This window comes from Mycobacterium asiaticum, assembly GCF_001668675.1.
GTDB lineage: Bacteria > Actinomycetota > Actinomycetes > Mycobacteriales > Mycobacteriaceae > Mycobacterium > Mycobacterium asiaticum_D.
Window position 1 is genome coordinate 1 of the sequence record NZ_LZKQ01000094.1, and the last position, 52,273, is coordinate 52,273.

The 52,273-nt window shown below is 66.8% G+C and carries 40 protein-coding genes and 2 pseudogenes; 22 read left to right on the top strand and 20 right to left on the bottom strand.

From position 1 onward, the window contains the following. Positions 1–233 (bottom strand): annotated as a pseudogene (locus tag A9X01_RS08200) (hypothetical protein); the annotation flags it as partial. A gap of 78 nt (positions 234–311) precedes the next feature. Next, positions 312–1,178, bottom strand: coding sequence for a ribokinase (locus A9X01_RS08205; RefSeq protein ID WP_065120263.1), 867 nt, complete (start codon positions 1,176–1,178; stop codon positions 312–314). 70 nt (positions 1,179–1,248) lie between these two features. Here A9X01_RS08205 and A9X01_RS08210 point away from each other — a divergent pair, with 70 nt between their 5' ends. From A9X01_RS08210 to A9X01_RS08235, 6 genes are all read left to right on the top strand, one after another. Then, complete coding sequence (locus A9X01_RS08210) at positions 1,249–2,010, top strand: hypothetical protein (protein ID WP_065120264.1); 762 nt, start codon at positions 1,249–1,251, stop codon at positions 2,008–2,010. Between the two features lie 141 nt (positions 2,011–2,151). Then, positions 2,152–4,332 (top strand): adenylate/guanylate cyclase domain-containing protein, encoded by a 2,181-nt coding sequence (locus A9X01_RS08215; protein ID WP_065120265.1) that lies wholly within the window; start codon positions 2,152–2,154, stop codon positions 4,330–4,332. Continuing rightward, complete coding sequence (locus A9X01_RS08220; RefSeq protein ID WP_065120266.1) at positions 4,332–5,735, top strand: mechanosensitive ion channel domain-containing protein; 1,404 nt, start codon at positions 4,332–4,334, stop codon at positions 5,733–5,735. Before A9X01_RS08215 ends, A9X01_RS08220 begins: the two co-directional genes overlap by 1 nt. A 114-nt stretch (positions 5,736–5,849) precedes the next feature. Beyond that, positions 5,850–7,097 (top strand): glutamate-5-semialdehyde dehydrogenase, encoded by a 1,248-nt coding sequence (locus A9X01_RS08225; RefSeq protein WP_065120267.1) that lies wholly within the window; start codon positions 5,850–5,852, stop codon positions 7,095–7,097. 14 nt (positions 7,098–7,111) lie between these two features. Then, complete coding sequence (locus A9X01_RS08230; protein ID WP_036358503.1) at positions 7,112–7,987, top strand: AAA family ATPase; 876 nt, start codon at positions 7,112–7,114, stop codon at positions 7,985–7,987. Further along, positions 7,987–9,429: a vWA domain-containing protein gene (locus A9X01_RS08235; protein ID WP_065120268.1), complete on the top strand. Its 1,443-nt coding sequence runs from the start codon at positions 7,987–7,989 to the stop codon at positions 9,427–9,429. The genes A9X01_RS08230 and A9X01_RS08235 overlap by 1 nt, the downstream gene beginning before the upstream one ends. 85 nt (positions 9,430–9,514) lie before the next feature. Here A9X01_RS08235 and A9X01_RS08240 read toward each other — a convergent pair whose 3' ends face one another. Beyond that, a complete protein-coding gene (locus A9X01_RS08240; protein ID WP_065120269.1) occupies positions 9,515–10,561 on the bottom strand; it encodes a class I SAM-dependent methyltransferase in 1,047 nt (348 codons plus the stop codon). A 121-nt stretch (positions 10,562–10,682) separates the two neighbouring features. On the opposite strand from A9X01_RS08240, the gene A9X01_RS31810 reads away from it, so the two are divergent. Genes A9X01_RS31810 through A9X01_RS08265 form a run of 6 tightly spaced genes read left to right on the top strand, consistent with a single transcriptional unit; the run spans position 10,683 to position 14,128 of the window. After that, positions 10,683–10,814, top strand: coding sequence for a hypothetical protein (locus A9X01_RS31810; protein WP_301336925.1), 132 nt, complete (start codon positions 10,683–10,685; stop codon positions 10,812–10,814). A gap of 34 nt (positions 10,815–10,848) precedes the next feature. Then, the gene (gene nadD, locus A9X01_RS08245; RefSeq protein ID WP_081282268.1) at positions 10,849–11,511 is read left to right on the top strand and encodes a nicotinate-nucleotide adenylyltransferase; all 663 of its coding nucleotides are present in this window, start codon (positions 10,849–10,851) and stop codon (positions 11,509–11,511) included. Further along, complete coding sequence (gene rsfS / locus A9X01_RS08250; protein ID WP_065120270.1) at positions 11,508–11,891, top strand: ribosome silencing factor; 384 nt, start codon at positions 11,508–11,510, stop codon at positions 11,889–11,891. The genes nadD and rsfS overlap by 4 nt, the downstream gene beginning before the upstream one ends. After that, complete coding sequence (gpgP, locus tag A9X01_RS08255) at positions 11,888–12,559, top strand: glucosyl-3-phosphoglycerate phosphatase (RefSeq protein WP_065120271.1); 672 nt, start codon at positions 11,888–11,890, stop codon at positions 12,557–12,559. The genes rsfS and gpgP overlap by 4 nt, the downstream gene beginning before the upstream one ends. Then, positions 12,549–13,301: a diglucosylglycerate octanoyltransferase gene (gene octT, locus A9X01_RS08260; protein ID WP_065120272.1), complete on the top strand. Its 753-nt coding sequence runs from the start codon at positions 12,549–12,551 to the stop codon at positions 13,299–13,301. The genes gpgP and octT overlap by 11 nt, the downstream gene beginning before the upstream one ends. Next, complete coding sequence (locus tag A9X01_RS08265) at positions 13,298–14,128, top strand: DegV family protein (RefSeq protein ID WP_065120273.1); 831 nt, start codon at positions 13,298–13,300, stop codon at positions 14,126–14,128. Before octT ends, A9X01_RS08265 begins: the two co-directional genes overlap by 4 nt. 9 nt (positions 14,129–14,137) lie before the next feature. On the opposite strand, the gene A9X01_RS08270 is transcribed toward A9X01_RS08265, so the two are convergent. The 7 genes from A9X01_RS08270 to A9X01_RS08300 all read right to left on the bottom strand — a co-directional run bounded on the left by A9X01_RS08270 (position 14,138) and on the right by A9X01_RS08300 (position 26,051). Further along, positions 14,138–15,664: a PecA family PE domain-processing aspartic protease gene (locus A9X01_RS08270; RefSeq protein ID WP_065120274.1), complete on the bottom strand. Its 1,527-nt coding sequence runs from the start codon at positions 15,662–15,664 to the stop codon at positions 14,138–14,140. A gap of 132 nt (positions 15,665–15,796) precedes the next feature. Further along, positions 15,797–18,691: an MMPL/RND family transporter gene (locus tag A9X01_RS08275; protein ID WP_065120275.1), complete on the bottom strand. Its 2,895-nt coding sequence runs from the start codon at positions 18,689–18,691 to the stop codon at positions 15,797–15,799. Next, entirely contained in the window at positions 18,688–19,143 is a 456-nt protein-coding gene (locus A9X01_RS08280; RefSeq protein ID WP_065120296.1) for an MmpS family transport accessory protein, read from the bottom strand. The genes A9X01_RS08275 and A9X01_RS08280 overlap by 4 nt, the downstream gene beginning before the upstream one ends. Positions 19,144–19,300: 157 nt before the next feature. After that, positions 19,301–20,359 carry an NAD(P)H-dependent amine dehydrogenase family protein gene (locus A9X01_RS08285; RefSeq protein WP_065120276.1) on the bottom strand — a complete coding sequence of 353 codons (1,059 nt, stop codon included), beginning with the start codon at positions 20,357–20,359 and terminating at the stop codon, positions 19,301–19,303. A gap of 65 nt (positions 20,360–20,424) precedes the next feature. Beyond that, positions 20,425–21,528, bottom strand: a complete 1,104-nt coding sequence (gene pe, locus A9X01_RS08290; protein WP_065120277.1) for an acyltransferase PE — start codon at positions 21,526–21,528, stop codon at positions 20,425–20,427. A 43-nt stretch (positions 21,529–21,571) separates the two neighbouring features. Then, positions 21,572–24,553: an MMPL/RND family transporter gene (locus tag A9X01_RS08295; RefSeq protein WP_301336926.1), complete on the bottom strand. Its 2,982-nt coding sequence runs from the start codon at positions 24,551–24,553 to the stop codon at positions 21,572–21,574. 76 nt (positions 24,554–24,629) lie between these two features. Continuing rightward, positions 24,630–26,051: a condensation domain-containing protein gene (locus A9X01_RS08300; protein ID WP_065120278.1), complete on the bottom strand. Its 1,422-nt coding sequence runs from the start codon at positions 26,049–26,051 to the stop codon at positions 24,630–24,632. A gap of 388 nt (positions 26,052–26,439) precedes the next feature. On the opposite strand from A9X01_RS08300, the gene A9X01_RS08305 reads away from it, so the two are divergent. Further along, positions 26,440–37,452: a type I polyketide synthase gene (locus tag A9X01_RS08305; protein WP_065120279.1), complete on the top strand. Its 11,013-nt coding sequence runs from the start codon at positions 26,440–26,442 to the stop codon at positions 37,450–37,452. A 35-nt stretch (positions 37,453–37,487) separates the two neighbouring features. Here the strand turns inward: A9X01_RS08305 and A9X01_RS08310 are convergent, their stop codons facing one another. The 6 genes from A9X01_RS08310 to A9X01_RS08335 form a co-directional block, all read right to left on the bottom strand. Next, the gene (locus A9X01_RS08310) at positions 37,488–37,910 is read right to left on the bottom strand and encodes a PPOX class F420-dependent oxidoreductase (RefSeq protein WP_065120280.1); all 423 of its coding nucleotides are present in this window, start codon (positions 37,908–37,910) and stop codon (positions 37,488–37,490) included. A 4-nt stretch (positions 37,911–37,914) separates the two neighbouring features. Further along, positions 37,915–39,027 (bottom strand): acyl-CoA dehydrogenase family protein, encoded by a 1,113-nt coding sequence (locus tag A9X01_RS08315; RefSeq protein WP_065120281.1) that lies wholly within the window; start codon positions 39,025–39,027, stop codon positions 37,915–37,917. Positions 39,028–39,034: 7 nt separating this feature from the next. Continuing rightward, positions 39,035–40,192: an acyl-CoA dehydrogenase family protein gene (locus A9X01_RS08320; protein ID WP_065120282.1), complete on the bottom strand. Its 1,158-nt coding sequence runs from the start codon at positions 40,190–40,192 to the stop codon at positions 39,035–39,037. 120 nt (positions 40,193–40,312) lie between these two features. Beyond that, a complete protein-coding gene (locus A9X01_RS08325; protein ID WP_065120283.1) occupies positions 40,313–40,573 on the bottom strand; it encodes a DUF3618 domain-containing protein in 261 nt (86 codons plus the stop codon). After that, complete coding sequence (locus A9X01_RS08330) at positions 40,560–40,970, bottom strand: phage holin family protein (protein WP_065120284.1); 411 nt, start codon at positions 40,968–40,970, stop codon at positions 40,560–40,562. Before A9X01_RS08330 ends, A9X01_RS08325 begins: the two co-directional genes overlap by 14 nt. Before the next feature lie 17 nt (positions 40,971–40,987). Then, positions 40,988–41,767, bottom strand: a complete 780-nt coding sequence (locus A9X01_RS08335) for an SDR family NAD(P)-dependent oxidoreductase (protein ID WP_065120285.1) — start codon at positions 41,765–41,767, stop codon at positions 40,988–40,990. A 140-nt stretch (positions 41,768–41,907) separates the two neighbouring features. On the opposite strand from A9X01_RS08335, the gene A9X01_RS08340 reads away from it, so the two are divergent. The 3 genes from A9X01_RS08340 to holA are packed head-to-tail and all read left to right on the top strand — an operon-like array spanning position 41,908 to position 45,335. After that, positions 41,908–42,774, top strand: a complete 867-nt coding sequence (locus tag A9X01_RS08340; RefSeq protein WP_065120298.1) for a ComEA family DNA-binding protein — start codon at positions 41,908–41,910, stop codon at positions 42,772–42,774. Between the two features lie 23 nt (positions 42,775–42,797). Beyond that, positions 42,798–44,339 (top strand): ComEC/Rec2 family competence protein, encoded by a 1,542-nt coding sequence (locus A9X01_RS08345; protein WP_065120299.1) that lies wholly within the window; start codon positions 42,798–42,800, stop codon positions 44,337–44,339. 12 nt (positions 44,340–44,351) lie between these two features. Beyond that, positions 44,352–45,335, top strand: coding sequence for a DNA polymerase III subunit delta (gene holA, locus A9X01_RS08350; protein WP_065120286.1), 984 nt, complete (start codon positions 44,352–44,354; stop codon positions 45,333–45,335). A 41-nt stretch (positions 45,336–45,376) separates the two neighbouring features. Here holA and rpsT read toward each other — a convergent pair whose 3' ends face one another. After that, positions 45,377–45,640, bottom strand: a complete 264-nt coding sequence (rpsT, locus tag A9X01_RS08355) for a 30S ribosomal protein S20 (protein WP_065120287.1) — start codon at positions 45,638–45,640, stop codon at positions 45,377–45,379. Positions 45,641–45,782: 142 nt separating this feature from the next. On the opposite strand from rpsT, the gene A9X01_RS08360 reads away from it, so the two are divergent. The 4 genes from A9X01_RS08360 to A9X01_RS08375 all read left to right on the top strand — a co-directional run bounded on the left by A9X01_RS08360 (position 45,783) and on the right by A9X01_RS08375 (position 49,880). Further along, on the top strand, positions 45,783–47,480 hold the full coding sequence (locus A9X01_RS08360; protein WP_065120288.1) for a circularly permuted type 2 ATP-grasp protein: 1,698 nt from the start codon (positions 45,783–45,785) through the stop codon (positions 47,478–47,480). Further along, positions 47,480–48,466: an alpha-E domain-containing protein gene (locus A9X01_RS08365; RefSeq protein ID WP_065120289.1), complete on the top strand. Its 987-nt coding sequence runs from the start codon at positions 47,480–47,482 to the stop codon at positions 48,464–48,466. The genes A9X01_RS08360 and A9X01_RS08365 overlap by 1 nt, the downstream gene beginning before the upstream one ends. Then, positions 48,466–49,305 (top strand): transglutaminase family protein, encoded by an 840-nt coding sequence (locus A9X01_RS08370; protein WP_065120290.1) that lies wholly within the window; start codon positions 48,466–48,468, stop codon positions 49,303–49,305. The genes A9X01_RS08365 and A9X01_RS08370 overlap by 1 nt, the downstream gene beginning before the upstream one ends. Before the next feature lie 230 nt (positions 49,306–49,535). Next, positions 49,536–49,880, top strand: coding sequence for a hypothetical protein (locus tag A9X01_RS08375; protein ID WP_065120291.1), 345 nt, complete (start codon positions 49,536–49,538; stop codon positions 49,878–49,880). 60 nt (positions 49,881–49,940) lie between these two features. Here A9X01_RS08375 and A9X01_RS08380 read toward each other — a convergent pair whose 3' ends face one another. Together A9X01_RS08380 and A9X01_RS08385 are read right to left on the bottom strand one after the other, a co-directional pair. Beyond that, positions 49,941–50,291 carry a PE family protein gene (locus tag A9X01_RS08380; protein ID WP_065120292.1) on the bottom strand — a complete coding sequence of 117 codons (351 nt, stop codon included), beginning with the start codon at positions 50,289–50,291 and terminating at the stop codon, positions 49,941–49,943. Between the two features lie 177 nt (positions 50,292–50,468). After that, on the bottom strand, positions 50,469–51,311 hold the full coding sequence (locus A9X01_RS08385; protein ID WP_065120293.1) for a ribonuclease Z: 843 nt from the start codon (positions 51,309–51,311) through the stop codon (positions 50,469–50,471). A gap of 212 nt (positions 51,312–51,523) precedes the next feature. Between A9X01_RS08385 and A9X01_RS32185 the strand changes: the two are divergent. Both A9X01_RS32185 and A9X01_RS32190 read left to right on the top strand, forming a co-directional pair. Further along, positions 51,524–51,688: pseudogene (locus A9X01_RS32185) on the top strand (CBS domain-containing protein); the annotation flags it as partial. A 57-nt stretch (positions 51,689–51,745) separates the two neighbouring features. Then, positions 51,746–51,943 (top strand): CBS domain-containing protein, encoded by a 198-nt coding sequence (locus A9X01_RS32190; protein WP_436405249.1) that lies wholly within the window; start codon positions 51,746–51,748, stop codon positions 51,941–51,943. A 128-nt stretch (positions 51,944–52,071) separates the two neighbouring features. Here the strand turns inward: A9X01_RS32190 and A9X01_RS08395 are convergent. Beyond that, on the bottom strand, positions 52,072–52,273 hold a 202-nt coding region (locus tag A9X01_RS08395; RefSeq protein ID WP_081282269.1), incomplete at its 5' end, for a CBS domain-containing protein.

The window sequence follows — 52,273 nt, forward strand, 5'->3', positions numbered from 1 at the left end:
AACGCGCACGTGAGCGTGCCACCCAACTCTTCCTTGCTGGCTTGAGCGCCGAGCTCGTTGATCAACCCGTGCTGCGGCACCCGCAACTTCCGGGCGACCCGCTCCAAGCGCTCCAACGCCCGCAACCGCTCCGGCGTCGTGAACACGTCAAAGGACAACCCACACAACCGATCCACCTCGGCATCGAGTCCATCGAAGACCTCCACGATCTCCGCACGCGAACTCGAAACCATAACCATATGCTATGCGGACCCACTGACAACTGTTCTCAGCAGAACCCTGAAATGCAATCAGTTCAACGTCTTTCGCCATCAGAGCGCCGCTTCGATCGCGGCGGCATCAGGTGCGCAGTCACCCGCACCCCGGACCAGCGTCGCCAATGCGCCGCCTGCGCAGGCCCGTTGCAACGCCAAGCGACGTTGCTCAGATGAACCCGGATCACCCGGCCAATTCGCCGCCAGCACACCGGCAAACACGTCACCGGCACCAGTCGTATCGACCGCGGTAACGGCAGGGGCAGGCACCTCAAACTCGCCGTCGACGCCGATGTACCGGGCCCCGCGCGCACCCAGGGTGACCACCAAATGAGGAACTTGCCAGCGCCATTCGGTCGCCTCGTGTTCGTTGGCGACCACCACGTCGGTTACGCCGGCCAGTTCGGCCAGTGCGTCGGCATCCGACCCGGCGGGTGAAGCGGGTGAGGCATTGACCATCACAACCGCCCCAGCCCGCCTCGCCTGCCGAGCTGCCGTCAATGCCGTCGTCACCGGAATCTCCAACTGGGTCAACAACACATCGCACTCCGCGACCACATCCGGCGTCAGCGTCAGGTGCCGATTGGCGCCGGGAGCCACCACGATGGTGTTCTCTGCGCCGGCGTCGACCACGATGACCGCCGTGCCGCTCGGCCCGGGTTGCCGCACGATGCCGTCCAGGCCGACGCCCGCGGACCGCAGATGCGCCAACAATTGGTCAGCGGCGGCGTCCTCACCGACCGCACCGACGAATTGCACCCGCGCGCCCGCTCGTGCCGCGGCCACCGCCTGATTGGCGCCCTTGCCGCCGGGGGCATGCGTCAACGATGACGCCAGCACCGTCTCACCGGGCCTGGGCAGTTTGGCGACGTCCAGGGTCAGGTCGAGGTTCACGCTGCCGACCACGACCACCCGCGTTGACATGTCGTCGAGAGTAGAAGCATTTCCCCAAACTTGGGCACGGTAGGCGACAGCCCGTGATTACCTTGCGGCCATGGACATGTTGATCACGTTCGTCAGCTGGGGCGTGCCGGCTGCCGTCGTGGTGCTCATCGCTGTCAACCTCTACCGGATCAGGAAGCCGAAGTTCGCGGGCCCTCCGCTGGCGGGCATCGCCCACGTCCGTTCGCTGGAGTCGACGGGCACGGTGATCGACAACAGGTACGTCTGCAACATCGGGTTGACTGTCGAACTGCCTGGGCGTGAACCCTACGAAGCCACCGTTCGGCAAGCGGTGCACCCCATTTCGTTGGCTTCGGTGCAGCCGGGCCTTATCGTGCGCGTTCAGGTTGACTCGGCGAACCCGCAGAAGGTCCGAATCGAATCCGGCCCGCCGACGCACCCGACATCGGCAGGCCCACAACCGCCGCCGAGTGCCGCGGCAACCGCGGCGGCATACAACCAGCTCAAGCAACGGCACGGAGGCAGCTCGGGGCGGTGGGCGTCGGCGGCGGAATTGCTCGCCACCGGCCAACGGGTACCCGGGGTGCTGAAGTCCTTCGCGGCCAACGGAAACACGTTGCGAACCTTGGGCAGGGCGGCGACCGCGATGCCAGAACTTCTTGACGCCCCGCAGTATGTGATCGAGATGGAGCTGCGGTTTCCCAACCTGGCACCCGTGGTCGGTCGAAGCGTCCAGTCGGTACCGCCGGAGCACGTACCGCATCTCGCCATCGGCCTCGAACTCCCTTGTGCGGTAGACCCTGCTGATCCTTCGCACCGATTCGTCGTCGACTGGGAGCGCGCCGTGCACTGAGCACCGCAGCGTCACTCTTTGGTGGAAGCCAGGACACAAGACGGCGTCACTTTCTCACCGAAGACCGCTATCCGCCGGGCCGCAAGCTAATCTGCACCGTGACCGGGGACCCGTAGCAGACCGGTAGCAGAAGGAAGCCGATTGACGTCGGGTGAGCCAACAGAGCCAACGCCGGAGAGTGTCAGCGCTCCGGCCAAGAGGCGTTTCCGACCGCGCCTGCCGGGGATTCGCTTCCGGGTCAGCATTCAATCCAAAATCCTGATCGCCCTGCTGCTGTCGAGCATCCTGTCCGTGGCCGTGATTGGCGTCCTGGCCGGCATCTCTGGCCGCAGTGCCTTGCGTGAAGTCGAGTCCGAGCGGCTGATCGAACTGCGCGAGTCCCAGAAGCGGCAGATCGAGGCGCTGTTCACCGAAGTGACGAATTCCCTGGATGTCTACAGCAGCGGATTCAGCGTCGACCAAGCGGTGGTTGCGCTGTCCGCCGGATTCAATCAGTTGGCCAACGCCACCATCAGCGGCCCGCAACAACAGGCAATCGTCAACTACTACGAAAATCGCATGATCAAGCCCATGCAGCGAGTGACCGGCGAAGACATCGATCTCAACGCCGTGCTACCGAAAACCAACGCACAGCGCTACCTCCAAGCCAATTACACGGCCACATCAAAGCCCGACTCGACGCCGACGCTGGACGCCGGCGATGGCAGCGCATGGTCGGCGGCCAATGCGCGCTACGACTTCTACATGCGCGACATCGTCAAGCGTTTCGACTACCAGGACGCGCTGCTGTTCGACATGGACGGCAACGTGGTGTATTCGGTCCGGAAGGGACCGGACCTCGGGACCAACATCCTCACCGGGCCGTACCGCGAGTCGAATCTCCGCGAGGCGTACCAAAAAGCGCTGCGCGCCAACGATATCGAGTTCGTCTGGATCACCGACTTTCAGCCCTACCAGCCGGCGCTGGGCGCGCCGACCGCGTGGGTGGTGTCGCCGGTCGGCATCGATGGCAAGTCCGACGGTGTGATGGCCCTACCGGTACCCATCGCCAAGATCAACCAGATCATGACTGCCAACAAGGACTGGGATGCCGCGGGTATGGGAGCGGCGACCGAGACGTACCTGGCGGGACCCGACAGCTTGATGCGCTCCGATTCAAGACTTTTCCTGCAAGATCCGCAGGAGTACCGGCGCGAGGTGATCGCGGCCGGGACCTCGTCGGAGATCGCCGACCGGGCGATTCGGCTGGGTGGCACAACGTTGGTGCAGCCGATCCACAGTGCCGGACTCAAGGCCGCCCTACGCGGTGAGACCGGGGTGATGGTGGGTACGGATTACACCGGCAACAGGGAACTCGAGGCCTACGCCCCGCTGGACATCCCGAATTCCGATCTGCACTGGGCGATTCTGGCCACTCGGGACGACTCCGACGCATTCGCCAGGCTGGCCAGATTCAGCAAATCGCTTGCGGTGGCGGTCGCGGCCATGATCTTCGCGATCAGCGTGGCTTCCATGCTGATCGCGCAGGCCGCGGTACGCCCCGTACGCCGCCTGGAGGAGGGGACGCAACGGATCAGCTCGGGTGACTACGAGGTCAACATTCCGATCACGTCGCGTGACGAGATCGGCGACCTCACCGGAGCCTTCAACGAGATGAGCCGCAACCTCGCTATCAAGGAAGAGCTTCTCAACGAGCAACGGCGAGAGAACGATCGACTCCTGCTCTCGCTGATGCCCGAGTCGGTGGTGCAGCGATATCGCCAGGGCGACAGCACCATCGCCCAGATGCACCAGGACGTCGCGATCATCTTTGCCGACATCGTCGGAGTCGACGAGATTTCCACCGAGGTCCCCGAACACGAATTGGTCGGAATCGTCGACGATCTCTTCGGCCAGTTCGACTCGGCCGCAGAATCCCTTGGTGTCGAACGGATCCGCACCTTCCACAACGGATATCTGGCCAGCTGCGGCGTCATCACACCACGATTGGACAGCCTGCATCGCAGCATCGAGTTCGCGCTCGAGATGCGGCGGATCATCGACCGATTCAACAATCAGAGTCGCCACCATCTTGGGTTGCGGGTAGGTATCAACACCGGAAACGTCGTCAGCGGACTGGTCGGTCAGTCCGGTCTGGTCTACGACATGTGGGGTACCGCCGTCAGCCTGGCTTACCAAATGCACAGTGGCGCACCGCAACCGGGCATTTACGTGGCAGTCCAGGTGTATGAGGCGATGCGCGATTCTCGCCAGTTCACCCCGGCGGGCACGGTCTCGGTGGGCGGCGCCGAGCAGACGATCTACCGGTTGTCGGAGCGCTGATGAATCCGTTGCATTCCTCCTGGTTCTTTTGGGCCATCGCGGTAGCGGTCGGCTTCCCGGCCGGACTGATCCTGCTCACCGAGCTACACCACACGCTGGTCAGACGGCGCAGCCGACTGGCCCGACAGGTCGGCATGGTGCGCAACTGGCTGCTACCGCTCGGGGCGTTGCTGCTGTTGCTGGTGAAGGCGTCGCAGATCTCGGCGGGCGACGTCCCGGTGCGACTGCTGACCACGGTGTTCGGGTTCCTGGTCCTGGTGCTGCTGCTGTCCGGCCTCAACGCCACGGTGTTCGAAGGCGCTCCCGAAGACAGTTGGCGCAAGCGGGTTCCGGCGATCTTCCTGGATGTCGGCCGCTTCGCGCTGATCGGGCTGGGTCTGGCGGTGATCCTGTCCTACATCTGGGGTGTGCGCGTCGGCGGTGTGTTCACCGCGCTCGGGATCACTTCCGTGGTCATCGGCCTGATGCTGCAGAACTCGGTCGGTCAGATCGTGTCGGGCCTGTTCATGCTCTTCGAGCAGCCCTTCCGGATCAACGATTGGCTGGACACCCAGACCGCGCGGGGACGAGTTGTCGAGGTGAACTGGCGCGCCGTGCACATCCAGACCGGAAGCGGCATGCGCATCATGCCGAATTCCATGCTGGCCACCACCGCCTTCACCAACCTCAGCCGTCCCGCCGGCCCGCACAAGGTCTCGGTCACCACCACGTTCGCCACCTCGGATCCGCCCGACAAGGTGTGCGCGATGCTGTCGTTCGTGGCCAGCGGGTTGCCGCTGATCCAGCCCGGCACGGTACCGACCTCGGTGGCGCTGGGCGGCGGCGAGTACCGCACCACGATCAGGGTCGGTTCGCCGTCGGACGCAGGAGACACCGAGGCGACGTTCCTGCGCTGGATCTGGTACGCCTCGCGCCGGCAGGAACTGCATCTGGACGGCGCGGATGACGACTTCTCGACGTCCGAACGGGTCCGGCACGCATTGCGCACGGTGGTCGCGACCGAGCTCCGCCTCACCCTCGCCGATCAGCAGTTCCTCGCTCCCTACGCCCGCATCGTCAGGTACGGCGCCGACGAGAAGGTGCAGTACGCCGGAGCCATCGCCACGGTGATGACGTTCCTCGTCGCCGGGAGGGTGCGGCTGACCGTCACCGACGAGGACGGTGTCGAAGTGCCCGTGACCACGCTCGACGAGGGTTCGTTCATCGGGATCACCGCGCTGACTCGGCAACGCAACGTGGCCGCCGCCTACGCCCTGGAAGAGGTCACCGCGCTGGAGATCGACCGCGAACACATCGAGCAAATCGTGATGGACAAGCCGCTGCTGCTGCAGGACCTGGGCCGGTTGATCGAGGAGCGGCAGCGCAAGGCCAAGCGGGTGACCCAGCGCCAGCCGGCGGGCTGAACCGGGTCGCCATGATCGTCGGCACCGACATGGCCGGCCTCTACCGGTGGTGGACGACGAAGTCCGGCTGACCCACGCTGAGTGAACAGGCCCGCATGCCGATACCCTGGATCAATGAGTTTGCACGCACCGGCGCTTCCCGATCTGCGCAAAGAGGTGCATGACGCCGCCCGTCGTGCGCGGGTGGCGGCCCGCATCCTGGCTTCCGTGCCGACCGCGGTCAAAGACCGCGCGCTGCACGCCGCCGCCGACGCGATCCTGGCCAACGTCGACCGAATCCTGGCCGCCAACGCCGAGGATCTGAACGCCGCGCGCGACGCCAACACCCCCAACGCGATGCTCGACCGGCTTGCACTGAACCCGCAGCGGGTCGACGGCATCGCCGCGGGGCTTCGGCAGGTCGCCGGGCTGCCCGACCCGGTCGGTCAGGTGCTGCGCGGATCCACCCTGCCGAATGGGTTGCAACTGCGTCAGCAGCGTGTTCCGCTCGGCGTGGTCGGAATGATCTACGAGGGCCGCCCGAACGTGACGGTCGATGCCTTCGGCCTGACGCTGAAATCCGGCAACGCGGCCCTGCTGCGCGGCAGCTCCTCGGCGGCGCGATCCAACGAGGCGCTGGTCAAGGTGCTGCGCGAGACCCTGACCGGTCAGGAACTGCCGGCCGACGCGGTCCAACTGCTCTCATCGTCCGACCGCGCCACGGTCACCCACCTGATCCAGGCTCGCGGCCTGGTCGACGTCGCGATTCCGCGCGGCGGCGCGGGCCTCATCGAGGCGGTGGTGCGAGACGCGCAGATTCCGACCATCGAGACCGGCGTCGGCAACTGCCACGTGTACGTCCACGAATCCGCCGACCTGGATGTCGCCGAACGGATTCTGCTCAACTCCAAGACTCGTCGTCCGAGTGTGTGCAACGCCGCGGAAACCCTGCTGGTCGATGCCGCGATAGCCGACGAGGCGATGCCCCGGCTGCTGGGCGCGCTGCAGGGCGCCGGCGTCGCCGTGCACACCGATGCGGGTGAGGACGACCTGCGCCGCGAGTACTTGGCGATGGACATCGCGGTCGCGGTGGTCGACGGCGTGGACGCCGCGATTGCCCACATCAACGAATACGGCACCGGGCACACCGAAGCCATCGTGACGACGAATCTTGCTGCGGCGCAGCGGTTCACCGAACAGGTCGACGCGGCCGCGGTGATGGTCAACGCTTCCACCGCCTTCACCGACGGCGAGCAGTTCGGGTTCGGCGCCGAGATCGGCATCTCCACCCAGAAACTGCACGCCCGCGGCCCGATGGGGCTGCCGGAATTGACCTCGACCAAATGGATCGTGTGGGGCTCCGGCCAAACCCGTCCGGCCTAAACCAAGGAGACTCAATGAGCGTGCCCGCACGGCCTGTGCCGCTGTTCGCCGATATCGCCGACGTTTCGCGACGGCTCGCCGAGACCGGTTACCTTCCCGACACCGCCACCGCCACCGCGGTTTTCCTGGCCGACCGGCTCGGCAAACCGTTGCTGGTGGAAGGCCCGGCCGGGGTCGGCAAGACCGAACTGGCTCGCGCCGTCGCCCAGGCCACGGGATCGGGCTTGGTCCGGCTGCAGTGCTATGAGGGCGTCGACGAGGCCCGCGCCCTGTACGAGTGGAATCACGCCAAGCAGATCTTGCGCATCCAGGCCGGCTCCGGCGACTGGGAGGCCACCAAGGACGACGTTTTCAGTGAAGAGTTCCTGCTGCAGCGCCCGCTGCTGACCGCGATCCGCCGCACCGAACCGACCGTCCTGCTGATCGACGAGACCGACAAGGCCGACATCGAAATCGAAGGCCTGCTGCTGGAGGTGCTTTCCGACTTCGCCGTGACCGTGCCGGAATTGGGCACTATCACCGCCACCCGCACGCCGTTGGTGGTGCTGACCTCGAACGCCACCCGCGAGCTGTCCGAGGCGCTCAAGCGCCGCTGCCTGTTCCTGCACATCGACTTCCCGACCCCCGAGCTGGAACGGCGCATCCTGTTGTCCCGGGTGCCCGAACTGCCCCAGCACCTCGCCGAGGAATTGGTGCGCATCATCGGGGTGCTGCGCGGCATGCAACTGAAGAAGGTGCCGTCGATCGCCGAGACCATCGACTGGGGACGCACGCTGCTCGCGTTGGGGCTGGACACCATCGACGACGCCGTCGTCGCCGCCACCCTCGGTGTGGTGCTCAAACACCAGTCCGATCAGCAGCGCGCGGCCGGTGAGTTAAGGCTGAACTGATGGCCACCCGGCGCATCCGCCCGTCCCGGCCGCTCGCCCCGCACGGGCTGCCCGGTCATCTGGTCGGTTTCGTGGAAGCCCTTCGCGCCAGCGGCATTTCGGTGGGGCCGTCGGAGACGGTGGACGCCGGCCGGGTGATGGCCACGCTGGGTCTGGGCGACCGCGAGGTGTTGCGGGAAGGCATCGCGTGTGCGGTGCTGCGCCGGCCGGATCACCGGGACACCTACGACGCGATGTTCGACCTGTGGTTCCCCGCGGCCCTGGGCGCCCGCGCGGTGATAACCGAGGACGACGCGGCCGGTGACCCCGACGGCCTGCCGCCCGACGACGTCGAGGCGATGCGGCAGATGCTGCTGGATCTGCTCAACGAAAACCCCGAACTGGCCGACATGGACGAGCGGCTGGTGCGGATGATCGCCCGGATCGTCGAGGCCTACGGGAAATACAACTCCAGCCGCGGTCCGTCCTTCTCCTCGTATCAGGCGCTCAAGGCGATGGCGTTGGATGAGCTGGAGGGCAAACTGCTCGCGGGGCTACTCGCCCCCTACGGTGACGAGCCCTCGCCCAGCCAGGAGCAGATCGCCAAGGCGCTTGCCGCGCAGAAGATCTCACAGCTGCGCAGGATGGTCGACGCGGAGACGAAGCGGCGCACCGCCGAACAGTTGGGTCGCGACCACGTCCAGATGTACGGCATTCCCCAACTCTCGGAGAACGTCGAATTTCTGCGAGCGTCCGGTGACCAGTTGCGGCAGATGCGCCGGGTGGTGGCCCCGCTGGCGCGAACCCTGGCGACTCGGTTGGCCGCCCGGCGTCGTCGGTCCCGCGCGGGGACGATCGACCTGCGCAAGACGCTGCGCAAGTCGATGTCCACCGGTGGGGTGCCGATCGACGTGGTGCTGAAGAAGCCGCGCCCGGCGCGTCCGGAATTGGTGGTGTTGTGCGATGTCTCGGGTTCGGTCGCGGGGTTCAGCCACTTCACCCTGTTGCTGGTACATGCTCTGCGCCAACAGTTTTCGCGGGTGCGGGTGTTCGCGTTCATCGACACCACCGACGAGGTGACCCACATGTTCGGCCCGGAAGCGGACCTGGCCGTGGCGATCCAGCGGATCACCCGGGAGGCCGGCGTATTCGCCCGAGACGGACACTCCGACTACGGCAACGCGTTCGTCTCGTTCGTACAGGCCAACCCCAACGTGCTGTCGCCGCGCAGTTCACTGCTGGTGCTCGGCGACGGGCGCACCAACTATCGCAACCCGGCCGTCGACGTGCTGGCCGACATGGTGACCGCCGCCCGACATGCGCACTGGCTCAACCCCGAGCCCAAACACCTGTGGGGCAGCGGGGATTCGGCGGTGCCGCGCTACGAAGAGGTCATCGCGATGCACGAATGCCGGTCGGCCAAGCAGCTGGCGGCGGTGATCGACCAGCTACTGCCGGTATAAGCGCGCACCGAGCGTCACGCCAGTGTGGCACTCGACGCCCGACGCCACGCCAGCGTGACGCTCGGCGCTGGGGCAAGCGCGTCAGTCAGCGGGTTTTGCAGAACACCAGCCAGCGCATCTCGATCGGGCTGTCGTCGCGTCCCACCGGGAAGATGTCGAGCCCACTGACCCAGTCGGCGTACCAGCTGGTGGGCGGCCAGGCGCCGGGTGGCAGGTGCGCTTTCTCATACTCATACACCGAGTCGTCGCCCACCAGCTCGAGCGGCAACCCGGCAACCGCGGTCGACACTTCCTCTCTGGTGAACATGCTGGTGTACGCCTGCTGACCGAATTCGCGTGCGACGCCGTCGAGTTCGTAGCCGTGGCGGGGTAAAAACGCATTGAATACCAACCGGCCGCCCGAGCCCAGGCATTGCGCGGCGAGTTCGAACAAGCCCCGCAGCTGCTCGGTGGTGCGGAAATCTGACACCACCTCGGAAAGCAGGATCAGTTGATAATCCTGTCGCAGATCGTCTGTCGTCTCGAAGACGTTGCGCGCGATAACTCTCAGGTCCAGCGCATCCCGCTGGGCCTCGGCCCGGATGATCTCGGCGAATTTCGGAGTCATCTCCACCACGTCCACGGGGTGTCCGCGCCGTGCCAGCGGAAGGGCATTGCGCCCGGTGCCCGCACCGATATCGAGCACCGGATGCGTGCTGGGGTCCGCGGCTTCGTTGGCCAGGGCCCAAACCCTCGCGTCGGGTTCGGTGCCGAACAGCGGCGGCTCGCGGGTCGCGACCCAGTTGTCATAGGCCTCGGCCACGCTGAACCAGCGTGCGCTCACTTGATAATGCAAAGTCGGGCCGACCGGGGCGTTGTAGGAGATGACGATGTTGGATCGGTGGGAAATGGAATACGCCTCGGTCAACTGGGTCTGCAGCACGGTACGCAGATGGGCGATTTCCTCGTCGTTGAACTTCCTGCCCACGCCCGCGAAGATGCCACTGCACATCTCGACGTACTCGTCGAGCATGCTCGGGACGGCGGGCAGCGAAATCTCCCCGGTGACCACCGAGCGGGTGTAGAGGCGCCGTGTCATGGCGTCTTTCCACGCTGTTGCCTGATCTACCGAGCCCGACGGCAAATTTTCCACAGATCATCTTCTACACCATCTATTGGGTTGCCGCCGAGCATTGCGTCAGGACGACGGCTGCTCTGAGAATGCTCTGAGCGAGGCACTGCAGCAGCGGCAGCGCAGTGGTGAAAGAGGGGCGATGGCCCGGCCATCGGCGTTCACATCCGACGAAGCGCGGGCGGCCGATTTCGGTGACGACGCCAATCACCTGATCTTCGTCGACCAGCAGGAAGTGGTCGCCGCGAAACTGCGTGCATTCCTCGAGCCGTAATGCCTGATCGCAGCCTCCAGTAAGCTGGCAAACCATGCAAAAGCAGCGTCGGCTGGGAGTGATGGGTGGGACGTTCGATCCCATCCATTACGGCCACCTGGTCGCTGCCAGCGAGGTGGCCGACAAGTTCAAGCTCGACAAAGTTGTTTTCGTGCCCAGCGGCCAACCCTGGCAGAAGGATCGGCACGTCTCGGCCGCCGAGGACCGCTACCTGATGACGGTGATCGCCACCGCCTCCAACCCCCGCTTCTCGGTGAGCCGGGTCGACATCGACCGCGGCGGTCCCACCTACACCAAGGACACGCTGCGCGACCTGCACACCCTCAACCCGGATGCCGAGCTGTACTTCATCACCGGTGCCGACGTGCTGGCCTCCATCCTGTCCTGGCAGGGCTGGGAGGAGCTCTTCGGACTGGCCCGCTTCATCGGTGTCAGCCGTCCGGGCTACGAGCTGCGCAACGACCACATCATCGAGGCGATCGGCGACCTGGACGAGGGCACCTTGACCTTGTACGAAATCCCCGCGCTGGCGATTTCTTCGACCGACTGCCGGCAGCGGGCGCAGGAACGTCGGCCGCTGTGGTACCTGATGCCCGATGGCGTCGTGCAGTACGTCTCCAAGCGACGTCTCTACCGGACTCCCGAGAGGAGCGAAAATCCGGCCGCCCCCAGCCTGGCCGCCGGCAACAGCACATGAGCGCAAACCAGGAAGCGATCGACATGGCCACAGTGGCCGCCACCGCCGCGGCTTCGAAATTGGCCGATGATGTTCTCGTCATCGACGTCTCCGGCCAGCTGGTCATCACCGACTGTTTCGTCATCGCCTCGGCGTCCAACGAACGGCAGGTCAACGCGATCGTCGACGAGGTCGAGGAAAAAATGCGCCAGGCGGGCTACAAGCCGGCCCGTCGCGAGGGAGCCCGCGAGGGCCGTTGGACGCTGCTCGACTACCGCGACATTGTGGTGCACATCCAGCACCAGGACGACCGCAACTTCTACGCGCTGGACCGGCTGTGGAGCGACTGCCCGATAGTTCCGGTGGACCTGGGCGAGCAACCCAAGGCGGCCCCGGAATGACGGTGCGCCGGTTGGTGATGTTGCGCCACGGCCAGACCGACTACAACCTCGGCAGCCGAATGCAGGGCCAGCTCGACACGGACCTGAGTGAGCTGGGCCGAGCCCAGGCCGTCGCGGCGGCCGAGGTGCTGGGCAAACTCCAACCCCTGCTGATCGTGTCGTCGGATCTGCGGCGGGCCTATGACACGGCGATCAAGCTGGGGGAGCGCACCGGGATGCAGGTGCGGGTGGATGCCCGGCTGCGCGAGACGCACCTCGGTGATTGGCAGGGCATGACCCACGTCCAGATCGATGCCGAAGCGCCGGGCGCCCGGCTGGCCTGGCGCGAGGATGCCACCTGGGCACCGCACGGCGGCGAGAGCAGGGTGGACGTGGCCGCCCGCAGTGTGCCGCTGGTGACCGAGCTGGTTGCCGCGGCGCCCGAGTGGGGCGGACCGGGCGAGCCGGAACGGCCGATCGTGCTGGTCGCGCACGGCGGGCTGATCGCGGCGTTGTCCGCCGGCCTGTTGAGGTTGCCGGTGGACAACTGGCCGATCCTGGGCGGCCTGGGCAACGCCAGTTGGGTGCAACTCTCCGGCCATTCCGCGCTGGGCGCGGACTTCGACGCCATCCGCTGGCGCCTGGACGTGTGGAACGCTTCGGCGCAGGTGTCCAACGATGTCCTCTGATCCCGGTCGCGAGACACGTCCCGTACTGCTGATCTTCGCCGACTCGCTGTCCTACTACGGCCCCACCGGCGGTCTGCCAGCCGACGATCCGCGGATCTGGCCGAATATCGTTGCCTCACAATTGGACTGGGATGTCGAGCTGATCGGCCGGATCGGCTGGACCTGTCGCGACGTGTGGTGGGCGGCGACCCAGGACCCCCGGGCCTGGGCGGCGTTGCCCAAGGCCGGCGCGGTGATCTTCGCGACCAGCGGAATGGATTCCCTGCCGTCGGTCTGGCCGACCGCGCTGCGCGAGCTGATCCGTTATGTCCGGCCGCCCTGGCTGCGCCGCTGGGTGCGGGACGGCTACGGTTGGCTGCAGCCACGGTTTTCGCCGATCGCCCGCCCGGCGTTGCCGCCGCATCTGACCGCGGAATACCTCGAACAAACCCGTGCCGCAATCGATTTCAATCGGCCGGGCATCCCGATCGTGGCGTCGCTGCCGTCGGTACACATCGCCGAGACGTACGGCAAGGCACATCAGGGCCGCGCGGGCACCGTCGCGGCGATCACCGCATGGGCTCAGTTCCACAACGTTCCGCTGGTGGATCTCAAAGCCGCTGTCGGCGAAGAGATCATGAGTGGGCGGGGCAACCCCGACGGCATTCACTGGAACTTCGAGGCACACCAAGCGGTTGCGGAGCTGATGCTCAAGGCGCTTGCCGAAGCATTACAGACCGGCGCTGAGGAGCGGCGCGGTTGACAGTTCAGGTGGTCACCGATAGCTCCTCGCGGCTGCCGGCCGAACTGCGGGACCGGTGGGGCATTCGCGAAGTGCCCCTGCACATCTTGTTCGACGACGCCGACCTGCGCGACGGTGTCGATGACATCCCCGAGGACATCCACAAGCGTAATGCGACCACGGCGGCGGCCACCCCGGCCGACTTGAGCGCCGTTTACCAGCGGGCCCTGGCCGATAGTGACGGTGACGGTGTTGTGGCGGTGCATATTTCGTCGGGCCTGTCCGGGACCTACCGCTTGGCGGAACGCGTCGCCGGGGATTTCGGTGGTGCGGTACGGGTCGTCGATTCCAAGTCGACGGCGATGGGCACCGGTTTCGCGGTGCTGACTGCCGCCGAGGCGGCCTCGGCCGGAGGAGACCTGGACGCCGTCACCAAGGTCGCGACCGCCGCCGTCGACCGCACGCACGCGTACATGATCGTGCACCGATTGGACAACCTGCGGCGCAGCGGGCGGATCGGCGGGGCCAAGGCCTGGCTGGGTACCGCACTTGCCCTCAAACCGTTGCTGCATATCGAGGACGGCAAACTCGTTCTGGCGCAACGGATAAGAACCGCCAAGGGAGCTGTCGCCGCGCTGATCGAGCAGATCTGTGCGGTGGTGGGGGAGCGCTCCGCGGCGCTGGCCGTCCACCATGTCGGTAACCCCGACGGCGCACAGGAGTTGGCGGCGGAACTGGCCGAACGGCTGCCGGGCTGTGATCCCGCGATCGTGACGCCGCTGGGTCCGGTGCTGGCGGTGCACGTCGGTGCCGGAGCGCTGGCGGTGTGCCTGCAGCTAGCCGAATGACTTTGATGCTCAGATCTGGCGGTCGAAGATCGTCGTACCGACCGCGTCGTTGTTCCAGATGTAGATGGGCAGTTGGGAGAAGGGGTAGGACCCGGTGTTGAAGACGTAGAAGTTGTCGGCCGTTGCCGATGCGACTACGAACGGGGTGTGGTTCGCGGTGACTGTCTGGGTGTAGAGCGGCACGCCGTTGATCGTGGAGACGGTGATGACTGTTCCGGCCGGCAGGTGGTTACCGATCGCCAGGCCAGGCACCAATGATTGCGGGATGGCTCCCAGCTCGCCACCGGAATCGATGAAAGCGCCTACGGTTTGCGGCAATTCGTTGTTGATCTGCACTTGGACAACGGTTCTGGGGGCACCATCCATCTCGACGAGGGGGGGCAGTGGATTGGGTCCGAACTCCAGCATGCCGCGAGGAAGGTTGATCAACACGCCCTGATTCATGTTGCCCGGCAATGCGGCGTTCACCGGGCTGCTGAACGGAAAGTCGTTGTTGGGTCCCACGCCCAGGTAGGCGGGCAGCAACGAAACGTCTATCGGGTTGCCCGGGTTGTTCAGGTATGCCGAGGTGGCGACCCCGACAGTGGTTGGTGCCGTGACGATTCCATTACCGAAATCCACGGTCGTGACATAGGTCTGGTAGTTGACGAAGAGGGCACCGCCGTAACTCACACTTCCCGTTCCGGTGGGCACACCGAGGTTCGCCAGGTTGACGTACTGCGGCGGCACCACCAGGCCGCTGGCGCCGGAGTCGACGGTGACGGGCGCACTCGGACCACCACCGACCGAGATGTTCAGAATCGGGCTGCCGTACTGGCCGGGGTGAATCAACGTTTGGTTCGGCCCCAGGGCGGTGCTGATCCCCGCGGTCCCGGGTAGTCCCAACAGGCCGCCGCGACCGCCCGCACCGCCGACGCCACCGGGGCCGCTGGCCCCGCCGGTACCGCCGATGCCGATCAGACCCGCGGACCCGCCGGCGCCACCCGGCATGCCGCCGTAGAGATTGCCGCCGCCCGTGCCGCCGTTACCCAGCAACACTCCGCCCGCGCCGCCGGTGCCTCCGGCTATGCCGTAGCGAACGCTGACACCGCCGGTGCCACCGTTGCCGAACAACCAGCCGCCGGCCCCGCCGGGGGTTCCCACGCCCTCGGCCGTTGTGTATCCGTTGGCGCCGTCGCCGAACAGCGGTCGTCCGGTGAGCTGCAGGACGGGTTCGTTGACGAGGCGGGATGCGCCCGCGGCGAGCTGCTGCGCGACGGCGATTTCGGCGTTCGCATAGAGTTGTGCGGTCTCCAGCAGTCGGAGCACAACCTGCTCGTAGGACGTAGCGAATTGCCCGGCCGCCGCCTGATACTGCCGGCCGTGCTCGGTGAAGAGCGCCGCCAGCTCGGCCGAGATCTCGTCGGCGCTGGCGGCCACCAGGCCGGTGGTGGGCACGACTGCCGCCGCGTTCGCCGAGTGCAGCGACGAGCCTATGCTCTCTAAAACTGTTGTCGCCGAGATGAATTGGCTAGGAGACACCAACAATTGCGACACGGCCGGCCCCTCCTTCGTCGATTCCTCACAGAGCGTACTGCGCGGCGGACGCTCCTCGGCGGAGAATTGCGCAGCTTGGTCGGTGTGGGGGCAGGTCTATCGCTGTGCCAAAAGCGGAGCGCTCACCGTTCGTCAGGCTTTGACCAGGGCATTGTCACCCCGCGGATGGACCACCTTCGGCCACCAGAACCAGCGGCCCAGCAGCGTCGCGATGGACGGCATCAGCAATGTGCGCACGATCAGCGTGTCCAGCAGCAGTCCGATGCAGACCGTGGACCCGAACTGGCCCAGCACCCGAAGATCGCTGCCCAGCATCGACGCCATGGTGAACGCGAACACCAGACCCGCGGCCGTCACCACCCCACCGGTGCCGGCCATCGATCGGATGATCCCGGTCTTGAGACCGGCGTGGATTTCCTCCTTGAACCGCGACACCAGCAGCAGGTTGTAGTCCGACCCGACGGCCAACAGGATGATCACCGACAACGCCATGACGATCCAGTGGATCCGGATGCCGAACAGGTCCTGCCAAATCAGCACCGACAACCCGAACGACGCCGCGATCGAACTCGCGGCGGTGCCGACGATGACCAGCGCCGCGACCACGCTTCGGGTCAGCAACAGCATGATCATGAAGATCAGCGTCAACGCCGAGACCACCGCGATCATCAGGTCGTACTTGGCGCCGTCGTGCATGTCCTTGAAGGTCGCGGCGGTGCCGCCGAGATACACCTTGGCATCGGACAGCGACGACTGCTTCAAAGCTTCCTGGGCGGCCGAACGTTCGGCGTCGACACGCGAAATGCCTTCCGGTGTCATCGGATCGCCCTGGTGGGTCACGAAAAACCGCGCCGACTTGCCGTCCGGTGAGAGGAACATCCGCAGACCCGTCTGGAAGTCGGGGTTGTCGAACGCCTCGGGTGGCAGATAGAAGAAGTCGTCATTCTTGGAGGCGTCGAAGCTCTGCCCCATGACGACGGCCGTATTGCTCATCGCCTCCATCTGATTGAGCATCGCCGAAAAGGTCGACTGCATCGTCAGCGTCAGCGCTTTGGTCGTCTTCATCGTCTCGATCATCGGCGGGATCAGCACCAGCATGTGGTGTGTCGCCTCCGCGGTGCGCGCGATGTCCTTGGTCAATATGTCGAATTGACCGGCGAGCTGGTCGAACCCATCCAGCGAGTCGAACAGCGAACGCAGCGACCAGCAGATGGGGATGTCGAAACAGTGCTTCTCCCAATAGAAGTAGCTGCGTATCGGGCGCCAGAAGTCGTCGAAATCGGCGATGTGGTCCCGCAGTCTATTGGTGATGTCAGCGGTTTCGGCCGTGGTCCGGGCGCTGTCGTCGGCGGCTTCGGAAAGCTCGGTGGTGACCTTGTACATCTGCTGCATGGTCTCGATCATGAACTGCATCTGGTCGGCCATCTTGGTGATGTCGTTCATCCGGTCCCGCAGGAACGACAGGTTCTGCATCGTCGTCTGGCTCTGCATGCTGTTCTGAAAAGGTATGGAACTGTGTTGGATTGGGATGCCAAGCGGTCGGGTGATGTCCTGGACCATCGCAATGCCGACGGTGCGCATCACGTTCTTGGCAACCCGGTCCAGCACCAGCATGTCCGCCGGATTGCGCATGTCATGGTCGGACTCGATCATCAACATGTCGGGGTTCATCCGGGCCTGGGAGAAATGCCGGTCGGCGGCGGCCTGGCCGATGTTGGACGGCGCGGAGGTGGGTAGGTAGTACCGGTCGTTGTAGCTGGTCTTGAAGCCCGGCAGCGCCACCATGCCGATCAGCACGATCGCGCCGCTGACCGCCAGAATCGGTGCGGGCCAACGCACCACCGCGGTGCCGACCCGCCGCCACATTCGACCCTGCCGGGCGGCCCGCTTGGATTCGAACAGGTGCATCTTGCTGCCCACGAACACCACCGCGGGACCCAGTGTGACACCGGCCAGGACGACGACCAGCATCCCGATCGCCACCGGGGCGCCCATCGTGTTGAACCACGGCAGCCGGGAGAAACTCAGGCAGTAGGTCGCACCGGCAATCGTCAGACCCGACCCCAGCACCACCGGGGCCACACCGCGAAATGTCGTGTAATAAGCGGTTTCCCGATCTTCACCGGCGCGCAGCGCCTCCTGATAGCGCCCGACGAGGAAGATCCCGTAGTCGGTTCCCGCGGCTATCGCCAACATGGTGAGGATGTTGGCGGCGAAGGTGGTCAGGCCGAACACGTTGTGGTAACCCAGGACCGCGACGAATCCGCGGGATGCCGCCAGCGCGACGAAGGTCATGAACAGCTGGACCAGCGTGGTGACGATGGACCGGTAGACCAGCAGCAGCATGATCGCGATCGCGCCCAAAGTGAACAGGGTGATCTTGGCCAGGCTGGCGTTGCCGATGATGTGCATGTCGTCGCTGAGTGCGGCCGGCCCCGTCACGTAGGCCTTGACCCCGGGCGGCGGTGGGGTACGGTCCAGCACCTCGCGAACCGCGTCGACCGATTCGTTCGCCAGCGTCGTACCCTGGTCGCCGGCCAGGTTGAGCATCACATAGGCGCCCTTGGCGTCGGCGCTCTGCGCGCCCGCCGCGGTCAACCGGTCACCCCAGAAATCCTGGATGTGCTGAATGTGCTTGTGATCGCGCTGCAGTTGGTGGATGAGGTTGTCGTAGAACCGATGCGCCGCGTCGCCCAGCGGCTGCTGGCCCTCCAGCACGATCATCACCGTGCTGTCCGAGTCGAATTCCTTGAAATTGTGGCCGAGCCGCATCATCGCGACCATCGAGGGCGCGTCCGGCGGGGTCATCGGAGCCGAATGTTCTTCGCTGACCTTCTCCAGCGTCGGAACAACGATATTGACGAGAACGGTCAGCGCCACCCAGGCCACGATGATCGGCACCGCGAAGATCCGGATGGTGTGCGGAATGACCGGGCGGTGCGGTCGCGGCTCTTTCGGGGCGGACTCCACTTTGATCGGCGCGGTGTCGCCGGCTCCGACGCGCGTCGTGCTGTCGAGGTCGCTCATGCCGACTTCACCAGGCAGAAGGTCTGCGGATTGACCCCGTCGGACTTCTGCTCCTCGCGGACCACGCCGTCGACGGTGATGCGGCAGCCGATCCGGCCGCCATCGCTTTGGGCCATGATGTTGGCGCTCACCGAAGGCAGCGTTGTGGAGAGTGTGAACGACCAGGGCAGCGCGGCGGCGTCGACCTGATGCGTGTTGGCGTCGGCGTCCCAATAGTTGATGTTGGCCGTGGCTCCGGGCGTACCGAAGATTTCATAGAGCACAACTTTCGGGTTGAACTGCACGATCTCGATTCCTGCGCCGGCGTTGGCGTTGAGGTCCTCCGAGCCGAAGATGCGGTGCAGTCGCGAGACGACCAGCGCCGAAACGGCCAGAACGACCACGAGGACCAGCGGTATCCATGCTTTCCTCAGCGCTCGGGTAACGGAGCCTGAAAGTGAACCAGTCCTCATCACCACCGCCTTCTGCCGTCCGATCCTGGGGTTGCAACACCACATCGGGCAGCAGGCTTCCCCGGCCCGATAAAAATATTTGCTCGGCTAAGTATCGTAAACCCGTAGTGGACGCGCGCGTTCCTCGGGTGCGCCCTGGTGTGCCGAACGACACAGGCTAGCGCGCGACCCGTCCCGTCACCGGCGGCAGGTCTGCAAGCGTCACAATGCCCGGTTTCGCGGCCACCACTGCCGGCACGGCATTGGTGACCGGCAGCGCGGTGTAGATCATGCCCAGCCCCATGAAGCCGGGCTCCGTCCAGTCCTTGGGCGGCAGGCAGTGCAGCACCGTGCGCATGTTGGGCAGCCCGAACACCTGGATGACGTGACCGTGCTCGAGGGGCTTGGGCGGAGTCACGTGATCGCCCATGATCCAGTTGAAGCCGACGCTGACGACGTTGCGCTCGCCCTCCCAGCCGCGGTGGTAACCGTGGACGCCGGCGACGGTTCCCGCCGGAATCTTCATGAAACCCAGGTCGGTGTCGCCGGTGGCGGCGGTGAAGGTGACATCGAACGTCATCCGGTCCAGATGTGCCCCGATCGCGTCGGCCATCATCGCGGCCGATTCGGCGAACACCTCGCTTTCGCGGCGCACACTCTCGGCCAGGCCGGGGGTGTCGGGATCCTGGGAGAAGCCCATGGCTCGCTGAGTTCCGGCCGATTCATACGTCGAGCAGTCCACCGATTCGGTGATGCGGATCTCGTCGACCCGCTCGCAGGACCCGCTGAGCACCATGCCAACCATGTTCGTCATGCCCGGATGCGCGCCGCTGCCGAAGATCGACGAGCCGCCCTGCCGGCAGGCCGCCTCGATGCGCTCACGGTCCCGGGGTGTCTGCTTGCCGCCGGTGATCCACGCCGCGCTGGTGCACACGTTGACTCCCGACTCCAGCAGCCGCACGAGCTCATCGATGTTGGGCCACAACGGGTTATAACAGCACGCGTCGGCGCCCAGCGCGATCAGCGCATCGATGTCATTGGTGGCGCGCACACCGGTCGGTTCGGGCCAGCCCGCGAGGTCGGCGGCGTCCACCCCGACCTTGCCCGGCCCGTGCGCGAAAACCCCGACCAGCTCCATGTCGGGCCGGCCGATGATGGCGTGCAAGGAGCGCCGCCCGATGTTCCCGGTGGTCCACTGGATGACGCGTAGCGGGCGGTCTGTGTGTGCTGTGCTCATCAGGCTCCTTTGCGCCGGGTCTGCGCCACGTGGCTGGGAGCCATTATCGCCGGGGGCGGTTGCCGCTAGTGAGCGCCCCGGTTGAGCACGGACATGGCGCCGGACAGAATCTGCGACAACGGATCTGCGCCGCCGCCGAAGGTGGCCTGGGTGGCGGGCGCGGTGACGGCAGCCGGGTCATATCCGTTCACCGGATCGACCTGGATGGGTGCGGTCAGCGGATCGTCGTTGCGCGAATATCCCTCGTTGACCATGGGCAGCAGCACCGCGTCGAGCTCGTTGAGCGTCTCTTCCGGCACGCCTGCGTACTGGAACGGCAGCACCAAGGGAAGATGCCGCTCCGGGATCAGATACGTCGTCGTCGTTGCGCCCCGCGAGTTCACCGTCGTCCGGATGTTCTGCGGCGGCACCATGCTCGGGTTGGTGAATGCCACCGCGGTGTGCCCGGTCATCAATCCCACCAGCGTGTTGGCCAGTGCCATCAGGTTGTCCGGACGGTCGGGGAAGTCGGCGATCGAGTCGTAGGCCGAGATGAACATCTTGGTGTTGTACTGGCTCTCCACCGGAGGCGGCACCGGGTAGTCGAGGGCGGGAACGACGCTGCCGACCGGGAACATGGCGGTCAGGAAGCTCTCGCCGAAGGCGTGACGGGCGACCGGATCGCCAAAGGTGGCGAAACTCAACTGATCTGGTGGGGGAGCGTTGGGGTCGGTGGCGAGCCGGGCCTGCAGTTCGTCGAGGACGAGCGCTCCTTCGGACAAGCCGATCGCCGTGCCGGGGCCGCCCTGCCGGATCGCCGCGTCCAGGTTGTCCGCGCCGACGACGACCGATTCGCCGACGCTGGGCCCGTCCGCGCCCAGCCCGGGAAACATCTCGTCGAGTTGGCCGATGCCCGGGAAGAGCCGTCCCAGCACGTGGCCCTGCACCTGGCCGGCGGGATAGTCGATGATCTGGCGGCGCAGGCCGGGGAACCACTCGGCGCCCTCGCGTCGGATGTACTCGTCATAGGGGATGCCCAGAACGTGGGCGCCGCCCAGCGCGTAGGCCGTCCCACCGGGCTGCGGCGCCTCATCCGTCGGCGTTTCGTCGGCCATCGCCCGCCCGACTCCCAAACAGCTTGTGGCACCGACGGTTACCAGCGCGGTGAGTCCTGCGAGCAGTTTCTTCATCCCTACTTCTCTTCCCGTAGTGCGCTCCCGTACGAGGCGAGCCTCATGCGCCCGCGCTGGTTCGGCCCGGTGACACTCGTGATGGCCACCAACTCGCCTTGCCGACCAGCGTAGCGATGGCGGGCACCGTGATGGTGCGTACCAGGAAGGTGTCCAGCAGGATCCCGACGCCGATCACGAAACCACCCTGGATCACGGTGCCGATGGTGGAGAACAACAGGCCCCACATCGAGGCGGCGAAGATCAACCCGGCCGCGGTGATCACCCCGCCGGTGGAGCTCAGGGTGCGGATGATGCCGTAGCGCATGCTGTTCGGTGATTCATCACGCATCCGCGAGATGAGCAACATGTTGTAGTCCGCACCGACCGCCACCAGCACCACGAAGGCCAACGGCGGAATGCTCCAATGCAATTGCTGGCCGAGCAGGTACTGGAACACCAGGACGCCGATACCCACCGCCGACAAATACGAGATCACCACCGACCCCACCAGATACAGCGGTGCAACGATCGCGCGCAGCAGCGCGATCAGCGTCAGCAGCACGACGATCAGCGTGACCGCGATGATGAACCTGATGTCGTGTTCGTAATAGTCGCGGGTGTCACGCAGCGTGACCGGATATCCCGCCATCGAGATCGAGGCATCGGCCAGCGCGGTGTTCGGCTGCGCGCTGCGAGCGGCGGCGGTGATGGCGTTGACCTGATCCATGGCTTCGGCGCTGAACGGGTTGAGCTTCGTCTGCACCAGGTACCGCACCGAGTGGCCGTCCGGGGAGATGAACAGCTTGGCGGCCTTCCTGAACTCCTCCATGCGCAGCAGTTGAGGCGGAATGTTGAAGCCGGCCATCGATGGTTCCGCCGCGTCGTCCTTCATCGCGAGCAGGAACGCCGACGCTTCGCCGAGTCCGGTGCCCATCTGCCTGATCTGGTCGACGAGTTGGTCCACGCCGTCGGCCACCTGCCGGCTGCCGCCGGCTACCCGCTCCGCGCCCTGTTGCAGACGGTTCAGGCCGCCCTCGACTCCACCGGCCTGGTCGAATCCCATGGCATGCAGTGCCCGGGTGAAGTTGGCGAGTGCGCCGCGCAACCGGTCCGCCGTCGCGGCCAGGGTCTGTTTGTCGCCGAACCCTTGCAGTTGGTTCGCCAGATCGTTGATCTGGTCGAGGCTTCCGCTGTTGCGCGCATTCACCAGCCGCTCGAACTGCGCGCGGGTAGCGGCGCACGAGGCATCAACGTCACAGATCACATTGCCCTGCAGTGCCATCAAGACCGGAGGGACCCAACCGAACATGTCCCGGACCGCAGCGAAGTTCAGGCCCATCTCATGGCCGAGCGCGTTGATGCTGTTGACCAGCTTCGCCGCGGTGGTGACTTCTTTGACCAACCGATCCCCGCCGTACTGGCCCCGCATCGAGGTGAAGACATCGACCAGGCCCTGCATCGCGGAGACCATCTGGTTGACCTGTCCGCGCACATCACCCAGGTTCTCGGCCAGCGTGTTGGCTCCCCTGCTCAGCCGGTTCAGGTCGTTGTCGTGCTCGCTGATCAGTGCGGCGCCGGCGCCCAGCCGGGCGCCGATGGCCCCGGCCTGATACGTGGCTCTGAACTCCTCGGGCACGGCGCCGGTGGGCCGAGTGATTCCGGTGACGGCGGCAATGTTGGGTAGTTGACTGACTCGCTCGGCCATCTGCTCCAGGTCGGCCAGCGCCCGTGGCGTGCGCAGGTCATGCGGCGACTGGACCAGGATGTATTCCGGGATCGACTGATTCACGGGGAAGTGGCGCTCCAGCGCCGTGTACCCGATGGAGCTCGGAGCCGATGCGGGCACACCCTTGCGGTCGTCGTAGTTGAACCGCACCAAGCCGGCGCAGCCGGCCAGAATGGCCAGCACCAGCAGGCTCGCGACCAAGTGGGTCTTGGGCCGGCGCACGATCCGGATTCCCGAACGCCGCCAGAACCGGGACGTCAGCTCGCGCCGTGGCTTGACCCACCCACGGGGACCGGCCACCACCAGAATGGCGGGCAACAAGGTCATCGCGGCAAGGAACGCCACCCCGACGCCGATCGCCGACGACAAGCCGACCGATGAGAACACTCCCATCTGGGAGAAACTGATACCGAGGAACGTGATGCCCACCGTGGCTGCCGATGCGGCGATCACCTTTCCGATCGACATCATCGCCCGCCGCACCGCTCGATCGAAGTCGTCGCCTTGCCGGAGATAGTCGTGATAGCGGCTGATCAGGAAGACGGCGTAGTCCGTCCCGGCGCCGGCGATGATGGCACTCAAGAACACGATGGACTGGTTTGACACGCCGATGCCGGTGACGTCCGACATGGCCGCGACCACGGCCTGGGCGATGACCATCGATATGCCGATCGCCAGCAATGGCAGCAGCATGGTCACCGGATTTCGATAGACCAACAGCAGGACCAGCAGCACCAGCACCGCGATCGCGACTTCGATCGGGACCCGATCCCGGTTGCCCGCGGCGGTGAGGTCGGCGACCGTGGCCGCGGGCCCGGTGAGGTGCGCCGTCAGCTGCGACCCGGCGACGGAGTGTTTGACGATGTCGGCGACCCGCTGGAACGCGGCATAGGACTTCGGTGTGCCCAACTCACCCGCCAGACCGACCGGCAGCACCCAGGTGGTGCGGTCCTTGCTGGTCAACGTCGAACGCAAGGGCGGTGTGTCGACGAAATCCTGCAACATCAACACGTCCCGCTTGTCCTCGCGCAAGGCGCTGACCAGCTTGCGGTAGGCAACTTCGTCCGCAGGCTTCAAGCCGCTGTCATTGGTCAGGACCACCAACAGCAGGTCGTCCGCCCCCGATTCGTGAAACGCCTCGGTCATCTTCCGGGCTGTGACGCTCGAGGGCGCATCGCTCGGCAGGATGTCGAGCGGGTGCTTCTCGGCCATCTTGTTCAGGGATGGGAACGCCAACGGCAGGGCGACCGCGACGGCCACCCACAGGCCGATCACCAACCAGGGCCACCGCACCACTGCATCGGCTAGCCGTCGCAAACTGCTCCTACCCCCGGTCGCGCCCTGCCGGAAACCGCGAGCCTCGGCAAGGCGGTGACCATCGAACTACTCCACATTACGCAACGCGCCCCCAGTGCCCGGTGTCCGCGACCCGCCCGCAGACCTCCTTCATCGCGGCCATATAGCGGGTGATCGAAGTGCGGGCCACCGGATTGTCCGGATACATCACCGCCATCACCGTGCCCTCGCCGTACCGGAAAATGTAGATCGTCAGCTGATACGAGTATCGGCCGTCGGAGTGAATACCGATGTTGTCCGCATAGCCCATGTCCGCGGCGGCAAGCACGGCATTCAGCGGAGCCGCGTCGCCGTGCAGGAAGTTCGTCACCGGGAAGTTCGGGCGGGGCCAGTTCAACCACGGCGCCAATTCCAGCGCGCGGTAGTAAGGCACCCTGGCCATGTCCAGACCCGAATCGAACGACGCCTGAGCTGTCCACGCGGCCTCGGCGAAGGATGTCGCGGCGATCGGGACGGTGATCGGTACCAAACCGGTGAACCAGCCCTGAGTCATGAAATTGTCCGAGCCGGTCCGGGAGTCCCTGGGGGTGAGTCCGTAGTAGGTGGGAGCCCCGGTGAATTCGTGCTCGACCAGTGCGATGCACGCGAACAGGCCGCCGACGAAGCGGGCCCCGGCCGCGCCGCAGGCCGCGTCGAATCGTAGCGTCTGCTCCGGGTTCATCAGGGGCTCGGTGATCATGGCGCTGCGCCCCGGCTCCATCGGATTGCCAAGCGGCAGCGGGAAATCCGGAAGGCTGGCGGCGTTGTTCTCGGCGAAGTCGATCCACGTCTGTATCTGCGGTGAATCCAGGGTCAACGTCGAGGTGTATTCCCGCTCCCTGGTGCAGAAGTCGTCATAGCTGCCCGCTTCCGGCAGCGCCAGGGCTTGGCCGCTTGATGTCAACGTGGTGTACATGCCGTGCGACTCGAGCATCGTGATGCCGATCAACGTCGCGTCCCCGTGAACGTGATCGATACACGCATAGAAGGTGAAGTGCTCCTCGCTCTGGATGATCCCGAACGTGAAGCAGCCCCACTCGAACGCGTCCGGGGTTGCCACGACATGGTCGTGAATTTCTTCGACACTCATCTTGCCGTGGTCGACCGGCGCGAATTCGACGTCGTCGGGATCGCTGATCGTGTGCCGGACGATTTCGCCGTCCGGGGTGTAGTCGAACCAGCTGCGGTATGTGTCGTGACGGCGCAGGTATGCGTTGAGCGCCTTGTCCATGACGCCGAGATCGCAGTGTCCAGGCACTTCACATGACGCGATGATTTGTCGCGAGTAATCCAGTCCCGCTTTCGCCCGCTCGCGACAGCCGCGCAGATGCTGACCCTGCATGTAGCTGACCGGCACCGAGCTGACCGGCGCCAGACGGGCCTTCGCCCGGGCCTCGGGAGTCGGATGCCAAGTGGTGACCACGCCGGGACGCACGGTCCAATCGCTCATCGAACCGATCGTGATCTTCCCGATACGCAATTAATTCTCCTTGATCTGGACCGCCGCCCTCGGGCCCGCTGGTAGCGACATCAAGATAACCCTTGGTCGATGCTCGTCGGCGACGCCCGAGGTCATGACGGTGCCCCCCGGCGGCCGCCGTCGGCGGTTACTGTGATGTAGCGGGGGTCGCTAACGCAGGAACGGATGCACGGCGTAGATATGACCTAGCAAAGTTTTCCGGATGATGGCACCTCAGGGCCCCTGTACTTGCAATACTTGCCGTCTACGTTGATCTGCCGCCCAGCCAGGCCGGGCAGGTAGAGCAAAGAACGGCTCGGGACCTGGTTCGGAGCTGCCCCGGCCGCGGCGTGGAAAAACCAGGCCCGAACAATCGAACCTGCGCTTTCCAGGCAGAGAGGACAAATGCATGGCAACCGTCGAGGATCCGGTGGAACGGGCATCGGGTTTTGCGATCGTGGGCTACGCACTGCGTATGCCGGGTGCTGCCGACGCGGACGAGTTCTGGGACGTGCTGCTGCAGGGCCGCGACGCGATCTCCGAAATACCTCCGGACCGGTGGGACGTCGAGGAATTCTTCGACGCGGACCCCGACGCACCCGGAAAGGTAGCGACGCGGCGGGCGGGCTTCATCGACGACGTGACGGGGTTCGATGCGCCGTTCTTCGGCTTGTCGGCCCGCGAGGTCCGATTGATGGACCCCCAGCATCGGCTGCTGCTCGAGACGGCGTGGCGGGCGGTGGAACACTCCGGAACCGCGCCAACGGCTCTGGCGAACACCAACACCGGCGTGTTCATCGGCCTGTCCACCCACGACTACCTCGGAATGGCCTCGGATGAGCTGACTTACGACGAGATCGAGGCCTACATGGCGATCGGGACGGCGGCCGCGGCCGGCGCCGGCCGGATCAGCTACCGGTTGGGCCTGCAGGGTCCGGCGGTCACCGTCGACACCGCCTGCAGTTCGTCGTTGGTGGCGATCCACCAGGCCTGCCAGGCGCTGCGGCTGGGTGAATGCGACCTCGCCCTGGCCGGCGGTGCGAACGTGCTGCTCAGCCCGGCGACCATGATCACCTTCTCGCACGCGCACATGCTGGCGCCCGACGGCCGGTGCAAGACCTTCGATGCGGCCGCGGACGGATACGTCCGCGGTGAGGGCTGCGGCGTCGTCGTCGTCAAACGTCTTGACGACGCGATCCGCGATGGAGACCGGATCCGCGCGGTGATCCGCGGCAGCGCGGTGAATCAGGACGGCGCATCGGGTGGCCTGACGGTGCCCAACGGTGTGGCCCAACAGCGGGTGCTCACCGAGGCGCTGGATCGCGCCGGGGTCGCCGCGCGCGAGGTGGGATATCTCGAGGCGCACGGGACCGGGACGTCGCTGGGCGATCCGATCGAAGTCCAGGCCGCCGGCGCGGTGTACGGCGACGGGCGCGAATCGGGCCGGCCGCTGCTGATCGGCTCGGTGAAGACGAACATCGGTCACCTCGAAGCGGCGGCCGGGATCGCGGGCGTGATCAAGGTGATCCTGTCGCTCGAGCACGAGGTGCTGCCGAAGCACCTGAACTTCCGCACCCCGTCGCCGCATATTCCGTGGGACAAGCTGGCCGTGCGGGTCGTGCAGGAATCCACCTCCTGGGAACGCAACGGCCAGCCCCGCATTGCCGGTGTCAGCTCGTTCGGGTTCTCCGGGACCAATGCGCACGTCATCATCGAGGAAGCGCCGAACGTCGCGGTCGCGCAACCGGCTGAGCAGCCGGCGGACAGGTTCAGCCTGCTGCCGTTGTCGGGACGCACCCCGGCCGCGTTGGCGCAGATCGCCGAGCAGTACCGCGGTTGGTTGACCACGCATCCCGACGCGGAGCTGGCGGACGTGTGCTTCACCGCCGGGGCCGGGCGGTCCCACTTCGAGCATCGTGCGGCGCTGGTGGTGAACTCGACCGAATCCGCCACGGAGCTACTCGGTGCGCTCGCCGACGATCGGCCGGCGCCGGGGCTGGTACGTGGCGTCTCCGACGACACGCCGAAGACCGCATGGTTGTTCCCGGGGCAGGGCAGCCAGTTCCCCGGCATGACCCGGGAATTGTTCGAGACCGAGCCGGTGTTCGCCGAGACGATGACCCGGTGCGCGGCCGTTGTCGATGAGGTGCTCGAAAAGTCGTTGCTGGACGTCATTTTCGACGCGGACGACCCGGACACCTTGCGGCAGACCAGCTACGCCCAGCCCGCGCTGTTCGCGGTGGAGATGGGCCTGGCCCGCTTGTGGCAGTCATGGGGCTTCGAGCCGGATGTGGTGCTGGGCCACAGCGTCGGCCAGTATTCCGCCGCCTGTGTCGCCGGGGTGTTCAGCCTGGAAGACGGGGCGCGGCTACTCGCCGAACGAGGCCGGCTGTTCGGCAACCTGCCGGCGGGTGGCCGGATGGTCGCGATATTCGCCGCCGCCGAGCGGGTCGAGAGCTTCACCGACGAGTTCCCGCGGCTGTCGGTGGCCGCGTACAACGGCGCCAACACGGTGTTGGCGGGTCCCGCCGAGGACCTGGACCGGGCGGTGGCCACGCTGACCGCCGACGGTGTCCGGTGCGACTGGCTCGACACCAGTCACGCTTTCCATTCGGCGTTGCTGGATCCGGCCCTCGACGAATTCGAGTCGTTCGCGAACCGCTTCGCATTCAGTGCGCCACGCCGGACTCTGGTGTGCAACCGCACCGGAAAAGCATTGGGCCGCAACGCCAAACTCGACGGCTCGTACTGGCGACGGCACGCACGTCAGCCCATCGAGTTCGCCAAGAGCGTCGCCACTTTGGCCGATCTCGGTTGCGCCGTGCTGCTGGAGGTCGGCCCGCAACCGATCCTTTCCGCCGCCGCGCTGCGGGCTTGGCCCGACCCGGCGACCGCACCACGGGCGATCGCGTCGCTGCGGCGCAACAGCGGCGACCGTCGCCAGATCACCGAAGCCGTTGCGGGCGCCTACGTGGCCGGCCACTTGCCCGACTTCGCGGCCCTCGTACAGGGGCCGCGGCGCAAGCTCGACCTGCCCACGTATCCGTTCCAGCATCGCGAGTACTGGTACCGCGACAAGCGGGTTCCTCCCACGTACAGAGCCAAAGCGGCTGATCAGTCCGGCGCAGCTCGGTCTGCCGCGCGCACCGACGCCGTTCGGCTACTCGAGGACGGCCGGATCGACGAGCTGGTCGCGCTGCTCGGTGGCGAGGACGGCAACCAGCAGACTGCGGAAGTCTTGAAAAAGCTTGCGGCGCAACATAACCAACAGCGCGCAACCCAATCCATCGCGGATATTCGCTATGACATCCGCTGGGAGAAGCTGGCCCGGACAGCAGGGTCGCAGTCAACCGAACCGGGCGCCTGGTTGCTGATCGGTGACGACGCCGAGGCGATCGAGCCGCTGGCCGATGCGTTGACCGCCCGCGGGGACCGCCACCAGGTCCTCGGACTGCCAGTCACCGATGCGGACGAGGAGCGGATGGAAGCGGCGTTGCGCGCCGCGGCAGCACAGGACACGACGCCTCGCATCCTCGTGCTCGCGGCCCTCGAGTCCGACTCGGAGCCCTCGATGCGGTCGCTGCTGCGCATGCAGCACCGGGTGCTGGGCGGTCTTCGGCGGTTGTTCCGGTCGGCCGGAGCCGCCGAGCTGCGGGCACCCATCTGGTTGATCACCCGTGGCGCACAACGGGTCACAATTTCGGACAGCGTGTCGCCGGTGCAGTCCTGCCTGTGGGGCTTCGGGCGCGCCGCCGCGCTGGAACACCCGCAACTGTGGGGAGGGCTGGCCGACCTGCCCGAAGGTGGTGCGGACGAGTGGCCGGTGCTGATCGAGCACGTGCTGACCGCCCCCGCCGCGGAAGATCAGGTCGCCCTGCGTGATCGCGCCGTCCACGGCGCGCGGCTGAGCCGGCGTGCGGGTCTGCCGAGCGCCACGGCGCCGGTGATCCGGGATGACGCAACGTATCTGGTGACCGGCGGGCTCGGCGGGGTCGGCCTGGAAATCGCCGAATATCTCGCCGCCCAGGGCGCCCGCCACGTGGTGCTGACCAGTCGGCGCTCGCCCAGCGACGCCGCACAACAGCGTATCGATGCGATCGGCGAGCAGTACGGCTGCGACATCACCGCCGTCGCGGCGGATGTGGCCAACCCGCACGATGTGGCCCGGTTGCTGACCACCGTGCAGGCCGAACTGCCGCCGCTGGCCGGCATCGTGCACGCGGCCGGGGAGATGGGCACCACCCCGTTGCGCACGCTCGACGACGCCGAGGTGGACCGGGTCTTCGCCGGAAAGGTCTGGGGTGCTTGGAATTTGAGCGAAGCGACCGCGGACCTGTCGCTGGACTTCTTCCTCAGCACATCCTCGATCGCCGCGGTCTGGGGCAGCTTCGGGCAGACGGCCTACAGCGCGGCCAACGCGTTCCTGGACGGTCTGGCCTGGCGGCTACGCGAGCAAGGTGTTCCCGCCGTCAGCGTCAACTTCGGGCCGTGGTCGGCGGGCATGGCCGACGCGGACGCTCGTGCCCACCTCGAGAAGCGCGGCGTGCGGACCTTGCCGCCCACCGACGCCCTGGCCGGGATGGCCGAACTGCTTTCGGGCGCCTCGGCGCAAGGGCCGGTGCAAGGGGTGGTGGCCCGAATCGACTGGGCCCGGTTCCTGCCGCTGTATCAGCAGGCCGGCACGCGGTCGCTGTTTGCCGAGGTGGAACGTGAGCTGCCCGAGTCGGTGACCGACCCGGCACCCTCGGGGACCACCAAACTGGTCGAAAAACTCACCCGTGCACCGGCGCAGCAACGCAAGAAGCTCGTCGTCGACTACCTCCGCGACATAGTCGCCGAGGTAACCCGCATCGACGCCACCGAAATCCGGGACGAGGCAGGCTTTTTCGACCTCGGCATGGACTCGCTGATGGCGGTGGAACTGCGGCGCCGTGTCGAGCAGTCCGTGGGCAAGCAGCTGCCGGCGACGCTGGCAATGGACTATCCGCGGCTGGTGGACGTCGCCGACTACCTCCTGGACGACATCCTCGGCTTGAGCGCGCAACCCGCCAAGGCAAGCGCTGCACCGGCTGTGCCCGCCTCGGCGGGGCTGGGTGCCGCGGACGAGCCGATCGCCATTGTCGCGGTCGCATGCCGCTTTCCCGGCTCGCCCGATCCCGACGCGTACTGGGAACTGCTGTCCGGCGCGGTCGATGCGATCCGGGAGATCCCGGACGACCGCTTCGACATTGACGAGTTCTACGACCCGGACCCCGAGACGCCGGGCAAGATCTACAGCCGCAACGGCGGCTACCTGGAGGGCATCGACGGGTTCGATCCGGAGTTCTTCGGTATCTCGCCCCGCGAGGCCGTGTGGATGGACCCCCAGCAGCGGTTGATGCTGGAGATCGTCTGGGAGGGCCTGGAACGTGCGGGCTATTCGCCGGCGGCGTTGCGCGGCAGCCGAAGTGGCATCTTTGTCGGCGTCGCCGCCAACGAGTATTCACACCTGTTGTCCAGCGACTCGGTCGAGAACATCGAAGCCCACTTCATCACCGGCAACGCGCTGAACGCCATCGCCGGCCGGGTGGCCTTCGCGCTGGGTCTGGAGGGGCCGGCCGTGGCGGTCGATACCGCCTGCAGCTCTTCGCTGGTGGCGGTCCACCAGGCGTGCCAGGCCCTGCACTCCGGTGACTGCGACCTGGCACTCGCCGGTGGGGTCAATGTTCTATTGAGCCCGGCTTCCATCGTCGCCGCCTCCCGTGCCCGGATGTTGTCCCCGGACGGGCGCTGCAAGACCTTCGACGCCGCAGCCGACGGCTACGTCCGCAGCGAGGGTTGCGGCATCCTGGTCCTCAAGAGGCTCAGTGATGCCGAGCGCAACGGCGACCGGATCTGTGCCGTCATCCGGGGCACCGCGGTCAATCAGGACGGTGCCTCCAGCGGGTTGACCGTGCCCAACGGCGGTGCGCAGCAACGCCTCATTTCGGCTGCGCTGGCGCGTGCCGGCATCGGCGGCCGGGACGTCGACTACCTCGAGGCGCACGGAACGGGCACCTCGCTGGGCGATCCCATCGAGGTGCAGGCCGCCGCGGCGGTCTACGGCGGCGACCGCGATCCGAACCGTCCGCTGCTGCTGGGATCCGTCAAGACCAACATCGGCCATCTCGAGTCGGCGGCCGGTGTCGCCGGCCTGATCAAGGTCGTGTTGTCCCTTGAGCACGAAATGCTGCCGCAGAACCTGCATTTCGAAAACCCGTCGCCACATATCCCGTGGGATTCGCTGCCGGTTCGGGTGGTGGACAAGCCGACTCCGTGGCAGACGAACGGCCGGCCACGCCGGGCCGGAGTCAGCTCGTTCGGCTTCACCGGCACCAACGCCCACGTGCTGCTGGAGGAGGCGCCAGCAGCGGCGACCGCCGACGCTTACTCGGTGGACGACGGCGTGCCGGAGCCGGACGCGCCCGCCACCACGATCGGGGTGTTGCCGCTGTCGGCCCGCTCACCGCAGGCACTGGTGGCGCTGGCGCAGCGCTACGAAACGTGGCTGGACGCCCACCCGAAGGTCGACATCAACGACGTGTGCTTCACCGCCGCGGTGGGACGGTCGCACTTCGAGCACCGTGCCGCGCTGGTGGTGGATTCGGTGCAGGGCGCCCGCGAACTGCTGGCCGAGCTGGCCGAGAACCGGGTGCGCCCCGGCGTGACCCGGGGCGAGTGCACCGACCCGCCGAAGACGGCTTGGCTGTTCACCGGCCAGGGCAGCCAGTATCCGGGGATGGCACGCGAATTGTTCGACGCCGAACCGGTTTTCGCCGACACGGTGCGGCGTTGCGCGGAGGCGATCGATTCGATGCTGCCCCGCCCGCTGCTCGAGGTGCTGTTCGCCTTGGACCGCGACGGCGGAGAAACGCTGCGCCACACCTCATTCGCCCAGCCGGCGCTGTTCGCCATCGAGATGGGCCTGGCCCGCCTGTGGCAGTCGTGGGGCATCGAACCCGACGTGGTGCTGGGGCACAGTGTCGGCCAGTATGCTGCGGCCTGTGTGGCCGAAGTCTTCAGCCTCGAGGACGGGGCACGACTGATGGCCGAACGGGGCCGACTGTTCGGCAGCCTGCCCGACGGCGGTCGGATGGTGGCGGTGTTCGCCAACGCCGAACAGGTGGAGGCAGCCGCCAAGGCGGCGCCGCGGGTGTCGGTCGCGGCCTACAACGGCCGCAACACCGTGCTGTCCGGGCCGGGTGAAGACCTGGAGGAGATCGTCGCGGCGTTCAGCGGCGAGGGTGTGCGCTGCACCTGGTTGGACACCAGCCACGCGTTCCACTCCGAGCTGCTCGAGCCGGTGCTCGACGAATTCGAGTCGTACGCAGCGAGAATCGCCTACGCGGTGCCGACCCGGCCGCTGGTCTGCAACCGGACCGGCGGGGTGCTGAGCGCAGAAACCCCGCTGGACGCGCAGTACTGGCGCCGGCACTCCCGCCAGCCGGTGCAGTTCAGCGAAAGTGTGCGCACGGTAGCCGAACTGGGCTGCTCGGTCCTGATGGAGATCGGACCGCAGCCGATTCTGACCGCGGCCGCGATCCAGGTGTGGCCGGAGCACTCGGCGACGCCGCGTGCCATCGTCTCGCTGCGTAAGGGCGTCGACGGGCGCCGGCAGATCGCCGAGGCGCTGGCCGCCGCGTACGTGTCCGGGCATCGTCCCGATTTCGCTGCGCTACACCAGGGTGCAAGGCACCGACTCGAAATGCCGACCTATCCGTTCCAGCGCCGCCACTTCTGGCCGAAGGTGTCCGGGATCGCCGGCATCGGTGGCGACACCGCGGGCGTAGCCGGAATCCTGGGCAGCGTCAAGGATCTCGCGTCCGGTGACGTCGTCTACACCAGCCGGTTGTCGGTGAAGACGCAGCCGTGGCTGGCCCACCACGTCATCTACGGCACCGTGGTGGTGCCGGGCGCGACGTACGCGGCGATGGCCCTGGCCGCGGTCGGGCCGCCGGCGCGGGTGCAGGACGTGTTCTTCTACGAGCCGATCATCCTGCCGGATAAGGCGTCTCGTGAGGTGCAACTGACTTTGCACCCGTTCGAGGACGGCGGCGGCTGGACTTTCCGGGTGCACAGCCGGCCCTACGGCGTCCGTGAGGCGGAATGGTCGCTGAATGCCGACGGCACCGTCGTCACCGGTGTTGGTGAGGATTCGGGACCCGATGCGTCCGATCCCATCGACGCGGCGACCGAGCGGTTGAACCGCACCCGTCCCCAGCAGTTGTTCGAAACCTTCGCCGACATGGAGTTGGCGTGGGGGCCCACCTGGGCCAACTGCCTGAAATCGCTGTGGGTGGGCGAGGGTGAAGCCATCGGCGATGTCGTCGTCGGCGACGAACTCGCCGAGCACCTCGGCGCCGAGCCGATTCACCCGGTCCTGCTGGACCTGTGCACCGGTGTGGCATTCCCGGCCTTCCCGGCGCTGCTCGAGGCGACCGAACAGGGCGCGGTACCCGATCTGTTCCTGCCGCTGCGGTACGGGCGGGTCAGCCTGCAAGGTCCGATCCCGCGGCGGTTCTATTGCCGCGCGACCTGGCGCACCGGCGGTACGGAGAGCGAAACGCAGGTCTTCGACCTCGATTTCGTGGACCGCGATGGTCGACACCTCGGCGGAATCCACGAGTTCACCGTCAAACGCGCCCCCCGGGAAGCGTTGTTGCGCGGGCTCGGCGGCGACGCCACCCGCCTGCTGTACACCCTGGGCTGGCACGAGGTACCGCCGCCGTCCGGTGAGACCGCAGAAAACGGCGGCGACGCCTGGCTGATCGCCGGATTCGACGAACTGGCGGCCGCCCTGCCCAACAGCGTCACGACCACCGCTGCCGAGGATCCCGAGCATTGGCGGCAACTGCTGGCGCAAGCGCAGGAACGCGGGACACCGATCGGCGGCATCGTCTGGCGCAGCACGGCAAAAGCGGGTGCCGACGAGTCGAGCGCGGAATTCAGCGCTCGGCTCGAGGCCGAGTTGACCAACCTGGCCGGTACCGCGCGGACCCTGCTGGCCGACGAAGCTCGGCTGTCCGGCGGATTCTGGGTCATCACCGAGCGTGGTGTGGCAACCGAATCCGGCGAGCGGGTCGACCCGGTTCAGGCTGCGCTGTGGGGGCTCGGCCGCACCATCATCGCCGAGCAACCGACGCTGCGCTGCCGGCTGGTCGACCAGGACGGATCCGAGGAGGCGGTCCAGTCGCTGGCCGCACTGCTCGGCGCGGCCGATGACTCCGAACCCGAACTGGCACTGCGCCAAGGCAAGTTCCTGGTGTCGCGGCTGATGCCGTGGTCGCGCAGTGGGCTGCTTGCGGTGCCGCGGGCAACGGACTACGTCCTGGCGCCGACCGAACGCGGCGCGATCGACAACCTGCGGCTGGCTGAGACGGACGTGCCGCCGCCGGATCCGGGGCAGGTGCAGATCCGGGTCGAGGCCGCCGGCCTCAACTTCCGCGATGTGCTCAACGTGTTGGGCCTGTACCCGGGCGATCCGGGGTTGATCGGCGGCGACTTCTCCGGCATCGTGACCGAAGTCGGTTCCGACGTCACGGGATTCGAAGTCGGACAACGCGTCCTCGGCTTCATGCAGGGCGCCTTCGCCACCCGCATCAACGTGCCGGCGCAGCTGCTGGCGGTGGTGCCGGACGGGCTGAGTGCGGTGGAAGCCGCGAGCATCCCCGCCGCGGCGCTGACGGCCCGGCTGGCGTTCGACTGGGCGAAGCTTCGCCTGGGTGACCGCGTGCTGGTGCACGCGGCCAGCGGCGGTGTCGGGCTGGCGGCGATCCAGCTGGCCCAGCAGTGCGGCGCCACCGTGTTCGCCACCGCGAGCACCTTCAAGCGCGCGACGCTGCGCAAGATGGGCGTGCAGTACGTATATGACTCGCGCAGCACCGATTTCGCGGATCAGATCCTCGCCGACACCGAAGGTGCCGGGGTGGACGTGGTGCTCAACAGCCTGACCAACGAAGGCTTCGTCGCGGCGACCGTGCGGGCCACCGCCCAGAACGGCCGGTTCGCAGAGATCGCCAAGCGAGACATCTGGACTCCCGAGCAGATGGCCGAGGCCCGCCCGGACATCAAGTACGAGATCGTCGCGCTCGACGGGACGATCATGCAGGACCCGGAACGCATTCGGGGTCTGCTGTGCGAGGTGTCGGACGGACTGGCGCGCGGCGAGTGGACCCCGCTGCCATCGGAGATCTATCCGTTGACGGAGGCCAAGACCGCGTTCCGGCGCATGCAGCAGGCACGGCACATCGGCAAGATTGTGCTGCAGATGCCGAAACCGCTGCAGCCGCGCGGTGATCGGAGTTACCTGATCACCGGTGGTCTCGGCGCCCTCGGACTGCACACCGCGGCCCATCTGGCCCAACTGGGCGCCGGCGACATCGTGTTGACCAGTCGGCGCGAACCGGATGCCGCGGCGCAAGAGGCCATCGCTGACATCTCCGAGCGCTATCGGTGCCGCGTGCACACCCTGTCCGCCGACATCGGCGAAGAGTCCGAAGTCCAACGGGTACTGGAGTGGATCCGCTCGGAGTTGCCGCCGTTGGGCGGGGTGGCCCACCTGGCGGGCGTGCTCGACGACGCCTTGCTGCCGCAGCAGAGCGCCGAACGCTTCCGCACCACCTTGCTGCCAAAAGCGTTGGGCGCGTGGAATCTGCATCGGCTGACAAGGAACGACGACCTGGAGTTCTTCATCGCCTACTCGTCGGCATCGAGCGTGCTCGGTTCGCCCGGTCAGGCCAATTACGCGGCAGCCAATGCGGTACTCGACGGGCTAATCGCATACCGCAAGGCGCTGGGCCTGCCGGCGACCGGTGCGAACTTCGGTCCCTGGGCGAAGGGCGGTATGGCCGCCTCGCAGGCCGCGCGGGCCAATCTCGGTGCGCAAGGGATGGTGCCGCTGGAACCAACGGCCGCCCTCAATGCGCTCGGCGAAGCCGTCGCACACGGGACCGGACAGGTCACCGTCATCAAGGCCAATTGGCAGCGGGCTGCGAAGATGCTGGGTGGGGTCCGACCGCCGATTCTCGACCACTTGCTGCCGAGCGCGGCGACGGTGACGGCCGGGGACAGCGAACTGCTCCGGAAACTGCACGAGGTCCCCGAGGAGCAGCGTGCCGACTTCCTGACCGAGTTCCTGCAGCAGGAGGTGCAGAATTTCCTGCGGCTCGCCCAACCGCCGGCTGCCACCAGTCGATTCCTGGACCTGGGTACGGATTCGCTGATGGCGGTGGAACTCCGCAACCGGTTGTACGGTCAGTTCGGGGGCGCGTTCACGATCAGCGCGACCGCGGTCTTCGACTATCCGACCATCAGGTCGCTGGCCGAGTACCTGGCCGAGCAGGTGCCGGAACTGCCGTCCGGGTCGGAAGCACAGCCGAGCGAGGCGGATCCGGTCGCGAGATAGTTGGTCGGTGGGTCGGCGGAGGGTCGCCGGCGGAGCTACGCGCTGACGTCGAATCCGGCGATGACCTTCGTCGGTGAGATCCGTACCGTAACCTCCCCGGGGACGGCGTTGCGCCGACCGAACTCATCGGCTCGGTCGGCGCCCATGTAGCGGGCGCCGGTGCGGGTCGCGATGTCCAGCACCTGCCGCGGGTCGTCGCTTAACGCCGCCAGACCCTGCACCTGGACGAACGAGTACGGGGGATGCGGGTCGTCCACGCACAGCGTGACCCGCGGATCACGCTGTAGCGCACGTCCTTTCGCGGTGCGTCTCTCGGTGGTGAACACCAGCTGACCGTCGTCGACGACGAACCAAACCGGGGCCACCAGGGGCCGGCCGTCCGAGGCGAGGAAACCCAGCATGCCGGTGCGGGTGCCTTCGGAAAGGAAGGCGACCACCCGGTCGGACAGCGGGGTCATTGGCTCAGAGCTTGGCCAAGTCGTAGTCCGAGATGTGGTCGATGAGGACCCGTAGCTGATCGCCGGTGGAGCCCAGAGTGTGATCGATCGCGGTGAGCCGGGCCGCGTAGTGACCCACCGGGTATTCGGCGGTCATGCCGATACCGCCGTGCAGCTGGATCGCCTCCTGGCCGATGTGCCGACCCGAGCGGCCGATCTGCAACTTGGCGCGCGCGGCGATCACTGGATCGTAGTTGCCGTCGGCGATCGACATGGCGGCGTAAAGGCTCATACTGCGCGCCAATTCCAAGGACACGTACATGTCGGCCGCGCGTTGCGTGAGTGCCTGAAACTTGTTCAGCGTGACCCCGAACTGCTTGCGGGTCTTCAGATATTCGGTCGTCAGGCGCAGCGCTTCCTCCATCGCCCCGAGCGCTTCGGAGCACAGGGCGGACTGGATCCGGATCAGGGCATTGCGGACGGCTTCGGAAGCGTCGCCGGCACCCAGCGGTTCGGCGGCCGCGTCGGCGAAGTCGATCTGAGCGCCGCGCTGCCCGTCGAAGGTCGCATAGGACTTACGGCTGACGCCCTCCTGCTCGGCATCGACCAGGAACAGGCCGGTGCCGCCACCGTCCGGCAATGCGGCGCTGACCACCAAGGTTTCGGCGCAGTCCCCGGCCAGCACCGGGTTCTTGCGCCCGCTGAGGGTCCACGAATCCCCTTGCCGCACAGCTTGAGTGCTGACCTGGGTCGATGCGGTCCGGTGACCCGTCTCCAGGTGGCCGAACGCCAGCAGCCGCTGGCCGGCGGCGACCTCGTCCAGCAGCTGCCGCTGCGCCTCGGTGCCCAGCTCGGCGATCAGCGAACCCGGCGCCAGGGCAGCGTGCACTACCGGCTCGGGCGCCAGCCGGCGTCCGATCTCGTTGACCACCACCATGATTTCGAGCTGCCCGGCCTCGTCGGGGTCGAATCCGAGCCCGAGGATTCCGATGTCGGCCAATTGACTCCAGACGTCGCGGCTCCATCCGAGTTCGGTGCCGATCACCTTGTTCCGGCTCTCCGCGTCGTAGGTTCGCGACAGCAGTTCCCTGGTGGTGTCGCGAAGCAGGGCCTGCTCTTCGCTCAGCTGAAAGTCCATGACTGCCTCACAATCCGAGAATGGTGGACGCGATGATGTTGCGCTGAACCTCGTTGCTGCCGCCGTAGATCGAAGTCTTGCGGTAGTTCAGGTAATGCGGGGCACTGGATTGCGCCCACTCCGGTGTGGCGATCCCGTCGCCGCCGACCGGCAGCGCGTCGGCACCGGCGACCTCGACGAGCAATTCGGTGGCGAGCTGCTGCAGCTGGCTACCGCGCAGCTTGAGCACCGAAGATGCCGGATTCGGTTTGCCGCCGGCCGAACTCGACACCACCCGGGCCTGGGTGAGCTCGAGCGCCAGCACTTCGTTTTCGGCTTCGGCCAACCGCGCCGCGAACAGCGGATCCTCAAGCAGGCCGGTCTCGGCGGCGTGCCGCTTCACCTCGGCCAGGCGCACCTTGGTCCGACCCACCTGCGCGATGCCGGTGCGCTCGTTACCGAGCAGGAACTTCGCGTAGGTCCAACCCTGATTCTCCTCGCCGACAAGCTGATCGACGGGTACGCGGACGTCGGAGAAGAACACCTCGTTGACCTCGACGCCGCCGTCGATGGTCTTGATCGGTCGCCAGGTGATGCCGGGTGTGTCCATCTCCATCAGGAGAAACGAGATGCCCGCCTGCTTCTTGGGGGCCTGCGGGTCGGTGCGTACCAGGCAGAAAATCCAGTCGGCGTACTGTCCCAGCGTCGTCCACGTTTTCTGTCCGTTGACGACGTAGCTGTCACCGTCGCGGACCGCGGTGGTGCGCAGCGAGGCCAGGTCCGAACCGGCTTCGGGCTCGGAGAAACCCTGACACCACCAGATGTCCATGCTGGCGGTCGGCGGCAGGAACCGTTGCTTGATCTCCTGGGAGCCGAATTCGGCGATGACCGGGCCGACCATCTTGGTGTTGAAGTTCAACGGTTCCGGGACGCTGGCCAACTGCATTTCGTCGTTCCAGATCTGGAACTGGGTGGGGGTCCAGTCTTTGCCGCCCCATTCCATCGGCCAGTTCGGTACGGCGAGGCCGTTTTCGTGCAGCATCTTGTGGTTGGCCACAATCTGCTCGCGGGTCAGCGATTCGCCCTGCCGCACGCGGTCGCGGATCTCGGTGGGGATCTTCGTGGTGAAGAACGTCCGAAGCTCGTCGCGGAAAGCCGCTTCGTCGGGTGTGAGTGCCAGCTTCATCGGCAGCCTCCTTAGTCCGGGGTGACCGCCAAAACACCGCTGCGGCAGTCCTGCACTGCACGTTAGGCGTTCGGCGTCGGCAGTCGTCGACCGGGGTCAACCGGTACTGCGACAGCCCCCTCAGCGCCGGCGCCGGCGCCACCACAGCAGCGCGACCAGCGCCACGCCGGCCACCGAGGCCACCACCACCAGTTTGGGTTTGGCCGCCTGCGCCGTTGCTTTGGCGCGCTGGGGCACGTCCGCCTTGGCCGCGAGGGCCTCGACGGTGGCGCCCAGCTCCGCGCGGGTCTGCTCGATGTCGGCCTGGATTTCGGCGATGTCGGCGTCCGGACCAGGCTCGGGCTGGGTGTGGGGGTGCGGGGTGTGGTCAGGTCCGGTCATGGCGGGCGTCTTTCACTTCCTGGATGTCTTTCTTGACGCTGGCGACGGTCTCCGGGGCCGCCGGGGTCACCTCTTTGGCTTGCCGCCTGCTCAATAACGCCGCCGCGCCGGCCGCGGCGAGCAGCGCGGCGCCCACGATCAGTGCGGCCGCCCAGGTCGGCAGCGCCAGCGCCAACGCGGCGATGGCGGCGGTGATCAGGCCGGCCATGCCGAAGAATGCCAGCAGTCCCGCCACGCCGAACAGCCCCGCACCGATGCCCGCGTGTTTGGCCGACCGCAGGAGTTCCTTCTGCGCCAACCGCATTTCGTCGCGAACGAGGCGGGAGGTCTGTGCGGACAGTTGGGCCATCAGCTCGCCGGTCGAGGCGTCGGCGTTTCGGTTTGCGTCCAGGCTCATCGGGTCACCTCCAGGTATCAGTTGCCGACCGGGGTGGACATCACCCGGTTGGCCGCGGCCTTCACCGAGTCCGGCAGCAACCGATTGCCGATGCCCATGGCCTTGGTCATCAGGGATTCCGCGACCACCTTGCGGTCGCCGCGCATCAGCGCGTCGAAGCCCTGCCGGGCGACTTCGGCGGGATCGTCCTTGCCGTTCATCCGCCCCATGCGGGAGTTCGCCAGGCCGGCGCGCCGGAAGAAGTTGGTGTCGGTGGGCCCCGGCATCAGCGCGGTGACGGTGACATCGGTCTTGCGCAACTCGTCGTGCAGCGCCTCGGAGAGCGACTGGATAAACGACTTGGACGCGTTGTAGACCGCCTGGTAGGAGCCGGGCATCGTGGACGCGATGGACGAGGTGAACAACAGCCTGCCGCTGTTGCGCTGCGCCATGTCGGTCAGGATCAGTTTGGCCAGATGCACCGTCGACCGCACGTTCAGGTCGATCAGCGACAAGGTGTCGTCCAGGGTGCTGTCGAGGAAAGACCCGCCGAGGCCTACGCCGGCATTCAGCGCCGCCGCATCCAATGGCTGGCCGATTCCGGTGACTTGCTGATAGAGCTTTTCCACGCCCTTGCCGGTGCGCAGATCGACGCGAACTGCACGGACGTCGACCCCCGAGCGGCGGAGTTCCTTGGCTGCGCTTTCAATACCGGCATCTTCGGCGGAGACCACCAAGTCGTAACCGTCTTCGGCGAACCGCTTGGCAAGCTCCAAGCCGATCCCGCTTGATGCACCAGTTATCAAAGCCAGACTCATGGCGTCCGGCTACCCCGGCGATGCGCCGCCAAACCTGCTCAGTTACCGGCAATTACACAGAGCCGGATCTATCCACAGTCGCGGCGGTACGGCGCCTTCGGCGGGCCGTCGTGGCGGTGGCCGCGCATACCGTCGCCGTCATGCGAACAGAATTGCCGGCGCAGCGACTCCACCGGCGACTGGGTCCCGATCCGGATCCGGGCGCCGAAGCCACCGAGACCGACACCACCAGGGATCGTGCAGATGATCAGGATGACCCGAATTCATTGCTGCCGCGTTGGCTTCCCGACAGTGCGGCCCCGCAGGGCTGGCTGGCGAGACTGCGCGCGGACCCGGGTCGCACCGGCGCCATCGCGCTGGCCGTGATTGCCGCACTCGCGGTGCTCATCACTGTCTTCACGCTGATCGGCGACCGGCCCGCACCGGTCACATCGGCCAAATTGCCACCGGTAGAACATGTTTCGGCCACAGGAGCGCGGTCCTCGACGAGCGCCGGTCCGCCGGCCGGCTCCGAAGGCCCGGTGGTGGTCAGCGTCGTCGGATTGGTGCGAAAGCCCGGACTGGTCACGCTGGCACCGGGCGCGCGGATCGCCGACGCGCTGGGGGCCGCCGGCGGTGCGCTCGACGGCGCCGACACCATCGGCCTCAACATGGCGCGCCCCGTGGGGGACGGAGAACAGATCGTGGTCGGGCTGGCGCCACCGTCGGGCAAGCCGACGGTGTTGGGCAGCTCGGTCAGCACCGGTAGCCCAGCAGGTCCGGCACCCTCGACCGCACCGACCACCTCGGGTAAGCCGAGGAACGGGCCCAGGGCGGAGGTGCTGGACCTCAACTCGGCCACCGTCGAGCAGCTGGACGCCTTGCCGGGAGTCGGACCGGTCACCGCCGCCGCGATCGTGGCGTGGCGCCAGGCCAACGGCAGGTTCACCACCGTGGACCAGCTGGCCGAGGTCGAGGGCATCGGCCCGGCTCGGCTCGACAAGCTCCGTGCGCTGGTGCGTGTCTGACCCGCGTGCACCAGCCCCTGGATGTGCGGCTGGTCCCCGCCGCGGTGACCAGCTGGACCGTGACGGCGGCCGGGACGATCTGGCCGATCGGGCGCACAGCGGCCGGGTGCTGCGCTGTGCTCGCCGCGGCCGCGGCGGCGCTGTGGTGGCGCTGCTCGACCGAGTCCCGACGCGGCGGGGCACTGGCGGCGCTCGGGGCCGGCCTGACCGCGGTCGGCGTGGTGGGAGCGGGGTATGGGCTGGCCATCGCGATGCGCACCGAAGCGGTCGCCCGCCACCCGATCACCGCGGCGTTCGGCAGCCGGATGCCGGTGACCGTCGCTCCCAGCGAAAGCCCGCTACCGCTGGGGCGCGGACGGTTGCTGTTCCGGGCCACCCTGTTGCGCTTGGGCGAGGACGAAATGTCCGGCCGGGTAACCGTTTTCGCACGCGATTCGGATTTCGCTGACGACGTCGACGCGCTGATGGTCGGCCGGCCGGTGCGGTTCAGCGCGCGCATCGCCCGGCCCACCCGCCACGACCTGACTGTCGCGGTACTGACCGCAACCGGCCGGCCGCAACTGGGACGTGCCGGGTGGATGCAACGGGCTGCCCACGCCGTTCGCAGCAAGTTCACCGCCGCCGTGCGCGAGGTGTTGCCGACCGACCAGGCCGCAATGCTGCCCGCGCTGGTGCTGGGGGACACCGCGCAGCTCGGCAGGGCCACTCGCGACGAATTCCGGGTCGCGGGAATGACGCACCTCATGGCGGTCTCGGGCGCCAATGTCACCATCGTGTGCGCGGCAATGTTGTTGTCGGCCACACTGATCGGGCCGCGGGCCGCCGCGGTGCTGGCCGGGCTGGCGCTGGTCGCCTTCGTCGTCGTGGTGCAGCCCTCGGCCAGTGTGTTACGGGCGGCCGTGATGGGCGCAATCACGCTGACCGCGATGTGGTCCTCGCGGCGGCGGCAGGCGATTCCGGCGTTGTCGACGACGGTGCTGGTCCTGCTGGCGGTGGCACCGCAGCTGGCCGTGGATGTGGGCTTCGCGCTGTCGGTGGTCGCGACCGCGGCGCTGGTTGTCCTCGCCCCGCGTTGGTCGCGCCGCCTGGTCGGCCGGGGCTGGCCCAAGCCGCTGGCCGACGCCGTCGCGGTCGCGGGGGCGGCGCAACTGGTGACCGCGCCGCTGGTCGCCGCGATCTCCGGCCGGTTCAGCCTGGTCGCCGTCGCCGCCAATCTTGCCGCGGCGCCCGTGATCGCCGCGATCACCGTGCTGGGCAGCGCGGCGGCCGCGCTGGCCGTGCCGTGGCCGGCCGGCGCACAGCTGCTGATTCGATTCACCGGGCCTGAGGTCTGGTGGGTGCTGCGCGTCGCGCACTGGGCGGCCAAAGTGCCGGGGGCCAGCGTGCCGGTGCCGTCGGGAGCGGCGGGTCTGGTGCTGGTCGCCGGCGGCACGGTGCTGATCGTCGTGTTGTGGCGGTGGCGACGGTTTCGGCTGACGCTGGCCTGGGGCGCGGCGGCGGTCGTCGGGTGTCAGCTGGCGTGGTCGGTCGCTGCCATCGGGTCGAGCGCCGTCAGACCGCCATGACACCATCGTGGAGTGAGCGAGGTTTCGCCGTTGCACCTGGTGCTGGGGGAAGAAGAACTGCTGATCGAACGGGCCGTCGCGCAGATCCTGCGGTCGGCCCGGCAGCGCGTCGGCGCCGGCCCCGCCACCGAATCCGGAATTGCCGATGTCCCGGTCAACCGGATGCGTGCCGGTGACGTCAGCACCTACGAACTCGCCGAACTGCTGAGTCCGTCGCTGTTCGCCGAGGAGCGGATCGTGGTGTTGGAATCCGCCGGCGAGGCGGGCAAAGACGCGGCCGAGCTGGTTGCAACGGCGGCCGCGGACCTGCCCGCGGGCACCGTGTTGGTCGTGGTGCACTCTGGCGGCGGCCGGGCCAAGGCGCTGGCCGCCGAACTGCGGTCGCTGGGCGCCCAGGTACACCCCTGTGCACGCATCACCAAGCCCAGCGAGCGGGTCGACTTCGTCCGCAAGGAGTTCCGATCGTTGAAGGTCAGAGTCGACGAGGACACCGTCACCGCCCTGCTGGACGCCGTCGGCTCCGACATCCGCGAGCTCGCCTCGGCCTGTTCGCAGCTGGTCGCCGACACGGGTGGTGACGTCGACGCCGCCGCGGTGCGGCGCTACCACAGCGGCAAAGCCGAGGTGAAGGGCTTCGACATCGCCGACAAGGCCGTGACCGGAGATGTCGCAGGCGCTGCGGAAGCGCTGCGCTGGGCGATGATGCGGGGCGAGCCGCTCGTGGTGCTGGCCGACGCCCTGGCCGAGGCCATTCATACGATCGGATTGGTGATGTCGCAGTCCGGAGATCCCTACCGGATGGCAGGCCAGCTGAAGATGCCGCCGTGGCGGGTGCAGAAGGCGCAGAAGCAGGCTCGGCGCTGGTCACGCGACCGGTTGGCGGCCGCCATGCGGCTGGTCGCCACCCTCAATGCCAGCGTGAAGGGCGCCGTGGCGGACGCCGATTATGCCCTGGAATCCGCAGTGCGGCAGGTGGCGGAGTTGGCCCGGGACTGAACGGGCTCACGAAGCCGCGAGATAGCCCAAAAAGGGTTGAATCAGCCGAGCTTGTTCAGCGAGCGCGCAAGCGCCGACTTCTTGTTGGCGGCCTGGTTCTTGTGGATCACGCCTTTGCTTGCCGCCTTGTCGAGCTTGCGGCTGGTCGACACCAGCAACTCGGCCGCCTTCTCCTTCTCGCCGGCATGAGTGGCTTCCCGGAACGCGCGAATAGCCGTGCGGAGCGAAGACTTCACCGACTTGTTGCGCAGGCGGGCGCGCTCGTTAGTGCGGTTGCGCTTCTGCTGCGACTTGATGTTGGCCACGCGTGTCGTTCCTTAATCCGTTTCGATTTGGCTTTGCCCGGGGTACCTGCAACCCGATAGCGACTGCCCAGGTTATCAGTCGGTTACGTTTTCGCCCAAAAGAGGAATTCTGGGTCTGCCCGAATGGGGGAATTGAGGCAGCATGACACAGGTGAGTCTTTCGAACGAGATCGAAGCGTCCGCGCGGCGGTCTGGCGTCCGTACCGAGCGGATCTTCGAGGGATACAACACCTCAGATGCGTACACCAAGGCGTTCGACGAGATGTTCGACGCCCAGGGCAACGTGCGTGGGCCCTACAAGGGCATTTACGCCGAGCTGGCGCCGACGGACGCCTCAGAACTCAAGGCCAGGGCCGAAGCGCTGGGCCGCGCCTTCATCGACCAGGGCATCACGTTCTCCCTGTCCGGTCAGGAGCGGCCCTTTCCGCTGGACCTGGTCCCGCGGGTCATCTCCGCCGCCGAGTGGACCCGGCTGGAGCGCGGCATCACCCAGCGCGTCAAGGCCCTCGAGATGTATCTCGACGACATCTATGGTGACCAGGAGATTCTGCGGGACGGAGTGATCCCCCGGCGGCTCATCACCTCCTGTGAGCACTTCCATCGGGAAGCCGTCGGCATCGTTCCCCCCAACGGCGTGCGCATCCACGTCGCCGGAATCGACCTGATCCGCGACGACCGCGGCGACTTCCGGGTCCTGGAGGACAACCTGCGCTCGCCGTCGGGTGTGTCCTACGTCATGGAAAACCGGCGCACCATGGCCCGGGTCTTCCCCAACCTGTTCGCCACCCACCGGGTCCGCACGGTCGACGACTACTCCTCGCACCTACTGCGCGCGCTGCGCAACTCGGCGGCCACCAACGAAGCCGACCCGACGGTGGTGGTGCTGACCCCGGGCGTCTACAACTCGGCCTACTTCGAGCATTCGCTGCTGGCCCGGCAGATGGGCGTCGAGCTGGTCGAGGGTCGCGACCTGTTCTGCCGCGACAACCAGGTCTACATGCGGACCACCGAGGGGGAGCGCCAGGTCGACGTCATTTACCGGCGCATCGACGACGCGTTCCTGGACCCGCTGCAATTCCGGGCCGACTCGGTACTCGGCGTGGCCGGCCTGGTCAACGCCGCCCGGGCGGGCAACGTCGTCATCTCGAGCTCGATCGGCAACGGCGTCGGCGACGACAAGCTCGTCTACACCTACGTGCCCACCATCATCGAGTACTACCTGGGCGAGAAACCGCTGCTGGCCAACGTCGACACCTATCGCTGCTGGCTCGACGACGAACGCGAAGAGGTGCTGGACCGCATCAACGAGCTGGTGATCAAGCCGGTCGAGGGGTCCGGCGGCTACGGCATCGTGTTCGGCCCGGAAGCCTCCGACAAAGAGCTTGCCGCGATCAGCAAGAAGATCCGCGACGACCCGCGGGCCTGGATCGCCCAGCCGATGATGGAGTTGTCGACCGTGCCCACCCGCATCGGCGACTCGCTGGCGCAGCGCTACGTCGACCTGCGACCGTTCGCCGTCAACGACGGCAACGACGTATGGGTGTTGCCCGGCGGGTTGACCCGGGTGGCGCTGGTGGAAGGCTCCCGGGTGGTCAACTCCAGCCAGGGCGGCGGTTCCAAGGACACCTGGGTGCTGGCGCCGCGCGCGTCGGTGCTCGACCGCGAGTTGGGGCGTGCGGAAGTCGTGCGTTCGCTGCCCCGCGCGGTGCCCGAGCAGAATTCCGACGATGCCCGGCCCACACCGGTCGCCCCGGCGCCGGCCCGCCAGAGCCAGGGCCGATCCGAGGAGCCGCAGCAGGAGCAGGAAGAGCAACAGCAACAGCAGAAGGCGGCCGACTGATGCTGGCGCGCAACGCCGAAGCGCTGTACTGGATCGGGCGCTACGTCGAACGGGCCGACGACACGGCGCGCATCCTGGATGTCGCGGTCCACCAATTGCTGGAAGATTCCAGCGTCGACCCCGACCAGGCCTCCCGCTTACTGCTGCAGGTGCTGGGCATCGAGCCCCCCGAGCACCAGCTCGATGTCTGGTCGCTGACCGACCTGGTGGCGTTCAGCGCCAACAGTGACGGGGGTTCGTCGATCGTCGACGCGATCTCCGCGGCGCGCGAAAATGCGCGGTCGGCAAGGGAAGTCACCTCCAGTGAAACCTGGGAGTGCATCAACACCACCTACCATGCCCTACCCGAACGAGAGCGGGCCGCCAAACGTCTTGGGCCGCACGAGTTTCTATCGTTCATCGAAGGCCGCGCGGCGATGTTCGCGGGTCTGGCGGACTCGACGCTGTCCCGCGACGACGGCTATCGCTTCATGGTGCTGGGCCGCGCGATCGAACGGGTCGACATGACGGTGCGCCTGCTGTTGTCCCGGGTGGGGGACAGCGCGTCATCGCCGGCCTGGGTCACCCTGCTGCGTTCCGCCGGTGCGCACGACACCTACCTACGCACCTACCGCGGTGTGCTCGACGCCGGCCGGGTCGTCGAATTCATGTTGTTGGACCGGCTTTTCCCGCGATCGGTGTTCTATTCGCTGCGACTGGCCGAACACAATCTCGAAGAGTTGCTGCACAACCCACACAGCCGTATCGGCGCGACCACCGAAGCCCAGCGACTGCTCGGGCAGGCACGCAGTGAGCTGGAATTCGTGCAGCCCGGGGTGCTGCTCGAGTCGTTGGACAGCAGGCTGGCGAGCTTGCAGAGAACTTGCCGAGATGTCGGAGATGCGTTGGCGTTGCAGTACTTTCACGCCGCACCCTGGGTGGCATGGACGGATGCCCGACAGCGCGGGGTATTGGCCGACACCGTCGAGACCAAAGGAGAATCCTGATGTGGCGGATGCGGGTGGTGCACACCACCGGGTATGCCTACCCGTCGCCGGTGACCGCGTCCTACAACGAGGCTCGGCTGACTCCGCGGTCCAACACACGCCAGAACGTAATCCTGAACCGGGTCGAGACCATTCCGGCCACCCGGTCCTACCGCTACATCGACTATTGGGGCACCGCGGTCACGGCATTCGACCTGCATGCGCCGCACCTCGAACTCACCGTGACGTCCTCATCGGTGGTCGAGACCGAGCGCCCGGAACCGCCGGCCGCCAAGACCAGCTGGGAAGAGCTGCAGTCCATCGCCGTCATCGACCGCTTCGACGAGGTGCTTCGACCCACCAATTACACCCCGACCAGCAAACGCGTTGCGGCCGTGGGGAAACGAATCATGAATAACTACGACCCGGGAGAAGCCATCGTCGCGGCTGCCCGCTGGGCCCGCAGTGAACTGGATTATCTGCCCGGTACCACCGGAGTGCATTCGTCCGGCCTCGACGCGCTGCAAAAGGGCAAGGGCGTGTGCCAAGACTTTGCGCACCTGACCCTGATCCTGTTGCGCAGCATGGGAATTCCGGGTCGTTATGTGTCCGGTTACCTGCACCCGAATGCCGAGGCCGAGGTGGGAAAGACCGTGGCTGGCCGCAGTCATGCCTGGATCCAGGCGTGGGCTGGGGGCTGGGTCAATTACGACCCCACCAACGACACCGAGATCACCGAGCAATACATCAGCGTCGGCGTTGGCCGCGACTATGCCGACGTATCGCCGTTGAAAGGCATTTACTCAGGGTTGGGCGCCACCGACCTCGACGTGGACGTGGAAATCACCCGGCTGGCGTAGTGCGGTCCGATAGGGCAGCCAGCCAATGTGCCCGCCTGTGGGCCGTCGATAGTTCCCTGACCTGCTTGTACGGCCTTTCCTGGAAAGTTGCTGTGAGAAACCTGGACGATGTGCGTTTTGGGCTCTGCGTCGCGGGCAACCCAAGACTGGACGGGGGTCGTCCCCAAGCCCGACAGGGCGGGGGCCTAACTGAACACGAGTCAAGCCCGACGACCAACAAGGAGAATGCAATGGACTTCAAGAGGTTTTTCGCAGGCGCGGCCATGGCAGGCGCACTCGGGGCCGGTGCCCTCGGCATCGGAGCCGGTATGGCGCAGGCGGACCCGCACGGACCTAACATCCCCGGCTGTGTAGGCGGGCCGGGCGTGAACTGCAACGGCCCGGGCACCCCGCTGCCGCCGGGGCAACGCGGCTTCCCGCCTCCGGGCCACTACAACGACCCGATCGGCTACGGTCTGCCGGCCGTCTGGATGCCGCCGGGACACCCCACTGCCTACCCGGTGGTGTTCAACGCGAGTCTGAACACCTGGGGTGTCTTCTTGCCGAGCGGTGAGTTCGTCGCCTACATCGCGTAACCGGGCACAACGAGACAGCCGCCGCCAAATTTGGCGGCGGCTGTTCGTCTGTGAAGCCGATCAGGGGCCGCCGAGCAGCTCCTGTGCCGGGCCGTTGACCGCGCCGAGCCCGCTCTTCAGTGCGGCTGCGCCCACCGACTCGGCGTTGGCGTAGGCGTTGCCGCCGGAGGCCACGGCCCGCACGAACTGGTCGTGGAACGACGCCATCTGCGCGCTGATGTCCTGATACGTCTGAGCGTGTGCGCTGTAGAGCTGTGCGACCAGCGCTGAGACGGCGTCCGCGGCCGGAGCCGGTATCGCGGTCGTCGGGGCGGCTGCGTTAGCACTGGATTCTGCGATCGTGGAGCCGATGCCGGCCAGGTTCTTCGCCGCAGCGGCTATCGCCTCTGGGCCTGCGACGAACCACGACATCCCGCACCTCAAATCAAGAACGGCAGGAGCGGATCGTACCGCGATTCATGCCCGAAAACTGCGTTTCGTCCGCTTTTTGCCTGCCTGCGCCAGTACGAGTCTAACGGCACCGTGGTGCGGCCACCGACACAACTTCCGCTCAGCGGGCTCCAGGGTTTGCTGGGAGTCTCCGGCGGATTATTGCCGCCGCTCTACCTCCACCCGGTGCAGATCGTCGCCCAACTCGACGCGCCCGCCGAATTCGGTGGCAGCCAGCGCCCGCCACTGCTCCTCCTGGCCAGGGGCGATGGCCGGCACGTAGTGGGTCAGGATGAGGGTCGCGACGCCGGCGCGTTCGGCGGTCGCGGCCGCCTCCTGGACCGAGGAGTGGTAGTCGCAGACGTCCTTGATCCGCTGTAGGGGGGCGTGGGTGAGCACGTCCTTGAGAATCGCCGTGTGTACCAACGCGTCTGCGCCGGTTGCCAGTTCGTCCAGGGTGGGGCACGGCACCGTGTCACCGGCCAGTACCACCGCGGCGCCGTCGAATTCGATTCGGAATCCGATCGTCGGCGCCACCGGGCGGTGGTCGGTGGGACCGACCCGCATCGTCACGCCGTCGCGGTCCCACACCGTGCCCTCGGTGTATTCGTGCACTTCCACCGGAGGCGGCGCGTTCAGGTCCGCATGGTGGGCGATGCGGTAGCCGATGTCGTGGCCGAACGCCTTGAGCGTCGCGTCGACCACCTCGGCCGTTCCGGGCGGCCCGATGATCTGTAACGGCGGGGGTTCCGGCGTGAAATTGCTCACCCAGGCGGTGATCAGCACGTCACCAAGGTCGGCGATGTGGTCGCTGTGCAGGTGGGTGAGCAGCAGCGCCGACAGGTTGGCCGCCCCCACGCCGACGGCGGCGGCGCGCTGCAGCACCCCCCGCCCGCAATCGACCAAGAACACCTGGCCGCCCGCGCGGACCAGGGTCGACGGGCCGGCGCGGTTCGGGTCGGGGATCGGGCTTCCGGTTCCGAGCAGGGTGACCTCGATCATGGCCACATATCTATCAAGCGCGCCCGTCGCGCATCACCCGTTTGACGGGAATCCGGATCGATTTCCTGATCGCGACGGCGCCGTCAAGCAAACATGACAGTTTGGTGGCGACGCGGCCGTGGGTTGCGACGTTCGCTTTTGCACCGCCCGACTTAGCCGTAGCCTGGTGTGAAACCGGTCACTATGAAGTTCCCCAACGACGGGAGGCCTAGATGCGGATCGCGGACGTCTTGCGAAACAAGGGTGCGGCGGTGACGACGATCAACCCCGACGCGACGGTCCGGGAACTGCTGGCGGGTCTGGCCGAACAGAACATCGGCGCCATGGTGGTAGTCGGCGACGAGGGCGTAGTGGGCATCGTGTCCGAGCGCGACGTGGTGCGGCAACTGCACGTGCACGGGGCCAGCGTGTTGTCCCGCCCGGTCGCCAAGATCATGACCAACGCCGTCACGACCTGCACGAAGTCGGACACGGTGGACAGCGTCAGCGTGCTGATGACCCAGAACCGGGTGCGGCACGTGCCGGTGCTCGACGTGCCCGAGGAAGGCATTCGCCGCGAGGGCGCGATCCTGGATCGGGAGACCTTCGACGTGGTGGCCGCCCGGCTGCGGGCTGAATACTCCTGGCGCTAGTGCACTTTCTCGGCGAGGCGAATTCTGCGCGAGGCGAACCTGGCTGCCATTTTCCGCTGCGAATTTCGCAGCCACGTTCGGCTCGCGCGGCTGCATAAGCCCGGACGCGCAGTACGCGTGGCGCTGAGTTATCCCTGCGTGATGTAGGACTGCAGCTGCTGCTGCTCGGCTTCCAGTTCGCCCATCCGGGTCTTCACCACGTCACCGATGCTGACGATGCCGATCAGCTTGCGGCCGTCGAGCACCGGCACGTGCCGCACCCGGTTCTGGGTCATCAGCACGCTGACGCTGTCCACCGTGTCCGACTTCGTGCAGGTCGTGACGGCGTTG

Coding starts and splice junctions, on each gene's coding strand:
- A9X01_RS08320 (WP_065120282.1), bottom strand. CDS start 40,192: ATGAAGCTGGCACTCACACCCGACGAAGCGGCTTTCCGCGACGAGCTT.
- A9X01_RS31810 (WP_301336925.1), top strand. CDS start 10,683: ATGGCCCGGCCATCGGCGTTCACATCCGACGAAGCGCGGGCGGCCGAT.
- A9X01_RS08380 (WP_065120292.1), bottom strand. CDS start 50,291: ATGTCGTGGTTCGTCGCAGGCCCAGAGGCGATAGCCGCTGCGGCGAAG.
- A9X01_RS08335 (WP_065120285.1), bottom strand. CDS start 41,767: ATGAGTCTGGCTTTGATAACTGGTGCATCAAGCGGGATCGGCTTGGAG.
- pe (WP_065120277.1), bottom strand. CDS start 21,528: ATGAAGAAACTGCTCGCAGGACTCACCGCGCTGGTAACCGTCGGTGCC.
- A9X01_RS08220 (WP_065120266.1), top strand. CDS start 4,332: ATGAATCCGTTGCATTCCTCCTGGTTCTTTTGGGCCATCGCGGTAGCG.
- gpgP (WP_065120271.1), top strand. CDS start 11,888: ATGACGGTGCGCCGGTTGGTGATGTTGCGCCACGGCCAGACCGACTAC.
- A9X01_RS08230 (WP_036358503.1), top strand. CDS start 7,112: ATGAGCGTGCCCGCACGGCCTGTGCCGCTGTTCGCCGATATCGCCGAC.
- A9X01_RS08365 (WP_065120289.1), top strand. CDS start 47,480: ATGCTGGCGCGCAACGCCGAAGCGCTGTACTGGATCGGGCGCTACGTC.
- A9X01_RS08285 (WP_065120276.1), bottom strand. CDS start 20,359: ATGAGCACAGCACACACAGACCGCCCGCTACGCGTCATCCAGTGGACC.
- A9X01_RS08385 (WP_065120293.1), bottom strand. CDS start 51,311: ATGATCGAGGTCACCCTGCTCGGAACCGGAAGCCCGATCCCCGACCCG.
- A9X01_RS08305 (WP_065120279.1), top strand. CDS start 26,440: ATGGCAACCGTCGAGGATCCGGTGGAACGGGCATCGGGTTTTGCGATC.
- A9X01_RS08340 (WP_065120298.1), top strand. CDS start 41,908: ATGCGAACAGAATTGCCGGCGCAGCGACTCCACCGGCGACTGGGTCCC.
- A9X01_RS08235 (WP_065120268.1), top strand. CDS start 7,987: ATGGCCACCCGGCGCATCCGCCCGTCCCGGCCGCTCGCCCCGCACGGG.
- A9X01_RS08315 (WP_065120281.1), bottom strand. CDS start 39,027: ATGGACTTTCAGCTGAGCGAAGAGCAGGCCCTGCTTCGCGACACCACC.
- nadD (WP_081282268.1), top strand. CDS start 10,849: ATGCAAAAGCAGCGTCGGCTGGGAGTGATGGGTGGGACGTTCGATCCC.
- A9X01_RS32190 (WP_436405249.1), top strand. CDS start 51,746: ATGACCAACGCCGTCACGACCTGCACGAAGTCGGACACGGTGGACAGC.
- A9X01_RS08330 (WP_065120284.1), bottom strand. CDS start 40,970: ATGAGCCTGGACGCAAACCGAAACGCCGACGCCTCGACCGGCGAGCTG.
- A9X01_RS08210 (WP_065120264.1), top strand. CDS start 1,249: ATGGACATGTTGATCACGTTCGTCAGCTGGGGCGTGCCGGCTGCCGTC.
- octT (WP_065120272.1), top strand. CDS start 12,549: ATGTCCTCTGATCCCGGTCGCGAGACACGTCCCGTACTGCTGATCTTC.
- A9X01_RS08275 (WP_065120275.1), bottom strand. CDS start 18,691: ATGAGCGACCTCGACAGCACGACGCGCGTCGGAGCCGGCGACACCGCG.
- A9X01_RS08370 (WP_065120290.1), top strand. CDS start 48,466: ATGTGGCGGATGCGGGTGGTGCACACCACCGGGTATGCCTACCCGTCG.
- A9X01_RS08310 (WP_065120280.1), bottom strand. CDS start 37,910: ATGACCCCGCTGTCCGACCGGGTGGTCGCCTTCCTTTCCGAAGGCACC.
- A9X01_RS08280 (WP_065120296.1), bottom strand. CDS start 19,143: ATGAGGACTGGTTCACTTTCAGGCTCCGTTACCCGAGCGCTGAGGAAA.
- A9X01_RS08325 (WP_065120283.1), bottom strand. CDS start 40,573: ATGACCGGACCTGACCACACCCCGCACCCCCACACCCAGCCCGAGCCT.
- rsfS (WP_065120270.1), top strand. CDS start 11,508: ATGAGCGCAAACCAGGAAGCGATCGACATGGCCACAGTGGCCGCCACC.
- A9X01_RS08360 (WP_065120288.1), top strand. CDS start 45,783: ATGACACAGGTGAGTCTTTCGAACGAGATCGAAGCGTCCGCGCGGCGG.
- A9X01_RS08205 (WP_065120263.1), bottom strand. CDS start 1,178: ATGTCAACGCGGGTGGTCGTGGTCGGCAGCGTGAACCTCGACCTGACC.
- A9X01_RS08375 (WP_065120291.1), top strand. CDS start 49,536: ATGGACTTCAAGAGGTTTTTCGCAGGCGCGGCCATGGCAGGCGCACTC.
- A9X01_RS08225 (WP_065120267.1), top strand. CDS start 5,850: ATGAGTTTGCACGCACCGGCGCTTCCCGATCTGCGCAAAGAGGTGCAT.